Source organism: Bacteroides sp. AF34-31BH (assembly GCF_003602795.1).
Lineage (GTDB): Bacteria > Bacteroidota > Bacteroidia > Bacteroidales > Bacteroidaceae > Bacteroides > Bacteroides uniformis.
Window position 1 is genome coordinate 1 of record NZ_QTLV01000014.1, and the last position, 57671, is coordinate 57671.

Consider the following 57671-nt stretch of genomic DNA (forward strand, 5'->3'; position numbering starts at 1 on the left):
CAAAGGTAAGAACTTTAAAGCATATCTTCCAAATATTTTCGGAAGTTTTTTTTTCATTTTTCTCTTTCCTGTATTTTCAAATCCTTTAAACAAGGATAAGAAAAGCAAAACAAGAAAAGTTCTTTTTCTTTGCGAGTCGGACTGCAAAGATAAGGAGAATTATTAATAAGTTCCAAATGTTTTTCGAAAAATATTTTTATCTCTTTTTATTTCTCTGTGTCACCTTCCACACTTCTGTTTCAGTATTTCAATCTTACCACTTTCCTTCTCTTGGAAAGCGGGTGCAAAGGTATAGGATTTAACAATACAAGCCAAACATATCTATCATTTTTTTTAATAAAAATGAAACTTTTTTGTAACTTACTGATTCATAAATGCATTTCGCATGAACAATTTTGAAGAAAGGAAAAAGAGAGAAAATAACTATACATTATATATATACGTGCGCGCGAAGAGCACGAAGAAAGAGAATAAAAACATTTTATAAGCATGCCGGATTGGGTGGTGGCGGTTCTGTCAGTATAGTCGCCGCATCAAAGCAGGGACATTGTTTCACCCACTCTTCCGGCTCTATCTCCCCGTTATGGTTCAGGTCGGGGCTCAGGTCGCGGTGACCGCACAGCCGGGAACCGGGATAATCCTTCAGCAACAGCAACACAAGCACACGCAGGGAGTGCCTTTGGAAAGGGGTGCGTGTATCGGCAGGGCGACCACACTCGTCAAGACCGCCTTCGTAACAGACCCCGATGCTCTTGTCGTTCCAACCGCGGGCATGGGCACCGGGCAGGGCCAAGGGACGGAGGGACTTGATGTCACCGTTCTTGCGGATATAAAAATGATAGCCTGCGCCGGAGAAGCCCCGGCGCAGGTGGTCTGTCGTCAAGTCGTGCTCCGTATAGCAGCGGTCGCAGCGGGTGGCGGAACAATGGACGACGATAAGATTGATGAATCTCATGAGAATTAAAAATTAGAAATTAAAAATTAAAAGTGAAGGAAACCCGCTACACTGTCATGGCATGGGCGCTCAGGGCACCAATAAGCGCGGAGGCTACAGCGATTATCACTTTCAGAATCTTATCCCAAACAGATGATTTTGTACTCATAAAATTAAGGATTAATAGTTAAGAATTAATGGTTAAGGATTAGTGATTAAGGATTAAGGGCTAATGATTAATGGTTAATCATTAGGGATTGATTAGCGATAAGCGATTTGCTTGTGTTCATTAACCATTAATCACTAACCCTTAATCATTCCTTCTTTATCCCAGCGGATTTTCGCCCTGGTCGCCGTCGTCGCCGGAGCCGCCTCCGGAACCACCGCCTTGATTGCCGCCGCCGGAGCCGCCCTCCTCGGGCTTGTCGAGCACAAAGCCCACATTCGCCGGGCTGCGGGTCACGGCGGTACTGCCGTTCACCAGCTTCAGCTCCTTGTCGGGGATAAAGCGGATATTCACCTTCGAGATATTGCGCACCGTACATTTGTCCGAGGCCTCCATGCCGGGACAGCGGAACGTCATGTGGAAAGTGCCCAGCTGGTTCAGCTTCACCTTGTCGCCATTGGCAAGGTTGCCTTGAATCTCCTCCACCAGGGCTTCGATGACGTGCTTCACGTCGCCCTTCGTCATGGCACAGTTTTTCTGAATGGAGGCGGCAAGGACATCGATGTCCACGGTGCCGCAGGTCTTGGGTTTCTGACGGAGATAGTACAACATGGGCGAAGCCGGGTTGCTCACGATTTTACGGCGCTGGAAGCGCTCTACAATTACATCCATAAATTTAAAAAGTTAAGGTTTAAGTTAAGAAAAATGAGTTATAAGAGAGAAGTGGGTAAGGGAAGGGATAGGGCGCCCGAATCAATGATTATTCCTTTTCTTAAGCACATTACAAAGATACAACATTAAGAAGCGGAAGTCAAGTGTTTTGCCATTTTTTTTACTACAAAAAACACGGAGACACAGAGTTTTTCAAGCAATAAGAAAAATCTCCGTGTCTTTGTGTCTCTGTATTCTATAAATTTCCATCCATCACTTTGCATTCCTCGTCAGCCACTCCAATGGTGGTATGTAGTCCACCAGTTTTGTCATGCTTTGGTTATGATGGAAATAGACTTCACCGGTTTTGCCATTACGGTGCTTGGCTATGATGACGATACCCAGGCCATCGGTGGGATAAGTACTCTTCTTATCGACGGTCTTGCCGTAGAGGGCAGGGCGGCAAAGCAGCATTACCATATCCGCATCCTGCTCTATGGCGCCGCTCTCGCGCAGGTTGCTCAGGGTGGGGCGATGGTCTATGCTACCGTCGCTCGCCCGGTTCAGCTGACTCAGCAGCAGTACGGGGATATCCAGCTCCTTGGCCAGCAGCTTTGCCTTGCGGCTTGCCTGCGCCACTTCCTGCTCGCGGTTGCGGTTTTTCTGGTCACTCCTCATGTCACATAGTTGCAGATAGTCCACAATCACCATGTCACAGCGATTCTTGCTCTTCAGCAGGCGGGCGGAAGAACGCACGCGGTCCATGCTCGTCATCGGATGGTCGTCTATCAGTATGGGCAACCGCGACAACTCGGCAGACGCCTCATGCACCTGCCTCACCTCGCCGGGTGTGAGCTGACCGCTACGCAGGTGTTGCGGGTCTACCCCCTCCGTAGCTGCAAGCAGCCAGCGGTCTCCCAGGCGCTCGCCTTGCATTTCGAGGCTGAAGACCACCACATGACGCCCCGCCATGGCAGCGGCACGGGCTAGGTGGAGGGCAAAGGCCGTCTTCCCCACCGACGGACGGGCAGCAAGGATGTTCAAGTCGCCGCGCTGCCAGCCCGCCGTAACGTGGTCCAGAGCGTCAAAACCCGTAGGGATACCCGTAATGCCGTTGCATCCGTGCTCCATACGCTGCTCCACCTCGGCCAGCGTGTCGTCCATCAGCCGGTCTATGGAGCGAAGGTGGTCGGCTACGCCGCTCTCGTCCTCCAGCCCCTCCAGCAGTCGATGGGCTTCCACCAGGATGTCGTCAATATCCATCGACTCGTCGGCACTGAACGCCAGCAGTTGCTGGAATCCCGTACGCATGATACGCCGCGTGTGCAATTGCCTAAGGATGAGCGCATGATACTCCAGATGAGCACTGGAGCTGACCTTCGAGCTGATGCGTAACAGTTCGTAAGGCCCGCCCACGGCATCGAGTTTGCCACGGGCTGCCAGTTCGTTCTTCAGCGTGATGGTATCTATGGACTTCACGCTGCGATACATCGATTGCAGGGCGGCAAAAATTTCCAGATTCTTCTCCTCGTAGAACATCTCGGGACGAAGTTTGTCCGCCACCAGAGGCATGGCAGCGCGCTCTATCATGCAGGCACCGATGACAGCTTCTTCGAGGTCACTGTCGTGGGAAAAAGTAGTTTCAGTCATCATATTCATTTTCAAAAGATTTGTCCGCCAGATAGGTGGCGGCTTGTTTACAATATTTTTGGTTGTTCAGATGGTCGTAATATTCGTCGATGTTGTCCAGTGCCCGCTGTTTCTCGCCTGCCGTCAATTTTTTCCATTCGCGACGGGCCCGGCCGATGTTTACCTTGGGATGCTCGGTGATGTCATGAAACTTTTCCCAGAAGATGCAGAAGTCCTCTCCCACCCCAGCCACCGGCGCTGCCTTCTTCTTCCGCGGGGCTGCTTTAGGACGGGCATTGCCAGTAAGGAAATCATAATCGGGGATACGGATGTGCATCACGTAGGGGTTGGCCACCCGCTCCACGATGCCGGCGTCGAACATCTTGTTGAAGAAGTAGCGCGTACGGTTGCGGGGCCACCCCAATATCTCCATCCAGCGGGCCAGGGAAAGTACGGACTCGCCACGTACACAGTCGAAAAGGTGTCCCCTGACGTTGCAGGTCACCGTGCTGTAGTTGACGTGTGTCAGCACAAAGACAAAGGCTTCGAAGGCATCGGCGGCTTTCTCTCCGGTTTTCATATTCATTTGTTCCTCAAACAAGGCTTTGGGGAAGAGGAGATAGCCTTTCTTCAGCATCTCCGTTGTCATGGGTCTCATTTCTTTTTCCATTTTTGTCTATTCTTAATTCGATAATGCGACAAAGGTAAGGGACCAGCCAGGGGGATACAAATAAGCAGTTAGAATCGGCTAAAAATTAATGAAATACATAAGGTGGCGAGAGAGGGGTTCACCTCATCCTCCACCACCCTATATAATAATATACTAAAATAATCAGAATGTATTAGAAATACATTCTCTATTTCGCATATTTTTTAGAGACCAGAAGATACGGATTTTTCACGGTCATATCCTTCACGTGGTCGGGCATCCCCCAGTAGCTCAGGAGGATGCCTATCTGTACGGGGGTGAGGTGGGCAGTCCTGGCGGTATAGCCCTGGTCCGTCAGATCCTTCAGCAGGCAAGCGTGTTCCGCAATGGAACGGCGCAGGGCCTTTACGGCCGAGCAGGCATACGCGTAGTTTGGGTAATAGGCCACTGCCACATCTGCAATGCGATGGCATCCCTCGAGCAGCCATTCAAAACTTTGTTCTTTTATCATTTTGCATATATTTATTAATAAAACATGTTGCAAAGTTAGAATGGGAGGGAAAACTGGGAAAGTTCGAGTGGCAATAAGAAAACTTGCTCAAGAAAAATGAATGTGTCAAAACGGTTGATGACACACCCTCACTGTCTTATTGATAAAAGCAACACTTTCATACTATAATAGTAAAGCACACATTTTGTGTATTTCATGCAACTTATCGGTCAGCGATTTTTTTTAAGAGAGACAGCCATATTATATCTCGCCTGCCTATTAACGAGGAGTTCCGCACTAATCCCTAAGGCTGCTTCTACCATAAGAGCGAAGTCACTGGTTACATCTCCCTCTCCCTCTTGAAGTACCCCAGCACCGTGGCCGGTGTAAGACAGCAGCGTTCCACGCTTTTCAGGCGGCTCTGAAAAGTATATCGGGAGCATAGCACAAGGCAGAACCAAGTATAGTTCAAGCTACGGTGCAAGCGGTGCTGAAGGTGGTCGAAAAAACGGGAAACACGGGCAAAGAAGCTAGCGATACGCTCGCGGGGGACAAAACGGGAAGGCTGTACGGCAGCATTGCGGGAGCGCTTGGCGGCACGTTCCATCTGTGCAAGGGTATACTCCAGTTGCTCGATGTCATTGCGAGTGTTCTCCATGGTTTGTTCCAATTTCTCGCGTCGTGCCTGCTGCTTGGTATATCGTTCTTTTCTGTCAGCGATTCGGTTTTTGAGGTCTTCTGCGGTGAGGTTTATTCCTTTGTTCTGGATTGATTTCATTATAAACGTCTGTTTTATAGTTGTTTGTCTGTATATAAGTTCACGAAAACACATCATCCGTCTGCACCGAATGCATAATGCATAAAGGGCAAACGGATGATATATCAGGAGCAAATGTACGATGAATATTGCAGATAAAGTTCTTAATGACCATTAAGTCTTGTTATAAAACATGATATTATCTACTGCAAATTTGGAGATTATCAGAAAACACGTACCTTTGCAATGTGTTTTTCATAGTATTAGATTTAAGGTTAACAAAAGATTGGCTGTCTGGGATAGATAGCCTTTTTTTATGCCCGCACCATTCGATTCATCCAATTAGTATCAATTCACTTTATACAACTTTTTAACCCACCAAAAGTGTTTTTAAACCCCAAAAGTTGTAGATTATAAATACTATGTTTATATTTGCAACATGAAAAAAGCGCTCGAGAAAATGTAGTATCTACAACTCGTCTGTGAAGTAGGTGGCGGTTGTGATATAGACAGCGTTCATAAGACAAACAAGCAAGCAATCTACAACAATAAAAATATGAAAGTTAGACTTATGACGAAAGTTAGTGCTGCAACCCTCATTTCAGCAATTGCCTGCAGCATATTCACGGGATGTACCGAAAAAGACCTATACAATCCCGAACGTGGAAAAACAGAACTAAAGCCGGAGAGCGAATACTTTGACTTTGCAACAACAGCCCAGGTAGCTTTTGACGTGAATTATGGAAAAATCGCAGGAGGCGCATTAATAGAGGTGTTTACAGAAGACCCCATCACCTATCAGACAAACAACCTCTACTCCATCAACGGCGAAGCGGTTTTTAAAATCTTTGCAGATGCAGACGGACGCTTCACCGGCAACGTAGAACTGCCCAAAGCGACAGAAAAGGTATATATCATCTCACAAAGTTGGGGAGCCCCCATGTATGTGGAAGCAGATGTGGAAAATGGCAAAGTGGTGGTAGATATGACCGAAAATAATGCCAACACCCGCTCAACTGCCATGACACGTGCAAAATCCAACCTGACTATCGACCTAAAGGATAGGAAGGAACGGGTATACTCCATCGTTGGATGGGGACAATCTCACGGTGAGATTATTGATAATAATGACATTGTAACTACGGGAAATTTCAATGACGGAACTTTAAAGCAGTTACAACACACACTGTGGAAAGGTTATGACAGCAAACCCAGCAATCTGGACAACAGAGCTTTGGTGAGCGATACAAAGCATGTGAACACCACCATTGCCCAAGCATATATCAACAACCAGGGACAACACGTAACGATTACCGATGCAGAACTGTATCTGACCTTCCTGACCGAACGTGCCGGTTACCTGACTTCCATCGGCTATTATTACTACAAGACCAATGAAATTCCCAACAGCCCTGACAAGGTAGACAAATTCATTATCATTCCCAATGCATCCATTGCAGGAGACGACCCGTATACCGGATGGTCTGGAAGTGGTAACAAATATTCCCGATATGACGCTCCCATACAGAAGAATACAAAAATACAACTTCTGTATCAGGACGAAAACGGTAATGTCTCCACCAAATTCCCGGCAGGATATACCATAGGATATTTCATCATCCCCAATGGATATACCCCCAATAAAGGTATCGACTACTCTATAAATTATATATATTCCAATAAAGAATGGAACAAGATATATGCAGGCCAACAAGCTCGCTTTATCTCCCTCTCCACCAGCAACGGCACGGTAGTCTACGGAGTAGAAGATGGCGATGATACCAGCTACGAAGACATACTGTTCTGTATCGATGCCAACCCCAATGAAGCCATTCAAGACCCGGACCGCCCGGTCATAGACCCGGAAGAGCCTACGGTGACGAGCTCTGAAACAACCTACCGCACGTATGCCTACGAAGACATCTGGCCCAATGGCGGTGACTATGACTTGAACGACGTGATTATCGAACACAAACGGGCCATTTCATTCAACAGCAACAATTATGTGCTGAAGGTGGAAGACACCTTTGTACCCGTACAGAAAAGTGGTGCCGCCACATACTCCAACGCATTTGCCGTGCAATATGTGGCCAGCCAGCGAGGCAGCATAGAACTGCCTGCCGGAGCAGTCGATGAAACAGAGACCTCTTCTGTCATCCTATTCCCCGATGCAAAGTCTGTGCAGGGCAACGAATTTACCGTAACCCGTACATTTGCAGACAACACATTGCCTAAGAAGAATCTGGAAACCGACTTGAACCCGTTCATCATTGCCCAGTATACAGCCGAAGCCGACAACCGGACAGAAGTGCATCTGCCCAAGAAGAAAGCGACCGGTAAAGCCAACTCAGAGCAAATCGGAGCCGAAGACGATGCCTACTACATCAACAAGGACGGCAAATATCCATTCGCCATCATGCTGCCGGCCACAACCGGCACGGAAGGCCCCATCCGGTTCACTCCGGCAAAGGAAACCGTACGCATCGACCTGGAGTATCCCGATTTCGCCAAATGGGTAGAGTCCAATGGTGCCACCAATAATGATTGGTATCTCTACTACCAGTCGTCCAAAGAGTGAAATCCTACGACATTCTTTAAAGAAGAGCCGCGCAATAGTTGCATTTGCACGGCTTTTTTCATGCATGAGCATTACCGTTATGAAATTATTTTTTCTACATTTGCATCCGTTAAAAGGAAACAAAACCGTATCAGGCTGAAAAACATGAGGAATACATCACCCGCCGCACCTACCATCCGCTTCCGCCGCTGGAGCAGAAAAGCCTACGCTGCATTTGCCAGCATAGGGCGGTGTGTCACCATCGGTTGCCTGCGCAAAAGCGTGGCAGACAGCTCTCTGTCCAAACAGAAGACTGCGGGAACCGCCGGACATGCCGGATGCGGGGAAGAGAGTACCTGGAAAGGAGAAACGGAAGGAAGGGAAACCGACACCGGCATTCCGCTGGGTAGCAGCAGCGCCCTGACAAGTATCCTCACGGAGCCGGGAACGAACCGGCACATTCTTTTTGAAACACAATTCATCCGCCCCTGCGGGAATACGGGCAGACAAGACACATATAGCCTGAAACAAAAGAGAACAAGAGGTACGGATTACCGGAAGCCATGCAGCAGAATGACGAGCTGCACCGCCCCGGCAATCCGTACCTCTGTCTTTATCCATGAACATAACCCAAGAAAGATATGACCCTACAGAAATTAAAGGAACAAGTGCTGCGCGGCAGCCACATCAGTAAGGAAGAAGCCGAATGGCTGGCTGTGCAACCCGACAAGGAAGCGCTATACGAAGCTGCCCACGAGATAACCCGGGGCCTGGCCTCGGAGGAGTTTGACATGTGCTCCATCATTAATGCCAAGTCCGGACGATGCCCGGAAAACTGCAAGTGGTGTGCACAGTCGTCGCACTACAAAACCCAGGCAGACGTGTACGACCTGGTGGACAAAGAAGAATGCCTGCGGCATGCCCGGCATAATGAAGCCCAGGGCGTGGCACGTTTCTCGCTGGTGACCAGTGGACGGAAGCCCTCCTCCAGAAACATGGAGAAACTGTGCGAAGCCGCCCGGCACATGCGCCGGCACTCGTCCATCCAGTTGTGCGCATCACTGGGACTGCTCAACGAAGACGAAATGCGGGCACTGCACGACGCAGGCATCACCCGCTATCACTGCAACCTGGAGACAGCCCCCTCCTACTTTCCCCAACTGTGCAGCACGCACACGCAGGAAGAGAAGCTGCGCACCCTGCAAGCCGCCCGCAACGTAGGCATGGACATCTGCAGCGGCGGCATCATCGGTATGGGCGAGAGCATGGAGCAACGTATCGAATTCGCCTTCACACTGCGCGAGCTGGAAGTACAGTCCATCCCCATCAACCTCCTGAGCCCCATCCCCGGCACACCGCTGGAACGGCAGGCACCACTCAGCGAGGAGGAAATACTGACCACCATCGCCCTCTTCCGCTTCATCAACCCGACAGCTTTCCTCCGCTTTGCCGGAGGACGCTCGCAACTGAGCAAGGAGGCCGTGAAGCAAGCGCTGCACATCGGCATCAACTCTGCCATCGTGGGCGACCTGCTGACAACGCTCGGCTCGAAAGTGTCGGAAGACAAGGTACTGATAGAAGATGCCGGATACCGGTTCTGCGGCTCGCAGTTCGACAGAGAGCACCTATGGCACCCCTATACCTCCACAACCAACCCGCTACCGGTGTACAAGGTGAAGCATGCCGAAGGCGCCACCATCACCCTGGAAAGCGGAGAAACACTCGTAGAGGGAATGTCGTCGTGGTGGTGCGCCGTCCACGGGTACAACCACCCTACGCTGAACCGGGCGGCAGAGAAACAGCTGGGCAAGATGTCGCATGTGATGTTCGGAGGGCTGACACACGACCCTGCCATTGAACTGGGCCAGTTGCTGCTACCGCTTGTCCCGCCGTCCATGCAGAAGATATTCTATGCCGACTCGGGCTCGGTGGCAGTAGAGGTAGCCTTGAAAATGGCCGTGCAGTACTGGTATGGCAAGGGAAAGGCGAAGAAGAACAATTTTGTGACTATCCGTTCGGGCTATCACGGGGATACATGGAATGCCATGTCTGTCTGCGACCCGGTGACGGGCATGCATTCGCTGTTCGGGGCATCATTGCCGGTGCGCTATTTCGTGCCGCAGCCGCGCTCGCGCTTCCATGGCGAATGGGATGAACGGGATACGGTGGAACTGCGGAAACTGGTAGAGGAGCATCACGAGGAACTGGCAGCGCTTATCCTCGAACCTGTGGTGCAGGGCGCTGGCGGCATGTGGTTCTACCACCCCCAGTACCTGCGCGAAGCGGCACAGATATGCAAGGAACATGGCCTGCTGCTGATATTCGATGAGATAGCCACGGGCTTCGGACGGACGGGAAAACTCTTTGCCTGGGAGCACGCGGGTGTAGAACCGGACATCATGTGCATAGGAAAGGCCATAACGGGCGGATACATGACGCTGTCTGCCGTACTGACGACGAATGAAGTGGCGGATACCATCTCCAACCATACACCGGAGGTGTTTATGCACGGACCCACCTTTATGGGGAATCCACTGGCATGCGCCGTAGCGTGTGCTTCGGTGAAGCTGCTGACCTCGCCCGAATACGACTGGCAAGGCAAGGTGACTCGCATCAGCCGGCAACTGCAAGAAGAGCTTGAACCGGCACGCCGATTACCGCAAGTGACGGATGTACGTGTGCTGGGAGCCATCGGGGTGATTGAGACAAAAAAGCCCGTAGACATGGCGTGGATGCAAAAACGCTTCGTTGAGGAGGGAATCTGGGTACGCCCGTTCGGAAGATTGGTATACCTGATGCCTCCGTTCATTATAGAGCCGGAACAGTTGAGGAAGCTGACGGGAGGGTTGATGAAAATTATACAGGAAATGAATTGAGAGGATAAAGGGAAAATTATTATATCAAGAATTTATGAACGTAACTAACTATATGCAGCAAGAGCTGCAAACATTGAAAGAACACAGCAACCTGCGCCGCCTGCCGCAACTGACACACGAGGGACGCACGGTTGTAGCCGATGGCCGGCATATGCTGAACCTTTCGTCCAACGATTACCTGGGCCTGGCTGCCGACCGCCAGCTGAAGGAAGAATTCCTGCAGGCACTGACACCGGACACCTTCCTGCCGACTTCCTCCTCCTCCCGCCTGCTGACGGGGAACTTCGGAATTTACGAAGAGCTGGAGACGGAACTCGCCACACTTTTCGGCACAGAGACAGCACTGGTGCTCAATAGCGGCTATCATGCCAATATGGGGATTCTACCCGCCGTGAGCGATGCACAAACCCTGATACTGGCAGACAAGCTGGTGCATGCCAGCATTATCGACGGCATCCGCCTATCCACCGCACGCTGCATCCGCTTCCGCCACAACGACCTGGTACAACTGGAACGCCTGCTGGAACAACACCATGCAACATTCCGGCAATTGATTATCGTCACAGAAAGCATCTTCAGCATGGACGGTGACCAAGCCGACCTCACGGCATTGGTGCGTTTGAAAAAAAGATACTCCAACGTACTGCTCTATGTGGACGAAGCCCATGCATTCGGCGTAAGGGGACTGCGCGGCCTGGGCTGCGCCGAAGAAACCGGATGTATCCGGGATATAGATTTCCTCGTGGGCACCTTCGGCAAGGCGGCTGCGTCTGCCGGTGCATACATCGCCTGCTGCCGGACGATACGCGAGTATCTCGTCAACCGGATGCGAACCCTCATCTTCACCACGGCATTGCCTCCGACAAGTATTGCCTGGACACTGTTTATCGTACGGAAACTTGCCAGAATGCAGGACCACCGCGAGCATCTGGCAAGAATCAGCCGGACACTGCGCGAAGCATTACAAGCCAAGGGGTACGGATGCCCCAGCGCAAGCCATATCGTCCCACTGATTATCGGCCCCAGTGCCGACACCGTGCTGTGCGCAGAGTTGCTGCAGAGGCATGGCTTTTATGCACTGCCGGTACGCCCGCCCACGGTGCCCGAAGGGACATCACGTATCCGCTTCTCGCTGACAGCGGACATTACAGAACAAGAGATAGAAGAAATAATTAAATATATATAGTATAAGAAAATTCATCACATATATTATTATGAAACAAGTTTACATCATCAAAAAAAATAATCCCAAGCTGCTACTGTTCTTCGCAGGATGGGCAGCCGACGAAACACCCTTTAAACAATATTGCCCCCAAGGCATGGACTACATGATTTGCTATGACTACCGCACGCTCGATTTCGATACCTCCATCCTGGAGCAATACCGGCAAGTGAACGTAGTGGCATGGTCCATGGGCGTATGGGCAGCTCCCATCGCACTGGCTTCCGTGCCCAAGGAGAAACTGCTGCTTATAGCTTTCAATGGTACCATTACCCCTATCGGTGACACAGATGGAATTCCCGAAAAGACCTTCCGAGACACCTTGAGCGGACTGACTCCCGCCTCGCTCCAGAAGTTCATGCGCCGCATGTGCAAAGACAGCAATGCCTACAAAGCCTTCCTTGCCATCACTCCCCGCCGGGACTTCAACGAAATTAAGGAAGAGCTGGAACTCATTGAGAAAAAATACACCCAAATGAGAGGGATAACCATCGATGAAAACGGCAATTATATCTACTCCAATGATGACGAGATGGATGCCTATGTAAACGATAAATACCAATACATCGATTATGACTACGCTTTCATAGGCGTCAACGACCGCATCTTCCCTTTAGAAAATATGAAACTAAATTTCGATTACATGTTCGATGACGACAAACTGATTGTTGCAGACTGCGCCCACTATGACGAACCAATGTTCCGCTTCTTGCTGCAAGACATGTGGTCGATGCCCATTGACGATTTTCTAAGCCATCTGAGAGAACTGGATACATAACAAAAGGATTGAAAAAAATGACAGATACCCCTACACACCCCATAGACAAAGAACTTGTAGCAAAACGCTTCTCCTACTCGCGAAGCACCTACGACCGCGAAGCCAGCGTGCAACGGCAAGTAGCCGAAAAAATGATGCGCCTACTGACCGATGCCCTGCTTTCCGCAGGCATACCCCGTCCGCAACTTCCTACACACTTCCGCCACATCGTAGAGCTTGGTTGCGGAACGGGCAGCTACTCGCGCATGTTGCTGAACACCTTGCAACCGGAAACGCTGTTGCTGAACGACCTCTGCCGGGATATGGAGGAATGCGTCAGGGAGCTATGCACTACGCGCACTCCCCGCGTCAGCTTCTTGCCGGGTGATGCCGAAGCTCTCGACTTCCCCAGAGAAACCGACCTGATAACCTCGTGCTCCACCCTGCAATGGTTCAACGACCCAGGTGCTTTCCTCACCCGCTGCCACCAAGCACTGGTGGCAGACGGCCTGCTTGCCTTCAGCACCTTCGGCACCACAAACATGCACGAAATACGCCAACTGACGGGGCATGGGCTGGACTATCTCTCCGTTGAGGAGCTGCAAGCCCTGCTGTCTCCCCACTTCGATATTCTCCATGCCGAGGAAGAGGTAGTAACCCTGCCCTTCCCCACCCCTCAGGCAGTGCTGAAGCATCTGAAGCAAACCGGAGTGACGGGAACGGAAAAAAGGATGTGGACGCGTAGCCGCCTGCAATCCTTTTGTGAAGAATACACAATCCGGTTCAGTGATGCCGCAGGCAACGTAAGCCTGACCTATCACCCTATTTATATCATCGCACGAAAAAAGACAAAATAATGGAAACAAAAAACATCTACTTCATCAGCGGCATTGATACAGATGCCGGAAAAAGCTATTGCACCGCCTGGTATGCCCGTGAGCTTATACAACGCGGCCTGCGCGTCATCACCCAAAAGTTCATCCAGACCGGCAACACCGGCCATTCCGAGGACATCGACCTGCACCGCCGCCTCACCGGAACTGGCTACCTGCCGGAAGACAAAGAGGGGCTGACCATGCCCGAGATATTCTCCTACCCCTGCTCCCCCCACCTCGCCGCCCGCATAGACAAGCGCCCGATAGACTTCGAAAAAATAGAGCATGCCACCAGGGAACTTTCCCATCGCTATGATACCGTGCTCGTAGAAGGCGCCGGCGGTCTGATGGTTCCCCTTACCGAAGATTTCCTGACGATAGACTACATTGCGGAGAAGCAGTACCCGCTTATCTTTGTCACCTCCGGAAAGCTGGGCAGCATCAACCACACCCTGCTGAGCTTCGAAGCCATCAAGAACCGGGACATCGCGCTCGATACGGTACTCTACAACCTCTATCCCACGGTAGAGGACAAGACTATCCAGGAAGACACGATGAAATACATCAAGCAGTATTTGTCCAAGCACTTTCCCGGAACAAAGTTTGAGGTAGTGCCGGAAATTGTGTAAATTTGCAGCACATAAACGTCCTACTGCACATGGAAGCATTTACATTAGATTCAACTGAAATTATCGTACTCGCTACGGCGGGTGGTCTGTTCCTTATTCAAATTATCTACTACCTCTGTCTCTACAACCGTATTCATGCGCGCAGCCGTGCCGTGAAGCAGGGAGACACGCACTTCACCCAGGAACTGCCCCCCATATCCGTCATCATCTGCGCCCGCGAGGAATCCGAGAATCTGCGCCGCAACCTGGGCGCCGTGCTGGAGCAGGACTATCCCCAATTTGAAGTCATCGTCATTAACGACGGCAACACCGATGAGAGCGAGGATTACCTGACCATCCTCGAGGAGAAATATCCCCATCTCTACCACAGCTTCGTACCCGATTCCTCCCGTTACATCAGCCGCAAGAAGCTGGCCGTAACGCTTGGAATCAAGGCCAGCAAATATGACTGGCTGGTGTTCACCAATGCCAACTGCATGCCCCAAAGCAACCAATGGCTGCGACTGATGGCACGCAACTTCACATCACGTACCCAAGTGGTGCTGGGATACAGCGGCTACGAACGCGGCAAAGGCTGGCTGCACAAACGGGCGGCATTCGACAATCTGTTCACTTCCATGCGCTATCTGGGATTTGCCCTGGCAGGCAGCCCCTACATGGGCATCGGGCGTAACCTGGCCTACCGGAAGGAACTCTTCTACCAACAGAAAGGATTCTCCGCACACCTCAACCTGCAACGGGGAGACGACGATTTGTTCATCAACCACGTGGCTACCCCGGAGAACACGCGGGTGGAAACGGATGCCAATGCCATTGTGCGCATGCAGCCGCTTCTGCGTGCCAAGGACTGGAAAGAAGAGAAAATAGGCTACGCCTCCACAGCACGGCTGTATCATGGAATGCAACGCTGGCTGGCCGGTTTTGAGACCTTGACCCGCCTGGCATTCCACGCATCCTGGATAGCCGCGATGGTCATCGGCATTCTGCACTTCCACTGGCTGGCAGCAGGCGTCGCTTTCCTTTTGTTCCTGCTCCGTTTCACCATGCAGGCCGTCATCGTGAACAAGACCGCCCGCGACCTGGAAGAACAGCGCAGATATTACTTCACACTACCGGCTTTCGACCTATTGCAGCCGATACAGTCTTTGCGTTGGAAATGGTACTGTCTGTTCCGCAAGAAAAGCGGTTTTCTGAGAAAGTGATTCTCTTATTCGTAACGGATGGAAGTTGCCGGATGGATGCGTGTAATCAAGAATGAAGGGGCCAGCAACATCAGGACCGAAGCCAGCAATGTGCCGGCATTCAGCAGCAGGAACAGCCAGATATTGAAAGATACCGGAACAGTAGCCATGTAATAGGTTTCAGGGTCGAGCTTGAACAAGCCGGACCAGCGCTGCACGAAATAGAACGCAAGGCCGATTATGTTCCCCCAAAGCATGCCTTTCCCAATGAGGAAGACCGAAAACCAAAGGAAGACTTTACGGATGGTAAAGTTATTGGCTCCCAAAGACTTCAGCACGCCTATCATGGAGGTACGCTCTATGATGATAATCAGCAGGCCGGATACCATGGTGAACCCCGCCACTCCAATCATCAGAATGAGAATGACCCAGATGTTGACATCCAAGATGCCCAGCCAGGCAAAGATTTGGGGATTGAGCTGCTCTACATTGCGGACGCAATACTCGGCACCATAGCGGTCGGGATTCTCGTCCGTATCGACAGCTATCTCATAGGTGGTTTCTTCCAGCTTGTCATAATCGCGTATTTCCAGCTCCACACCGCTCACCTGGTCCGGCTCCCAGTTGTTCAGGCGATTCACCAAATAGAGGTCGGTAAGCAGGAATAGGTTGTCGTATTCGGAGAAGTTGGTTTGGTAGATACCTACAATCTTCAGGCGGCGAGCACGCACATCGTCCTGGATGAAGTAGGTGTCTATCTTGTCACCAAGTTTCAATTGCAGCTTGTTGGCAAGAGACTTTGAGATGACTACGCGGTTGGACGAAGCGGAATCGCTGAATTGCGGAAACTCCCCCTCCAGCAGATGGCGGTGGAAAAAGGTGCTGTCATACTCCTGCCCCACACCTTTCAGCACCATTCCCTGAAAGGCATCGGCGGTCTTTATCATCCCCGGCTTGGTGGAGTAGCGTTGTACATGCTTCACTTCGGGATAATCGGAAAGCGCAGCCATCATGCTGTCGCCCACCACCACCGGGCGCGTCTCATAAGAGCGTGCAGCATCCAGGTTGCCTATCTGGATATGGGCACCGAAACCCACGATTTTATCCCTTACCTCGCTCTTGAAGCCAACAATGACGGACACGGCAATAATCATCACCGCCAGTCCGAGAGCAATACCCACCATGGCAATAAGGACAGCCGGACGGGAAACTTGCTTGCCCGGCTCCGAGTTGCGATAAATGCGCAACGCTATAAAGCGAGATAAGTTCATAAATTAATCCCTAATCCTTCATTTCTCTTCCCGGATAGGCTTCCAATGCTTTTTGCAATACAAACAAGGCGCGGTTCAAGTCGTCTTTCTTCAGTACGTATGCGATACGCACTTCGTTGCGACCGGAACCCGGCGTAGTATAGAATCCGGACGCAGGCGCCATGAATACCGTCTGTCCCTCGTATTCGAACTCCGACAGACACCAGGCACAGAACTTGTCCGAATCATCTACTGGAAGCTTTGCCACCGTATAGAATGCTCCCATCGGGATGGGCGAATATACGCCCGGTATACGGTTCAATCCGTCAATCAGGCATTTACGGCGTTCTACATATTCATCGTATGTGTCGCGCAGATAATCCTCACCGGCATCCAGCGATGCTTCTGCGGCAATCTGGCCTATCAACGGAGGACTGAGACGCGCCTGGCAGAACTTCATGACAGCATCCCGGATTTCCTTGTTCTTCGTTATCAGGGCACCGATGCGGATGCCGCACTCCGAATAGCGCTTGGACACGGAATCAATCAGCACCACATTGTTCTCAATGCCCTCCAGATGGCAGGCAGAGATATAGGGAGAACCCGTATAAATAAATTCACGGTACACCTCGTCCGAGAAGAGGAACAAATCGTACTTCTTCACAAGGTCGCGAATCTGGTTCATTTCACGGCGTGTATAGAGGTAACCCGTAGGATTGTTGGGATTGCAAATCAAAATAGCACGCGTGCGCTCGTTAATCAACTCCTCGAACTTCTCTACCTTGGGCAACGAGAAACCCTCTTCGATGGTCGTGGCAATGGTGCGTATCTTGGCTCCGGCAGAGATGGCAAACGCCATATAATTGGCATAGGCCGGCTCGGGAACAATGATTTCATCCCCCGGATTGAGGCAAGCCAGGAAAGAGAACAACACCGCCTCCGAGCCGCCGGAAGTGATGATGATGTCGTCTGCAGTCAGATTGATATTGTACTTTGCATAGTAACCCACCAACTTCTCTCGGTAACTGCGATATCCCGCACTGGGACTGTATTCCAGAACTTTCCGGTCGATGTTCCGTATCGCTTCAATCGCGACTTCCGGAGTAGGCAGGTCGGGTTGACCGATGTTCAGGTGAAATACATGTATACCCCTCTGCTTGGCAGCATCTGCCAGAGGAGCCAGTTTTCTGATAGGAGATGCGGGCATCTCCATTCCGCGAATAGATATTGTTGGCATGAGGTTTATTTACTATTTGACGATTTATGATTTACTATTTAATAGAGTATTTATAGGTGATATTGCTATCACTTTATCATTAAAGTTGCAAATGTAGCGAATTATTTGAAACCAAAAGGAAGGCAAGACCATAAAAACTTTAAAAAACTTATCTATCGTAAAAACTCTATGATATGTAAACAGAAACTTGTATCTTTGAAAAAGCAAACGAGCCAAGTAGAATCAATTGTAAATAGTAAATAGTCAAATAGTAAATAACACCATGGTCATCAACCTTATAACTTTTGCTTCCATACTGCATAAACAAGCATCAGTCCGTAGCTCCCACGAAGTGATATTGACTGAATTGGAAAAATACTTTACCGTCAACTTCATTGATTACAAAGACATAGACAAGTTATCACCCGATGACTTCAGTATTATATTCATTGCCACCGGAGGTGTGGAACGGCTGGTAATCCAGCATTTCGAATCCCTTCCCCGCCCCGCCATCCTCTTGGCAGACGGCATGCAGAACTCACTGGCCGCCGCTCTCGAAATATCTTCCTGGCTGCGCGGCCGGGGAATGAAAAGCGAGATTCTTCACGGAGAGCTCCCCGAGACCATCAAGCGTATTTTTGTCCTGCACAGCAATTTCGTGGCACAACGCAGCCTTTTCGGCATGCGCATCGGCGTAATGGGCACTCCGTCCAGCTGGCTCGTTGCCAGCAATGTGGATTATCTGCTTGCCAAACGCCGCTGGGGTATCGAGTACACAGACGTCTCATTGGACCGCATTTATGAATACTACGGACAGATAACGGACGACGAGGTGGGCGAAGCATGCGCCGGACTGGCAGGAAAAGCGCTTGCCTGCCGAGAGGCAAGCCCCGAAGACATGATAAAAGCCATGCGGCTGTATCGAGCCATCAAGAGGATTGTAGAGGAAGAGCGACTGAGCGCCATTACCCTCAGCTGCTTCCGCCTGATAGACCAAACGGGAACCACCGGCTGCCTTGCCCTTGCCTTGCTGAACGACGAAGGAATCATTGCCGGATGTGAAGGCGATTTGCAATCCGTCTTCACCATGCTGGCCGTAAAAGTGCTGACGGGGAAAAACTCCTTCATGGCCAATCCTTCCATGATAAATGCCCGTACCAATGAAATCATATTGGCACACTGCACCATCGGCATCGCACAAACGGAGCAGTTCATCATACGCAACCATTTTGAGACGGAAAGCGGCATCGGTATTCAGGGAATCCTGCCGACGGGAGATGTAACCATCGTAAAATGCGGAAGCGAAAGCCTGGACGAATATTACTTGAGCACCGGCACGCTTGTTGAGAATACAAACTACATCAATATGTGCCGCACCCAAGTGCGGATAAAAATGAACTCCCCTGCCGACTATTTCCTCAAGACACCGCTGGGCAACCACCACATCATGCTGTATGGCAATTACGAGGATATATTGGAAGAGTTCCTGCAAGCCAATGCCTGCAAACGGATTGAATGATTACTCGTTCGCATCCGGTATCACCACCTCGAAACGCGTTCCTTTTCCCAACTCTGAGGAGACCGAGATAGAACCATGCAGGCGGTCTACGATGGTCTGGCAAATGCTCAGCCCCAAACCGGCGCCCTGCGTAAAGCTGTCTTCTTTGTAAAAGCGTTCGAAGATATGTTTCTGGGCGTCTTCAGAGATACCGCTTCCCGTGTCTTCGACAAAGATGGTGGTATATCCTTCCCGGTTCGTGACATAGCCGAAGGTGATGCTGCCCGTTACCGTGAATTTCTTGGCATTGTTTATCAAGTTGTTCACGACCTGCTTCAAGCGGACGGAATCGGTGATGACCAATTTGTCTTCCCCTTCCGGAATCTCTATACGCAGCTCTACATCCCGAGGCATACTCAGACGCTGGGATTCATGGACCTCCTGCATGATAAACGCCAGGTTGAATGCTCCGAACTTAAAGTCCATCGTGCCCGATTCTATGCGCGAGAGGTCCAGAATATCGTTTATCAACGCCAGCAGCAATGTACAGTTGATGTTGATTGTTTCGACGAACTGCTTTACCTCTTCCGGAGAAAAAGCGTCCAAATCCTTCAACAAATCCGAGAAGCCGACAATGGCATTCAAAGGGGTGCGTATCTCATGGCTCATATTGGCAAGAAACGCAGATTTGAGCTTGTCGGCCTGCAAGGCACGGTCACGTGCGGCAATCAAGGCCTCTTCCGTATCCTTGTAACGCTGGATGCTCTGGCATACTCCCAATACCATGTATGGGGTATCAACCGTCAGTCCGTCATAAGCGGTACTGCGGAACTCCCACCATTCATAGCTCCCATCCGCACTCTTCAACCGGAAACTCATCCGTGAATTGATTTCATTGCCCAACAGAATGGCATCAAAATTCCTGCGCGTATGCAGCAAGTCTTCCGGATGTATAAGGGTGTCCATCTCATCACGTGCCAGCAAGTCCGTATCATCGGTATACCCGAAACGGCGCAGCAATCCACCCGGGAAATGGAAACGGTTCATATGCATGTTGTACTGCCACGGATAAATGGAGCTTTCCTCCACCGCCATATTGAAGAAGCGTCTCTGCATCTCTTCTTCGGAGATATTGCGGCATACAATCGCCATTCCCGTCATCTTTTCATTGGCAAAGATAGGTACTACCTCGCCGGAAACGGGGAAATACGTTCCCTGATGGTTTTCCTGCATGAAGGCTTTCTCCGGAATAGAAATAGGTCTCTTTCCGGTACGTACTTTCTTCAACAAGTCCTGCAGGATGTTTTCTCCATTCATGTAAATCCTGAAAATGGAGCCGGCCATCTGCCCTTCATAGAAACGGGACGTATAGGTTTCGGAAGAAAGTCCCAACATCTGTAACAACGGACGGTTGACAAAATGGATGCGCAGGTCGGTATCATACGTAATCAAGCCGTCGCGAATGGAACAGAAGATATTGTCGAACTCGTCGCGCTGCTCCACCAGGCGGTGCTGTATCAACAAGCGGGTCTGGGCATGTATGCGCTTACGCGACTCCCTGCGGTTGGCACGGAAAAGCCAGGCAACCAGCAGCACCAATGCCCCGACAATCAGCGAATAGAACAGAATGAACCAGACACGGTAACGCTCCATCAACGGTATATTCAAAATGATGCCCTTGCTCTCCGCACGGTTCGTGTCCACACGGAAAAACTGCAACTGTTTGTAATCGAACAGCAACTTGCCCCCAAAGTCCTTTACTTCCAATGAGGCGGGTGACTTGCCCTTCAAAATACTTGCAGCCTGCCGGCCGGCAGCAAAAGCATCCTCTCCGGGAACGGCATCATACACACACAGAACACCGTTCGTCATAGCCAGGTTCTGGCTGGTAAACACGGGGGCCTTCAACTTCAAGGAAAGAAAGGGAATCCATTTGGGAGCAATGACAATATGCTTGTAGGCATTGTAGTCATAGCAAATGGAAGTGATGATAGAGTTCAAGGACTTGGCCTGCACATTCAGCACTTTCAACTCATGCTCCGGATAGTTGCTCTTTATGCGTTCCCAGGATTCCTCCACAGCCTTAACCCCTTTAAGGCTCAGGAAACTGCTGTCGGACAGACAGACCAACTCCCTGCGGGAAGGAAACATGCGGACAGCCGCATCCAGCAAGACATCGAAATCCGTTTTCGAAACATAGCCGGAGACGTTGGGCATTCTTTCAAAGACTCTCTCATCCGGGTATTTGATACCCGAAACCACTACCGGTATCTGATAAGGCAGGGAATCACCGCAATGGGTCAATGTGAAGAAAGCCTCATCGCTGGAGGTCACAATCAAGTCCGTTTTCCGTTGCCTGGCACGCTCGCAGATGCGGCGCATGATGAAGCACTCGGAAGCGAAAGACCAGTAATCGGCATTCAGATATTCAGTAGTGATATTGGCTTTAACTCCTCCCTTGTCCAGTCCGTTCTCCAAATTTTCTGTCAGAAGGCTGTGCCAAGGAGTATTTTTTGTATAGGACTGTATGAAAAGTACATTGTACGTACGTTCCGTAGCCGAAAGTGTTCCCGACATCAACCACAACAAGCCTGCAAGCAATGGAAAGAAAAGGCGTTTCATCATAATATAGATTTTGTATACTCAACGCAAAACTCTTATTCGTCACGCAAATATACAAGTTATATTGAGAATGAGCACAGATTACTCAAAAAAAACTCACTCATCGTGCAATGCTTCGGCAGGCTGCACCTTCATGGCCCGTGAAGCCGGATACCAGATTCCTGCAATCACCATCAATGCCATCAATATCCAGACAATAAAAACACATATGACAAATCTCCCCCAAGTGGCATCCGTGGCTTCCGTAAAAGTGACATCCGCCATAACCATATTGCTACATATCATCAAAGCGGGGATGGAAGCAAGTGCCAACAGCAGCAACCCTTCACCCAGCAATTGCCAGCGTATTCTTCCGCGGCTGCTGCCCATGGCCATGCGCAAAGCAATCTCGCTGCGACGGTGGCGGGTACGGAACCAGAAAGTTCCCATCAGCCCGATGAATACATTGAAAACGAAGAATACTACAATGAGCCTTGCACTGCGAATGTATGGAGTTATTCCTTCAGCAGCATCCCGTTCTATTTTCTGTTCTTTGTAGCTCTGTATATCGAAAAGATAGAATGGAGTGACCTGCAACTGCGATGTCATATCCTGATAAAAACAGGCTGCAAAATTATCCGTATCCGCCTCCGGGCGTATCCGTAGGGAAATGAACGGAAGGTACTGGTCCTTATAAAACCAACCGGGGAAAGGAGTCAGTACAAAAGGCCCGTAACGGGCATAATCATCCGTCTTCTGCAAAGCACAGACTGCGGAAACACGGTAACGAAGACCTCCATTGTAATAATCCAGGAACTCGCGACCCACCGCCTCGGCACTTGTCAGGAAAAGGCTGTCTGCCAAATCACGGGTCACCACGGCAGGCAGAGGGCTGGCAGTGGGGTTCCAATCCATGATATTCCCCTGCAACAGTGGAATGCGCATGACATCGAAATATTCGGGAGACACATAGCGTACAGTAGTCTCGACAACATGCACACTGTCCGTTGTATAACCCTGATAAACACGCCCTCGGGTATAAGTATCGGTACCCAACCACATGGCAGCACTTTCCACAGCAGGATATTGCCTGATACGCCGGAGCACCTCTTCCATTGGTTTGAACCAGAAGGTCTGCAGGCTGTCTTCCGACGTGCACGGCACTATCTGTGTGGGATTACAGGAAATCCTTATCTTATAGACATGCTCCAAATCATACCCCTTAGGTTGCCGTTCTGCATGGGCAAAGCCATAGAGTACATCCACACAATACCACATCAATGTAAATACAATCAACAGCTCGGCAAACAGCCAGCCATTACTGCGGCGCTGGTTCCATATCTGGTGTAAAATAGAATGTATCATACTCGTTACTGTTTTTTAATTAGGATTCGTTTATCCGCTCATTCTCCGCCAAGAACCTCGGCTATGGGGCGGCGGGTGGCATGCCAGGCAGGAATAAACACAGAAAGCAGGTTGAACAACAGACACACCACCAATACAGCCACGAAAACCGCGGGACGGAGGAAGAGCCAGACGCTTACATCAAAATTCGTTCCGGGAGCACCATCGCCAAGCATCCAGTCCTTGCCCAGCCATAGGAATATGCACGAAAAGAGAAAACCGAGCAATGCGCCGGCAAATGCCAAGGCCAGGTTCTCGCGGAGCAACTGCACCATCAAGGTAGAACGGCTGGCACCGTATGCTTTCCTTACCGCAAGCTCAGCCATGCGACGGGACATTTGCGAAGATATAAGTCCACTGACATTGATGGCGGGTACAATCAGCAATATCAGACCCAGGATTATGCAAGTTACGGCAGGACTCATCGTGTCATTACGGAAGAACTGCCGTTCCGTATAAGTGCTGAAATCGGGAAGTTCCAGTTTATATTCGGTCAGTGTCTCGTTGAAGCGGGCAAGCGACTGCTCTATCTGCCGCTTGAGTTCCTCTCTGCCGACACCGGGCTTGACAAGGGCCACAGCCTCGAAATCTCCCCGTAGCCCTTCACTGCCCAGACCGGAATCCCGGGTGGAATAAGGCATCCACAACTCTCCATAGGCAAATGTGAACAGAGAGCTCACGTCCTTAGTGACCCCGACAATGCGCTTAGGGCGAAAGTTGACAAAATAATTTTTGCCAATGGCTGCTTCGGCAGACCCGAAAGCTTCGCGGGCAAGCTGTTCGCCTATAACCACGACATCCCGGCAAGCATCGAACTCTTCGGTACTGAAAAGACGGCCCGCCACAAGAGGGATATCGTAGACACGCCAATAGTTCAAATCCACCTGACGAACCGTACGGCGCATTCCCCGCACGGGCGAATCCCCACAGTATCTAAGATAGGTAGGTCCCAGATAGGTGACAAGTTCCGCACCCGGAAGTTCTGCAAAAATAGCGTTGACAGCCCGATAAGACATGCCCGTATTGGAATTGCTGTGGTCGGACTTGCGGTAAGAGTATCCATAAGAAGAATATACCATGCTACTGCGGTGCGACTCGGGAGCCAAGTCAGCCGTCTGGATGTCATACACCATGTAAATGACCATGACAAAGGTTATACTCACTGCCGTACCGATGACGGAAACAGCACTGAAAAAGGGATTCTGGCGGATAAGAGCTAAAATTTGTTCCATAGCTTTCTATTCATCGTGCAATGCTTCGGCAGGCTGCACCTTCATCGCCTTGCGGGCGGGAATACCTATACCGATGACAATCATTAGGGTAATCAGCACAAAGCTGATGGCAGCACAGAGCAGCAGGCGGTCCCACTCCAACGTCGTACCGTTCCTCCAGGAATTCAACTCCAGGTGTGCAAGATTATAATCGATGAGCAATGCAACGGGGGTGACAATTGCCAACAACAATATCCCTTCACTAAGCAGCCGGCTGAAGATGGCACGGTCTGTCGCTCCATGCGCTTTGTGCAGTGCTATCTCCGAACGGCGTTGCTGCGTACGGAACCAGAATGTTCCGAGCAAGCCGAGGAAAATGTTCAGCAGTAGGAATCCCATACCCATCACATAGTTACGGATGTCATTGGTCCATGCCTGCTGGTAGTTGCGACGAATATCCTTGAAAGAACGTATCTCCGAAATGAAGATATTGCCTATGCGGAACTGGCTCTCACTGTCTGCCTTCAGCCTCTCAATGAAGTCATTGTCCTGCCCTTCACGGACGCGGACACAAAGTTCGAGACCGATATAGTAGAAACTCTGCTTCACCATCATGGAATATGAGCTTCGCGCCTGGTCATAATCGTGATAGCGTACATTTTGCAGTGCAGCACCCAGCCGGTAGGTCTTCGTAGTATCACCAAAAAGATAGAACCGCTGGCCTACGAGATCTGTCATCCGGCGGTCGTATTTCCGGTAGAGGTTATCCGAAGCCATAAACTCCCCGCGCTCCAACATTTCAGCCAATTGTTCGGGTGTCTCGCCACGCGTGCCCCGATAGCGGAATACACGGGGAAAGTCCGGTGTCACTAACCTGCGGATGGTCCAACCGGGAGAACGCAAAGTGTCATAGCTTACTTCAGCGCCTGAATTGCTTCCGTTGTAAGGATATGAATTCTGCGAAAGGCTGACCGCTTCTATCTCCGGCCGACGACGCAGACGCTCCAACAACTCGGCTATGTCATCGTGGGTCTGCTGAGAGGTATGCCCGGCTATGTAGTCGGGACTTTTGGGTGTCAGTTCCCCCAACTCTATAAGGTAGCAGTGCTCTATATTAAAGCCTCTCGGCTCCAGATAGGTGGCGGCGCGCGTGTAGAGATAGTCTACCACGTACCACATCACTACACTCACTACCAATAACTCCAACACCAACCATAGGTTTGAGAGCCATTCATTCTTTATCTGTGTAAGAAGTTTCTTAGTCATTTTCTTCAATGATTAATGTTTTGTGATGGAGTTATTTATGCAAACGTCCGCCCAATGCATTTACAATCCCTATTCTTGATGCACGCCATGCGGGAATACCGGAACTTAGTAAGTTTAGCACAAAGCAGAACAACAACGCCCAGCCAAAGGTGGAGCCATGCAGCAATATGCTCGCATCCACTGCCGGAGGACTCAGCGTCTGGCTGAATTCCTGCGCAAACAGCAGTGTATTTCCCAAATAAGCGAATGCTACACTCAGCAACAATCCCATCACCCCTGCCAGCAATGTCACCACCAGATTTTCTGCAATGATTTGCCCCATCAGTTCCAGTCTCGTTGAACCGAATGCCCGGCGCACACCAATCTCTGCCACACGCTGGCGCAGACGGCTCTGCGTCATCGAGCTGAGGTTGATGGCAGGAACAATCAGTAGAATGATGAAGATAATGAGACGCTGCCTGCGTGCCTGGTCCACGTCCGGTTCGATGTTGGCAGCCATTCCTGCGGCATTTTTCTCCTGGTCATAAGGACGGTTACGGTAAATCAACGAATAACCATTCTCGCCAATTACAGTGTCGTACTCCTGACGGCGGCGTTCCGTCTCCTCACGAATAGCGGGAAAATCATCACGGCTTTTCGCCAGAATGGTAACGCTCATCATCCCCATATGCTCATCACTCCATGTGCTTTTCGTTATCTCAGTAGAAGTATAGGGCACCCATACCTGCGCATAGGCAGTGTTGGCCAAAGTAGAAACATCCTTCACTACACCGGACACTGTATAAGGAGCATGGTTCAAAAGGAATTCGCGACCAACAGCCTCCGTTGTCTGGAATAACCTGCGCGCTACACTTTCCGTAATTACCGCTACAGGTAGTCCGGCATCGAATGTAGCCTGGTCATAAGGTTTCCCGGCAACAAAAGAGAAATCAAACACACGCCAGAAAGTATCATCTGTCTGCAACAGGTCGATACCCGTTGCAGGTTGTCCCGGCAGATTCACGGGGGTAGAAATGACCATACAGGTATAAATCGTTACTGCTTCGGGGGTCTTCAGCGATTTGAAGCACTCAAGCGCAGTCTTTATCCCCATCGGTCCGTTGGAACTGTTTCCCTCTCCCCAGCTTTTGTTGGTGATGCTCATATAATGCACATGTAGAAAGCGGTCGCGGTTGCTCTCCGGAGCAAACGGAGCTACCTTCACCTGCTGCATCATCACCACCAGCATGATGAGGAAGATGGCAAGTGCCGTACCGGCTATGCTGACGGCACTAATCATCGGTTGCTGCCGCAACTGTGCCCAAGCTTGTGTGAAGTATTGTTTTATCATCTTAACGGCCTATTTTCAAATTACCAGTATTTACTCCGCCTATGCCTCCTTTAGAAATGTCAGCATGCCCGGCAGTTCCGCTCAGAGTAATTTCGCCGACTCCCCCCACCTTGGCAGAGAGATAATCGCAAACTACATGGATGTCGGCACTACCCACACCCCGCAAAGCCACCCGCAGGTCGCGGCAAGTCAAATCCTTCACATGCACATCACCCACACCTTTCACTTCAAACTCCAGCTTATCCAGCTTCAAGGGTTCCTCACAGTTGAATTCACCCACACCGATAAATTCCACCATCTCTAAGTCCGGAGCCGAGAGACGGATGGTGACACCGTCATTTTGGTTGCGCATCTTCTTATTCTTGAAGCCGATGGTGAGATGGCCGTCCTTCACTGTGCTCTCCGTATTCTTCACGTACTTCTCCCGTCCTTCAATCTGTAGGGAGTAGCTGTCGCTCTGTGTGAAGTAAACCGTACCCACAGAAGTTATCCTAATGGATGAGAAAGCCTCCACCTTACGCACTTCACTCACTTTGTTATCTTGTCCCCATGCACAAATTACGCCTGCAAATGCCAATGCCAATGCGATGATAACACCTATAATATTTGTCTTCATATTCTTACTTATTTATTACGATGATTACTTACTCAAAAAAAACAGATAATGTGTTTAGTACGAACGGATGATGTATTTGCCCCAAACAAGTGATGTGTTTGATACAAACAGACGATACGTTCTTTTTTTATCGTTGATATTATTTTCTTATTCTTCATGCAGCGCCTCTGCCGGCTCTATCTTCATGGCTTGCCGTGCCGGATACCAAATGCCCATCATCACCATCAGCGCTATCAACAGCCAAGCTGCCAGCGAGCCTATCAGGAAGCGTATCATGCTCCACTCCACCGGCCAGGTGGCAATCAATGCGGTACGTCCAATGGTGAACTCGCCAATGCCTACGTTGTAACATATCAGCATGGCAGGCAGAGTAACCAACGCCAACAGCAGTAACCCCTCACCCATAAGAAGGGAAAAGACCTGCTGCTTGGTACTGCCCATCGCCAACCGCAAGGCTATTTCCGAGCGACGACGGCGCGTACGAACCCAGAAAGTTCCTATCAGTCCCAAGAAGACATTTCCCAAGAGGAACAGTACCACTATTGTCTGACTGTTCACCTTGTCCGTATCTCCATACAGCACTTCGAACTGTGCCTGCATTTGCGTGTAAGGTTCCGCGTCGGCAACAAATATATTGTCCGTGTCTAGCCTCGGCGCTATCTCGCGGAGAAATTGTTCCCGGTAGTCCGGCCCGTCGGCAGCAGGCTTTACACGGAAAACAATCTGCGCCTGCTGATCACCGAATTCCTCACGCATAAGCTGCTCGCCTAGGCGCATAAAAATCCAATGAGCGTCATCGCCATAGCGATAATCGCGGAAGCTGCCGACAATGCCACCTTGAGTAACCGTATTCACCGTATCTCCACGCCATGTCAACGGTGTGTTGAGCGAAAATTCCGGCAGCCGCTTCTTGAAAGCATCGGCAATAGCCTGGCTCAACATCACATTATTGATACCGATAGGCAAAGCGGCAAAAGTCCGCCCTTGTTCCTCCTGCATATGGAAAACCCGGGTATATCCACCGGTAGCATAAATCATACGCCCGCCCACCCCGATGGTATCTTGTACAGCCAGCGAGTTATAACTATTCGCGCCACTCATAGGCAAGCTCCAATAACTCAACGAGGCAGCCTCTACGGTAGGTTCTTGTTCCAACCTTTTCAGGATATTCAGGTATTTGTCGGCATCGAGCAATGTCGTATCACGACTCTCGCCTCCCCGGACCGTAGTAAGACGATAAACATGGTCGATATCATATCCCAACGGACGATAGAAAGTATATTTCATACATCCCAGAGAATCGCAAAGAAACCACATCACGATGAATACCAAAAAGAGTTCGGCCAAAACCCACCCACTATTGCTCAGGCGTGCCCATATCATGCGTAAGTTGTGTACAATGAATTTCATAATACTTCTTGTTTTATTTATCGTTCAGTGAATCTACAATTGTCCGTCTTGCCGCCATCCATGCAGGCAGTCCGGCACTAAGCGTATTGATGACCACGCAGAAAGTAAAAGCCAGCAGGAATACCCAAGGACTGAACAATGCCTCCATACTCAAGCTAAAGTCACCGGCCGTACCGATATTCTGGCTATTGGTAAAGAGCCAGGTACGCATTCCCCATACAGCTATGTAGCTGAACAACAGCCCTACCACACCTCCAAGCAGTGTCAGCACCAGATTCTCATTCAGAATTTGGCGTATCAGTACACCGCACGTTCCTCCGAAGGCCTTACGTACTCCAAGCTCCGAAGTGCGCTGCTGCATCCGGCTGTTACTCAGTCCGCACAAATTGAGCGACGGCACCAACAGAATGATGAACAATGCAATGGCATATTGCAGGTATAGCATCGTCACATCCGGCCCTACATTGGACCATACATGGTTCACATGCGCCACAATGTCGTCCGGTTGCTCCATGATGTCTATCTGCATGTCTCCCAATCCTGCATTGACAGCCTCTACCCGTTTGGCAATACCTTGACGAATGGTCGGGAAATCGTCGGATGTACGTGCCAGCACAGCAATATGAACACCACCGCCGTAGCTCCATACCGAAGTCACTTCCAACTTATCTGCCGGATACATGCTCCATACCTGTGCGTAAGCATCCTTTGCGGTGACAGAAACATCCTTTACCACTCCTATCACACGCGCCGGTTCGCGGTTCAACAACAATTGCTGCCCCACCGCATCCGTCGTACCAAACAATTTCCGTGCTACAGAAGCACAAACTACAACAGCCTTTGTACCTCCCGCACGATCCTCTTCGCCAAAACCATGTCCTGCCATGAACTGCAGGCTGAATACCTTCCAAAAACCCTGGTCGGTCTGCATGGCGTCCACTTTCACCCGGTTGCTGCCGTCTGTAAGAGACACCAAAGCGGCACTGGCCGGAGCAAAAGCAGTACAAGCTTCCACTTCGGACAGCGACTGTATGCATTCCTTCATAAATGCCGGTGAAGGAGAATTATAGTTCTGTACCCCTTCCTCTGTCTTGCTGCTTATATGCATGGCAGAAAAGTAAAGGCACCGGCTACGGTTCACTTCCGGTTCCAAATCGGCATACTTCGTTTGCCAGATAATCACAATAGCCATAATCATGGTAATGGCAAATGCCGTACCCAGTATGGAAATTGTACTCAGCAGCGGATTCTGCTTCAATATAGTAAAAGCTTGTCTTACGGTTTGCATTTCATTAATTGATAGTTGATAATTAATAGTTGACAGTTGACTAAGCAGTAATTATTCCACCTGACGTCCGTCGAAGAAGCGGATGGTGCGTGAGGTCTGTTTGGCCTGCTCTTCATTGTGGGTCACCATCACGATGGTACGTCCGTCTTCCTTGTTCAGTTGATGCAACAGTTCCATGACTTCGGCACCCATCTTGGAGTCCAGGTTGCCGGTGGGCTCATCGGCGAGGATTATCTCCGGGTTGCCGATAATGGCACGGGCAATGGCTACACGCTGGCACTGACCGCCGGAAAGCTGTGTAGGCATGTGGCGCATGCGGTGGCTCAAACCGACCTTCTTCAATACCTCTTCCGCCAGATGACGACGTTCCTTGGCAGACACCTTTCTATAGAGCAAAGGCAACTCCACATTATCCAGCACATTCAGCGAATTAATCAGATGGAAAGACTGGAACACAAAACCCAACTTCCGGTTACGGAAAGCAGCCAGCTCCTTGTCCTTCATGCCGTCTACTTTCGTACCGGCTATTTCGATAGTGCCGCTGGTGGGTGCATCCAGTAAGCCCATAATGTTCAGCAACGTAGATTTTCCGCAACCGGAAGGTCCCATGATACTGAGAAATTCTCCCTTGTTCACTTCGAGGTTTACATTTTCCAATGCCACGGTTTCAATCTCGTTTGTACGATAAATCTTGTTGATGCCAGTTAACTTAATCATAATGGTAAGTATTTAATTGTTATTATTCTGTTTCTATTCTGCACAATTTCTGTTTCAAGAGGTCAAAAGTTGTGCCAAAACCGTTTATTATTGATTATCTGTCGTTTACATATACTGTAAGGTGTCCGATAATGGACACTCTGTCCGTTTCCGGCTATCGGAGCATGTTGTGTCCTACTCTTCCCGTAGCGCTTCGGTCGGCGGTATGCGGCTGATGCTGCGGGCAGGAATATAAATGCCGACAAGCACTACCGCCAACAATATCAACAGAATGACGAGCGACACGATGAAGAAATGCTGGGTAAAATCACTTACCCAATACGTTTCAAGCGGTTCCACTGCGGCTGTCCCGAAATTTGATGACCAAGCCGTTACCGACGAGTTATGCCAATCGAGCCCGTTGTCCAGTCCCTCTTTCATCGCATATTGCAGATAGGCCAGAAAGCCGGTCAATGAAGCAATCACCGTCAGAACCGTCCCCTCACCCAGCAACTGGCAGACAATGCGCCGCGGCGTGGCACCGAAGGAAAGCATCACCCCTACTTCCTCGCGACGGGCACGTGTCTGCAACCAGAAAGTGCCGATAACACCCAAACAAAGGTTGAGGAGAAAGAACACCGCCATCGCCAGGTTGCGGCGATAAATGGGGGCGGAACTGTCTGCCTCTAAATCTGCAATAAGGTCACTATAAGGACTGATACAGCGGGCAAAAAGATTTCCGCGTCGCATCTCCTTCAGCATCCATGGGCGGAAGTCGTGAATGAAGCGTTTCATGCTGACATTTTCTTTTACCCGTATCAGGATTTGTGCATAATCCGGTATGTCACCCGCATCAATGGACAAGGTAGGAATAAACGCTACGGACGTAGGCCGCCAGTCGCTATACGCCTTGATGGTACCCAAAGTACCGATAACCTGCTTATAGAGCGTGTCGCCACGGCTATAGCTTACGGTACGCTTTCCCTGTGCATCCTTGGTGCCAAAAATCTCGTATGCCGCATTTTCGGTCAAGACGATGTCCTGCTGCGTATAGTCATAATCGGACAGTTGTCGGGGTGTACGCCCCGTGCCCGGACGGAATCCGTAAGTCTCGAAGAACTGCGTATGCGGCAGGAACTGCATCCACATGACTTGATGGGGTACGGTATCACCTTCGGCTGTATATGAGGTATTTCCATTTCCCTGCGAATTGGGATAGCAAAAGCCCAGAAGCGGGGTGGCAAGCTCCACACCCTCAAAGCTTCCGGCATGGCGAACCAGGCTCAGATAGCCGTCCACCAGAGAAACGGAATCCTGTGCCTCGGCATTATACCCCGGTGCATTGGGCTGCAAAGCAGCCAGTGACACCAAGCAAAGGCGGTCGGCATCATATCCCAAGGGGATGTTGCGGTCGTGTGTCACCACAATCACCGGATCCAGTATCACCCAGCTGATGATGCTCACCAATATAAGCTCTGCCAAGAGCCATCCGTTGCGGCGACGGCGTGCCCAAAGATTTTTCAATATCAATTTCCACATAGTATTCTTGTATTTCAGTCCTCTTACATTCTTTCTTATCGTTTTTCATTCAGAGAGTTCACAATGGGATGGCGCAAGGAGTGCCAAGCCGGGACAAGTGCCGACAGCATGTTGAGCACCACGCACAACAACAAGGCGGCAGCAAATACCAGCGGAGCAAACAACATCTCGCCCGACACCTTGACATCGACTCCATCGGGAATCACACTGCTCCATCTGTCGAACACGGTAAATACCCATTCGCGCGCCGCATAGAGCGACAGCCATGCCAGCATCAGTCCTAATGCACCGCCAAGCAACGTCAGCAGCAGATTCTCCCACATCACTTGCCTAAGCAGTGCTCCGCGCCCAGCACCGAAGGACTTGCGCACACCCATCTCTGCCAGACGACTTTCCATGCGGCTCCCTATCATGCCGCTCAAGTTGAGCGCAGGTACCAGCAGCAAGACAAGCAACACCAACAGGAAGTAGCGCACCGTGGCCCATACATCGAACTCCTCGCTGGCAAAGGTCTGGAACACGCGGAGCAGATGGGAAGCGGGCTGCTCCCAAAACTCCACTTTCCATTCATCGGGATGCATCAGGTTCTCTTTACGGGCTATTTCTTTCAGTTCCGCCCGCAAGGCATCGCCCTGCTCGCCGTCCTTCACCTGAAAAGTAACGCTGAAAGCTCCCAGATAGTCCATGTCGTATTTGGGCTCCCGATAGCCGGAAACAACACTATAAGGCAAATAGACTTGCGAATAGGAATTCCGCATCAGATAACTTCCGGAACGAATCACGCCGCACACGCGGTAGTCGGTATAGTCCAACCGGAACGAACGTCCCACCACCCCTTCGGTGGTGCCGAACAAGCGACGCGAAAGTTCATCGGTAATGACAGCCGTGCAGAGGCCGCTTGCCAGGTCGGAGGCAGTGAAAGGACTCCCCTCCAAAAAGTGAAATCTGTAAATACGGAAGAAGTCTGGGTCGGTAAGCTTGACTTTCACCGGAAAATCCCCGCTAAGGTCGGCAGACTGTATATAGCTGTTCTGGAATGCCCTATCATCCAGCTGCGCCGAAACACAAAGTGCATTCTTGGTAGGATAGAACCACTCTTGCAAAGCCTTGTAGGATACCGCCCACTGATATTGAGACTTGTTTCCTTCCGTTCCGCTCTCCATCTTGCAACTTGTCAGATAGAGCGTATTCAAGCGGTTCACCTCCGGATAGACGGGAGCAATCTTGACGTAATAGACCATGGCCATCACCATCGTCATGGCAATGGCCAGCCCCGTACCCACAATGTAGAGCATGCTGAACAGTTTATTCTGCTTCAACAGCTCCCAGGCTTGTTTCAAGTAAACCTTTATCATTTTAGCTTCAACTTATTCTTGTTCTTATAGTTACTCATATCGCTCACCACCACTTCATCACCCGGTTGCAAGCCACTGACCACTTCTACAAACTCAAAGTTGGAATCGCCCAGCTGCACCTTGCGCTTTACAATTTCCTTGTCGGAATTGCGTACAAAAAGTTCATACTCCCCACGTCCCACATAATAGCTGGCATTGGCTATGCGCATCACGTCTTCTTTCACCGCATTCATCACATAGACGTCGGTTTTCAGACCGGAACGCAGTCGGCGGTTGTTGTCCTCATTCAACTGCACGGTAAAGGAGATGACGCCATTCTTTGAAAGCGGAGTAACACTGCTTACGGAACCTTCCAGCTTTTCGCTGCCAATCTTCACAATGGCCTTGCCGCCGGCAGCCACACGGTCACCGTAAGTATCGGCAATCTCGCCTTCCACCTTGAAGTGGCTCAAGTCGGAGATGACGGCAATCTGTGAGCCTTCGGGAACCTGGGCACCAATCTGATTGTTGATATAAGTAAGGATGGCCTTCCGGGGCGAACGCACCTGCGCATCGTCGAGCGTACGTTTGGTTTCGGCCAGTGTCTTTTGGAACATGCTGAAATCCAGTTCCTGTACTTGGTATTCCGCAGCCAGCACTTCCTTCTCGTTGGCATACTGCTGCTGCAATTGCTCGTATTCCAGTTGTGCCACGTTGTAGCTCAGTTCGGCTTGGCGCACCTTATCGGTAGTACCCGAACCGAGACTGTCGAGGTACTGCTCGTTGCGCAGCTCCACCTTCATGCGGTCCAGCTTCATGGCGGAGACTTTGATTTTCATCTGCAGGTCGGTCAGCTTGGTCTGGTTGTCAAGTTTCAGTTGTTTCAGCTTGTAGCTGCGCATCTGCTCTTCGTCCAGCATCTTTTTGTAGTCGGTTTCGGCGCTCTGCAAGTCCAGTTTCAGGATGGGGGTACCTACATCCACGCTGTCGCCACCTTTTCTGTACACTTCCAAAATGCGGGTATTGATGGGCGAGTTGATGATTTCCTCGAATGCCGGGACCACCTTGCCGGAGGCGCTGACGCTGACTTCAATCGTACCTTTGCCCACTTGGGAGAAAACAAGGTCTTTCTCCTTCACTCCCGTACGCATCAATGAAATGAGTACACTGACCACTACGATACCTGCCACGCCGATAGCACCGTAGCGGATGATTTTCTTATTGCGTTCTTTATTACGCACTTCTTTCGGAATTTCTCTATCCATATCTTTAAATTTTATTGTTTGCGAACATAACGCTTAATATATACTAAATCCATGCCAAAATCATAAACCCCTGAAAGTAAGCGAAAAGAGAAAAAAGAAGGGTGTCCGTTTTCGGACACCCTGTACATTTTCGGATAGCTTCTTTATCTTAATCTCAATCTGTCGCCAATCTCCGGCACGTATTCCGCATCCTTGCGATTCATCTTATAAAGGTTCTTCAGACGAATGCCGTACTTTTGGGAAATGGAGTGCATGGAATCGCCATCCTTCACTATGTAAACGGTATGGGGTTTGGCGGCCTTCTTGCGCTTTTCTTTCAAGTAAATAATGTCTCCCGCCTCCAGTGTATATTCTTTATGGAGGTCATTGTATTTCACCAGCTTCTTCCAGCTGATGTCAAACTCCTTGCCCAACACCTGGAAGGTGTCTCCGTCGCGTGCCACTACATAAGCTATATCGTTGGCAATGTACACCTGATGCGGATTGGCCAGCCAAGGCTTCTTTTTCAGTTCCTTCTCCCAGCTGCGGGCATCGCGCTTGCTCATGCCACGGCTGTCGTACTTATACAGTTCATAATCCTCGATAATGGTTATCAGTCGGTTGGCATACGACGGGTCGGTAGCATAGCCAGCCTTCTTCAAGCCGCGCGCCCAACCCTTATAGTCCGTAATCTTCAGTTTGAAAAGAAAAGCATAACGTGCTCCCCTTTTCAAGAAATCGGAATGGTCTTCATAAGAGTCTTTCGGATTGCGATAAGCGCGGAAACATTCATTGCGGGCATCGTCATCATGCCTCACCGTCCGTCCGCGCCAGTTGCCTCCGCACTTGATGCCGAAGTGGTTGTTGCTCTTGCGCGCCAGCGCGCTGTATCCGGCACCGCTCTCCAACAGCCCTTGGGCCAGCGTGATGCTGGCAGGTATCTTATGACGCTGCATCTGCTCCACGGCAAGGGGGGCATACTGTTTGATATACTCATTGTAGCGGGCATTCCGGCGTTGTGCCTGCACTGTTGTAATGGAAATAAAAAGAAATGCTATGATAGCAGTCAGTCTGAAAATCCGTTTCATGCTTAAAATGTTGAGTTCTGCACAAAAGTCCGTAAAAGAATTGAAATAACCAATCTCTTTTCTATCTTTGTAACATTAATTACAATATAACCCTTTGCCTTATGAAAGAATTAAATATCGAAATCGCCGTCAAGATATACGACTATGAAGAACTGGATGCCGCCGACCGCGAACTGATGGATGCCGCCCGCGAGGCTACCAACCGCAGCTATGCCCCTTACTCCCACTTCTCGGTAGGAGCTGCGGCCAGACTGGCAAACGGTATTGTAGTGACCGGCACCAACCAGGAAAACGCCGCCTATCCTTCCGGGCTGTGTGCAGAACGTACCACCCTATTCTATGCCAACTCCCAACATCCCGACCAGGCGGTAACCACCCTCGCCATTGCCGCACGCAACGAGCACAACGAATTCCTGGAGTCTCCCATCCCTCCCTGCGGCGCCTGCCGGCAAGTGATGCTCGAAACGGAGAAGCGCTTCAAGCATCCCATGAGGGTGTTGCTATATGGCAAAAAGGGAATCTACGAGCTGAAGAATGTGGGAGAATTACTGCCACTCTCGTTCGATGCTTCGGCCATGAAGTAACAGTACCAATAAAGTATTAACATCGTGTCTGCAGGAAGTTAATTTCTTGCAAACACGATATTAACTTCTTGACGACACGATATTAATATCGCAAAAAACCTTTGTTATTCAGTGGAAATCATTACCTTTGCACCCACTAACCAATTAATTCCACCGATGAGAATATCCGACTAAAGACAACACGTTTCGGTAAACATCACTATCAACATGCTTTTTCAGACTGAACGCTGAGCATCACCTATATAGATGTTTAGCCAATACTGTGTTTGTCTGTACCTCTCCCCTTCGAGAATTTCAATTTCGGGGAATGCTTGCATCTCCCCTATCATTCTTACTTCTAAAAACACAGTAGAAACTTATGAGCTTTATCATTAAAGACCTTAGCTATATCCATACGGATAAAGAAATCTTGTTTTCACACATCCACTTGAGTATCAACTCCGGAGATAAAATAGCCCTGACCGGAAATAACGGTTGCGGCAAGTCTACCCTCATGCGTATTTTGGCAGGAGACTTGTCACCAAGTTCGGGAACGGTGCTACGCCCCGAACATCTGTACTACGTGCCCCAGCACTTCGGACAATACGACCGGCAAACGATAGCACAAGCTTTGGGAATCAGCCACAAGCTATCTGCCCTGCATGCCATCCTGAGCGGTGACGCTGCCGAAGCACATTTCAATACGCTCAACGATGACTGGACCGTGGAAGAGCGCGCCCAAGCCGCCCTCGACAGTTGGGGACTGGGCGGCATCCCGCTTTCCCGCCCGATGGAAGGACTAAGCGGCGGCGAAAAGACCCGCATCTTCCTGGCAGGCATGGAGCTGCACAACCCGACAGCCATCCTGCTGGACGAACCGACCAACCATCTGGACGCGGACGGACGGGAACGTCTGTATAACCTGCTACGACGAACATCGGCCACCGTACTCGTCATCAGCCACGACCGTACGCTGTTGAATCTGCTGCCTGCCATCTGCGAACTCTCCTCCCAGGGTTTGACGTATTACAGCGGAAACTACGACTTCTACAAAGAACAAAAGACCCTGCAACAGAACGCCCTTACCCAACAACTGGAAGAGAAACAGAAAGCCCTGCGCCTTGCCCGCAAAGTGGCACGCGAAGTAGAAGAGCGCAAAGCCAAACAGAATGTGCGGGGAGAAAAAAACTCCATTAAAAAGGGGATTCCCCGCATCATGATGGGAGCACTGAAAAACAATGCGGAAAACAGCAGCAGCAGACTCAGCAGCATTCATACGGAGAAAACGGAAAAGCTGCAGACGGAAATGGCAGGCATCAAAAGTTTACTGTCGCAGACGGACAAGCTGAAAACAGACTTCAACACCTCCCATCTGCATACGGGCAAGATTCTGATTACGGCAAGGAACGTCAACTTCCATTATCCCGACCATACAGCCTCCCCCGCAGAAACACCCCACACGGAGACGGCTGCAAAGAGTCTCTGGGCTTCTCCCCTCACCTTCCAGCTAAGAAGCGGCGACCGCCTCAGCCTGAAAGGAAAAAACGGCAGTGGAAAAACAACCCTGCTGAAACTCATCATGGGCGAATTGCACCCCACCGACGGAGTGATGGAGCGTGCCGGCTTCACCTCCGTCTATCTGGACCAAGAATACTCCCTCGTCCGTAATGAGCGCAGCGTACTCCAACAAGCAGAAGCTTTCAACCACCGCCACCTGCCGGAACATGAAGTGAAAACCATCCTCAACCGTTACCTCTTTCCCCGCGACGTGTGGAACAAGCCGTGCAGCAAACTGAGTGGCGGCGAAAAGATGCGCCTCTCCTTCTGCTGCCTGATGATTGCCGACAATACCCCGGATATGTTCATTCTGGACGAACCCACCAACAATCTGGACATCGAGAGTATAGAAATAATAACGGCAACGATACGCGACTACGCCGGCACCGTAATTGCCATCAGCCACGACCGGGAGTTTCTGAAAGACACCGGCATCGAACGGGAGATACTTTTGGAATGAATCAGTAATTTAGGTAACAACAACCGTAATTTGTATACTGCCATTCTCATAAAACCTGCCTATTTTTGCAGCACGTAATCATTTACTAACTAACGAACAACGAATATGAGCAAAAAAGTATTAATCCTCTCCTCCAGTCCCCGCAGGAATGGAAACTCCGACCTCTTGTGCAACGAATTCATGCGCGGTGCCGCAGAAGCCGGACATCAAGTAGAAAAGATTTTCCTGAAAGACAAGCACATCAACTACTGCACGGGATGTAGCGTATGCAGCATGTACGGCAAACCCTGCCCACAAAAGGACGATGCCGCCGAAGTGGTGGAAAAGATGATTGCCGCCGACGTCATCGTCATGGCAACCCCCGTCTACTTCTACACCATGAGCGCGCAGATGAAGACACTGATTGACCGTTGTTGTGCACGCTACCTTGAAATAAAGAACAAGGAGTTCTACTTCATCATCGCCGCCGCCGAAGAAAGTGTCCCCATGATGGAACGTACCATCGATGGTTTCCGTGGCTTCCTCGACTGCCTGGAAGAGCCCAAAGAATGCGGCACCATTTATGGCGTGGGTGCCTGGAAGGTGGGCGAGATAAACGACAAGCCTTCCATGCACGAAGCCTACGAGATGGGAAAAAAGGTATAAAGAACGAATACTAATCGCTATACAATACATTTATGCTACGTACCATCAGACTGACCCTTGCCGTCATCTTCTTCGCACTCATCACGCTGTTGTTCCTCGACTTCACGGGAACACTGCATGCCTGGTTCGGATGGATGGCGAAAATACAATTCCTGCCGGCCGTGCTGGCACTGAACATCGGTGTAGTGCTGTTTCTTGCAGTGCTGACCTTGGTATTCGGACGCATCTACTGCTCCGTCATCTGCCCGTTGGGAGTATTCCAGGACATTGTTTCCTGGCTCTCCGCCAAACGGAAGAAGAACCGTTTCCGCTACTCGCCTGCACTGAAATGGCTACGCTATGGTGTGCTGGGAGTATTCGTACTTGCCATTATCGGCGGACTGAACTCTTTTGTCGTGCTGCTGGCCCCTTACAGCTCATACGGGCGCATCGTTTCCAGCCTTTTCTCCCCACTCTACCAGTGGGCAAACAACGGACTGGCCTACCTGGCCGAACGTGCTGACAGCTATGCCTTCTATGAAACGGATGTATGGATGAAGAGTCTCCCTACCCTGCTGATTGCCACGGTCACTCTGGTGGTCCTCATCGTGCTGGCATGGCGGGGCGGACGTACCTATTGCAACACCATCTGTCCGGTAGGTACAGTGCTTGGTTTCCTCTCGAAGTATTCCTTGCTGAAACCGGTGATTGACACAAAGAAGTGCAACAGTTGCGGACTTTGTGCCCGCAACTGCAAGGCATCGTGCATCAACATCAAGGCACACGAAATAGATTACAGCCGTTGCGTGGCATGTATGGACTGCATCAACAAGTGCAGGAAAGGTGCCATCACTTACACACGCCGCAAGCCGGCCTCCGCTGCAGTCTCCCAGGACTCCCCCGTGGCACCGGAGCAGGTAAACGACGCCCGCCGCGCATTTCTCTCTACAACTGCCGTGTTTGCTGCTACGGCAGCCCTCAAGGCGCAGGAGAAGAAAGTGGACGGTGGACTGGCTGTCATCGAGGACAAAAAAATCCCCGAGCGCGCCACTCCCATCACTCCTCCGGGCTCACTGAGCGCCCGCCACTTTGCACAACACTGCACAGCCTGCCAGCTCTGCATATCGGTATGTCCCAACCAAGTGCTCCGTCCTTCTTCGGACTTGACAAAACTGATGCAGCCGGAAATGTCCTACGAACGCGGTTACTGCCGCCCCGAATGCGCCAAGTGTGCGGAGGTGTGTCCTACCGATGCCATCCATCTGACGAGCCTCGCCGAGAAATCGGCCGTCCAAATCGGTCATGCCGTATGGATTAAGGAGAATTGCATCTGCATCACAGACAAGATGGAATGCGGGAACTGTGCCCGCCATTGTCCGGCCGGTGCCATACAGATGGTTCCTTCAGACCCGGAAGACGAAGCCTCCATCAAGATACCGGTAGTCAACGCCGAACGCTGTATCGGATGCGGAGCATGCGAGAACCTTTGTCCGTCGCGTCCGTTCAGTGCCATTTATGTGGAAGGCCATGTGATGCACAGAACTATCTGAAGCAGCTTTATCATCCAAATATCCATTTATAATTTCAGTCCTATCACAATGAAAGAAGACAATAAGAACAAGATAAACCGCCGCGATTTCTTCAAACTCGCCGGTGCAGGAACGCTTGCCTCGGCAGCAGCCCTGTACGGCTGTTCGGGCAACAAGAACAACGGGGAGAGCAAATCGGCCGCGCTGGGCGAGATACCAACCGACAAGATGACCTACCGTACCAATCCCAACACGGGCGACCGGGTTTCTCTGCTGGGATACGGATGCATGCGATGGCCCACCCGGAAACGTGCCGATGGGAATGGAGACGAAATAGACCAGGAAGCCGTGAACGACCTGATAGACTATGCCATTGCTCACGGAGTGAACTATTTCGACACCTCTCCCGCCTATGTGCAAGGTCTGTCGGAGCGCGCCACAGGCATTGCCTTAAAACGCCATCCACGGGAGAAATTCTTCCTTGCCACAAAGCTGTCCAACTTCAGTCCCAGCACGCACAGCCACGAAGAGTCCCTTGCCATGTATCACCGCTCCTTCCGCGACCTGCAAGTGGACTACATCGACTACCTCCTGCTGCACGGCATCGGCATGGGCGGCATGGAAGCCCTCCGTTCCCGCTATCTGGACAACGGCATGCTGGACTTCCTGCTGAAAGAGCGCGAAGCCGGACGCATCCGCAACCTCGGATTCTCCTATCATGGAGACATCGAAGTCTTTGACTACCTGCTCTCCCGCCACGACGAACTGAAATGGGACTTCGTACAAATCCAACTGAACTACGTGGACTGGCGACATGCCAAAGAAGTGAATACCCGCAACACGGATGCCGAATACCTATATGCCGAGCTGGTGAAGCGCAACATTCCCGCCGTTATCATGGAGCCGCTGCTGGGCGGACGCCTATCCCGCCTGAACGACCACTTGATGGCACGTCTGAAACAACGCCGTCCGCAGGAGAGCGTGGCTTCCTGGGCCTTCCGATTCGCAGGTACTTTCCCCGATGTGCTGACCGTACTAAGCGGAATGACGTACATGGAGCATCTGCAAGACAACCTGCGTACCTTCTCCCCGCTTGTTCCATGTACGGAAGAGGAGTTTACCCTACTGGAAGATACCGCCCAGCGAATGCTGCAATACCCCACCGTGCCGTGCAACGACTGCAAATACTGTATGCCGTGCCCCTATGGACTGGATATTCCAGCCATCCTGCTGCACTACAACCGCTGCATCAACGAGGGCAACGTGCCGCAGAACAGCCAGGACGAGAATTACCGCGAGGCACGCCGCGCCTTCCTGATAGGCTATGACCGCAGTGTTCCCCGTCTCCGCCAAGCCAACCGCTGCACCGGTTGTGGCCAATGCAACCCACACTGTCCGCAAGGCATCGACATCCCGGCGAAACTGCAGGAGATAGACCGGTTTGTGGAAGCGCTGAAGCAGGAAACCCTTTAACGGAGTTATCTTCCACATCCGTTTTCATTTCGAGGATTACCAATCATATACAGATTCATCTTTTTGTATAACTTTGCAGAAAGAACCATAGATAAACGATGAATAAAAAGATTTTAACGGCTATTTTAATAAGTATTGCCCTGCCAGGGAGCATGCTGTCCGCACCTGCCGACAGCCTCCGGCTGAAAAGCTACAAGCTTGATGAAGTCGTAGTGACCGGGACGAGAAATGAAACAGACATCCGCCACCTGCCAATGACCATCTCCGTAGTGGGCCGCCAGCAACTGGAACAGACCTACCAGCCCTCCATCCTGCCTACACTGACCGAGCAGGTGCCCGGACTTTTCACCACAAGCCGCGGCATCATGGGCTACGGCGTATCCACGGGAGCCGCAGGAGGCATGAGCCTGCGCGGCATAGGCGCCGGGGTGAATGCCGCCGGAGGACCTACGACCAGCCTGCTGGTGCTGATAGACGGACACCCGCAATACATGGGCTTGATGGGGCATCCCATCGCCGACGCCTACCAGAGCATGATGGCCGAACGGGTGGAAGTGCTGCGCGGTCCCGCCTCCGTCCTCTACGGGTCCAATGCAATGGGCGGGGTTATCAATATCGTCACCCGCAAGATGCAGGAGGACGGGGTGAAAACCAATGCGCAGATAGGATACGGTTCCTACAATACCCTGCAGACGGAAATCTCCAACCGCGTGAGGAAAGGGCGTTTCAGCAGCGTGGTGACCGGCTCGTACAACCGTACCGACGGACACCGTGACGACATGGAGTTTGAGCAGTATGGCGGATATGCCAAACTGGGATACGACTTCAGCGACACCTGGAAGCTGTGGGGCGACGTGAACATCACCCGCTTCAACGCCTCCAATCCCGGCGAAGCCGACAATCCGTATATAGACAACGACTCGCGCATCACACGCGGCATGACCTCCTTCGCACTGGAAAATCGTTACGACCGCACTTCCGGCGCCGTGAGCTTCTTCTACAACTGGGGCCGGCACAAGATTAATGACGGCTACCACCCCGGAGAAGAGCCCCAGAAGTCGCACTTCAACTCCAAGGACCGGATGCTGGGCATATCGTGGTATCAAAGCGCCACGCTCTTCACTGGTAACCGCCTGACCGTAGGTTTCGATTACCAGCACTTCGGCGGAGAGTCCTGGAACAAGGTTGTCGCCATCGACGAGGCAAAACCCGGACAGCAGATTGGCGACCATATCCCCGGTGTGGACAAGCAGATGGATGAATTTGCAGGCTATGTGGATTTCAGGCAGGACATCAACAGCTGGCTTTCACTGGACGCCGGTGTCCGCATAGACCACCATTCGCACGTAGGCACGGAATGGATTCCCCAAGGGGGACTGGCTTTCCATCTGCCCCGGCAGGCGGAACTGAAAGCAATGGTGAGCAAAGGATTCCGTAACCCCACCATCCGGGAGATGTACATGTTCCCTCCACAGAACCCCGATTTGAAAGCGGAGAGCCTGATGAACTATGAACTCTCCTTTACGGGGCAGCTTTTGGGAGGGGCCATGTCCTATGGGGTGAACCTCTACTACATCAACGGGGACAACATCATCATGACGGACCCTGCCCTGCGCAAGAACGTCAACTCCGGCGAGATAGAGAACTGGGGTGTGGAAACCAACCTCGGATACCGCATCAACCGCCACTGGCAGATAAACGCCAACTACAGCTGGCTGCACATGGAGAATCCGGTACTGGCTGCTCCCGAGCACAAACTTTATGCCGGTGCGGACTTTACGCAAGGACGCTGGAGTCTGTCTACCGGTATACAATACGTGAAGGGGCTTCATACCTCAGTCACCCCGGGCAAGGAGAAGCAGGAAAGCTTCGTACTCTGGAACCTGCGTGCCAACTACCGTCTGTGCAGTTTTGCCGACGTCTTTGTCAAGGGCGAAAACCTGCTGGCGCAACGCTATGAAATCAATGCAGGCTTCCCCATGCCGAAAGCCACGGTGATGGGAGGCGTAAATATCAACTTTTAATACTGTTGCGAAGGAGTATATTCTACTCGATAGATATGGTCGAAGAATGGTGCCCACTCATTGTCCGTGATGCCAATCTGCAGACCGTAGAAGTGTGTACCGGCTTCCCGACAACGGCGAATCTCCTCCATAAAGACAGGTGAAGAATGAGGAATCTTGAAGTCGCTGACCCAAAGCACATCGGCATTCATATACTCCTTGCCTTCTTTGAGCAGACGGAACGTGGCTTCCAGCATGCGGGTGGCATCTGTATCCCCGCAAGTTGTCTTTGAGAAAAATTCGAGCAGCCTTGCCCGCTCTTTCCTTACATCAATCGGATGAATGGAGACGGAAAAGGCTATCAGAAAGCAGTTCCGCCGTTGACGGTCGGCTATCTCCAGGAGCTTTATCAGCAGGGAGTGGGCAATCTTCTCCGGCTTGCCAGCCATGCTTCCCGAGGTGTCTAGACAGACAATCATCGGACCTTTGGGACGGGCAGGCTTGGTTTCGATGCGCCGGGCAGGCTGCATGATTTCCGATTTATAACGGAAGGTCTGGAGCTTGCGAGTAAGGTATTTGTAGACGAACAAATCTTCCAGTTCACTGTCAGCGGAATGGGCAAGCTCAATGGGAAGCAGGGTATTGAGGTCGTTGCCGGTACTGATGCCCAGGATGTCACATTTGGAGGAGTGCTCCATTTTGTAGACGTTTCCCTCGGCAACGCGGATTTGCTCACGTCCTTCGTCGTCTGCCATACGCCCCATCTTGCGGGCCACTTTCACTATCTCGGGGCAAGAGCGCTGGATGCGCACGATTTTCCGTATACGCTCAAAGTCGACAGTATTCCACAAGCCGCTCATCATGCCCCAGGTCTGGAAGAATTCGTCCTTATCCACCCGGTTCTGGCGGATGTACTCGGGGATGTCTTTCAGATTGGAACGGAGCCTGCGCTCGAGGGCATCTTTGCGGAAAGCAATCTCTTTCTCCTTTTCTTCGTGCATCTTCAGTTGGAAGGCGTCTTCCCAGTCGTCCACCATTTTCTCCCAGACTTCATCGTCCGCATATCCTCCTTCTGTACCGAAGTGGCTGCGGTAGAAACGGGAGTCGAAGCCGTACTCCCGGTATTTGTCGGAAATCTGCTGGAGCAAGGCTTGCCAGCCGTCTTTCCGCTTTGCCATGGACCATTCCAGCACGAGTTTCATCCCGGTCCGTTCCGACTGGCTTTTCCGGAGGTTGTACCTCTCCTTCTCCAAGTTCAATTGGATGAACTGAATCATGGTGTCGTAAAAGATACGTGCACAGACCTCATCGCCCAGCACCTGCACCTTGACCATGGAGTCGTTCATCACGGAGAGCAGATAGGCATACAAGGGCTCGGTATCCGTCTCTGCGCACTCTCCGGTGGCAACGAAACGGTCCAGTGCCTGCACATAGAAGGCGGTGTCATATCGGGTGACGGTGGTGTTCATCTTCTTCTTGGTTACTGGAGGATTATTCGTCTCCATATCTCAGTTTGCGCATGTCCACACGCGCCCAGGCTATTTCCTTGCGGACGATGGAGACGTATTGAGCTACGCTCTTTTTGTCTTCTTCGGAGACGAAAAGGTTGTCGGACAAATCTCTTACCAGGCGGTCTATGCTGGTGGCGGCGGCGTCCAGTTCCGTCTCGTAGTCACGGTCGGTGACGGAGAGGTTTCCCAGCCAGAGTTGTTGCTCCTCACCTCGTTGCAGACGCCGCATGGGGAAGCGCACACCGTTGATATAGAGATGCTTGTCGTCGCGGTAGAGGGTGACGCGTTCGGTGCCTTCCTCTTTCACGGCGCCGGTGTCGGCAAAGGCGCGGATGATGGTACGCTTGGGATTGATGGGGTCGGCATACATTACGCCCAAGGTGGGGGCATCTTTGGCGCTGTACTCCTTCAGATTTCTGTAGTCCACGATAAAGATGTAGGTGTTGCCCGTACCATGTTTCTCCACCTGGTAGTAGAAGTGTTCCGCTATCAGCAGGTCATCGTCCCTACGGTCGCCGGCAAGGCGGGCTTTGTCGAGGGCTTCGCGCACACGGCTGACTTTCAAATCGGATTTCAGCGAGGAGGCGATACCGGCAATCTGTTTTGTGTGGGACACGAATAAGGCACGGATAACGATGCCACGGATGGCAACGCTCTCATCAGGCTCACTCCATAGGCAGTGGTAGACGGGAAGCAGGTCGGTCATGGAGACTTCCGTGCGGCCGTGGACGAAGGCGGAGGTCTTGAGCAGCTTCACGATGTTCTTCCAGCGGCGGTCGCTGACGTAGACATTGCGGCGCAGGTCGGAGTCTTGCATCTCTACGCTTGTCAGTCCGTGGCGAATGGCTGTGATGCAGGAAAGAACATCGAGAGGCAAGGTTACGCGGCGTATCTCAGCTTGCCATTCGGCATACTCGCGGTCGGAGATTTGCCATTCGCAGGCAGTCGTTTCCGGATGGTCGGCAGAATCGTCCAGCAGCATTTTGTAGAAAGACTCTTCCTGCTTGACGCAGGTGCAGAGAATGCGGATAAGGAAGCGGTCCCATAGGGCTTCCAGTCCCTCGCCTTGAGCGGGCAGTTCGTTACTGGCAGCTACGAGCAGTTTGAGGGGGAGATGCAGTTCCTTGTCGCCATTGCGGAAAAGTTTCTCGTTGATGACGGTCAGCAGAGTGTTCTGTATGGCAGGGCCTGCTTTCCATATTTCGTCCAGAAACACGACATCGGCTGTGGGCAGATAGCCGTCGATGGCACGTTCGTACTTATCGGATTCTTTCAGCCGGCTGATGCTGACGGGACCGAATATCTCGTCGGGTGTAGAGAATCGGGACATCAGGTATTCGAAGGCACGGGCATCTGTAAAAGCAGACTTTAGCCGCCTGGCTACCATTGACTTGGCTACTCCCGGAGGTCCCAGGAGCAGAATGCTCTCGCCTGCCAGAGCTGCCAGCAGGGAGAGGTTTATTTCAGTTTCTTTTTCGTATACTCCCCGGTTCATTTCGGAAAGGAGGAGACGAATGCGTTGGGTTATTTCCACAATATGATTTATTTATAGTCAGTACTCATGTATAAAGAAAAGTGTGTAAAGATACAAAATAGTAGGGAAATCAGAGAGAGTCTTATTAAGATTCACTATCTTTGGAAAACAAATACACACAGACACGCACACACGTTGTGATTTGCTTTCATTTCCTATATCTATTACCATTTCTACCTGGAGACAAATTGTCCCCAGGTAAGTGACCAGTCCTTCATCGGGTCAGTCCCTATTATTGGGGATTTAACAATCCCCCCTCTTTTGCCGAAAACTAAAACTTTCCTCCCCAAACACTACCCTTCGTATCACAATATTTTATACCTTTGTTCACTAAGAAATAATCGTCCCATACCCATTTCTGTTTCGTCCGACAGCTGTCGGACGATAATTAAACAACTGTTGGACGATAATGCAACAGTTGTCGGACGATTAGTTTTTAGGAAGAAGAAAATTAATCCGCTTAGCGACAAAAATAATTCCCCGAAGCGACGAGAACTGTTTATCGCTATAAACAAAAATAAATATCTTATGAGCGCGTATTACGACCTTTACGAAACGCCTTCGCCCGACGGGAAAGAAGACAAGAAATCACTCCATGCACGTATCTGCCCGAAAAGGACTTATACCCAAAAGGAGTTTGTGGAACATATCGCAACTTTCCAACATCTGCCCAAGAATGTGATAGGGGCAGCATTGGATGCCTGCATTGACGAGTTGTGCGACCTCCTTGCCAACGGAAACATCGTGGAGCTGGGAGAACTCGGATTCTTCAGCACTTCACTGAAATGTTTGCGCGAGACCGACGACGAGAAAAAGAAAATCCGCTCCGAATCCGTCCAATTCCAAAACGTACACCTGCGCATCAGCAGCACGTTCCGCAACAACATCAAGAAGAAAATGACGTTGGAACGTGTACACTCCACTACCAAGAAATCGAAAAAAGTAGTAGAGACCACCGAAGAAACAAGAAAAGCCGAACTGGAACTGTTCCTCAAGCAGAATGTATGTATCAACAAGAACGAATACATCCAGCTAAGCGGACTAACCAGACATGCCGCCATAGACGAACTGAACAACTTCATCCGGCAAGGGTTCCTGCGCCGCCGCGGAATGGGAAGGTCAACGGTCTATGTGCGACAAGAAAAAGACACAGCAAACGAAATTTAGGGGGGGCAAGCACAGAGACACAGAGACATAGAAATTAATTTGAAAAGAATCTCTGTGCCTTTGTATTTTCGTGTTCATCCCCCCAAAATAATAAAACAACAAACAATGGAAAAATCAACAGAACCCCAACCCTGCACGCAGTGGTTCGTCTTCTTCAAAGACCAACTGCTGCTGAAAAAAGGATATACAGACAAAGGAGAAATAAAATACAGCGTACCCGTCAGTATAGAGCCTCCTCTGACACCGGAAGCCGGAAGTAATATACACGAAGTGTTCCCACCCAACGGCAAGCAAGTACGCGCATTTGCCTTGAAACAGCCCGTGGCCGAAACCGACGAATGGGTCATGATAGGCCTGCGCGCATCGTACGACTACATCTCGTCGGACGAGTACCGTTCTGCAGGAAAGGCCTTCCAGATACTCTATTGGGACGAGCACAGCCACTTCTGCCCCGTGTGTGGCACCGCCATGGAGCACCAGACTCCCATCATGAAGAAATGTCCCAACTGCGGCAATGAGATGTACCCTCCCGTTTCCACCGCCATCATCGTACTGATACGCAAAGGAGACGAAATCCTGCTGGTGCATGCACGCAATTTCCGCGGAACCTTCTACGGACTGGTGGCAGGCTTCCTCGAAGCCGGCGAGACACTGGAAGAATGTGTGGAACGGGAAGTTTTTGAGGAAACGGGGCTGAAGGTAAAGAACATCACCTACTTCAGCAACCAGCCCTGGCCCTACCCCAGCGGATTGATGGTGGGCTTCATTGCCGACTACGAAAGCGGAGAGATAAAACTGCAGGAAGATGAGCTGACCGCTGCCGCCTTCTATTCCAAAGACAACTTGCCCGAAATTCCACGAAAACTGAGTATCGCAAGAAGGCTGATAGACTGGTGGATGGAGAACAATTAAAAATTAAAGAATTAAAAATTAAAAAGAGGGGGGAAGAAATTTAAAAAAGCAGATTGCGGAAAACACACACTCACAAACGAACAACTACGAATGAAACGACTCTCATTCACATCAACCAATCGGTGTGTAACCGCAATCTGCATATACTTAACTTCCCTGCAAACGTTTTGTTCATCAACCATCGGGTTTAAGTCTTTATTTAAGTTTTCTTTCAACACAGAAGCAAAAGGAAGAGGCGCAGCCCTCACGGGTTACGCCTCTCCGAACACTATATACACATTTTTTCCTCTTTCCTATCAAATGCCGAGTGACTTGCGCACTGCCTCCACTTTCTTCTCAGCTTCGGCATCGGCGCTGGTATAGCATTTCGGACAACCCATCTCGCCCTTCACCTCGATATAGAACTTAATCTTCGGTTCCGTACCGGAAGGACGGACAGAAATCTTCGTGCCGTCTACAGTGAAATATTGAAGTACATTGGAAGTCTCGGGCATATCCAGCTTGCTTACGTTGCCCTGGGCATCAGTCAGTTCCAGCGTCTTGTAATCCTTAATCAGGCTGACAGCCGAACCACCGATTTCCTTCGGAGGATTGGCACGGAAGTTATCCATCATCGCCTTGATTTCCTCGGCACCACTCTTACCGGGTTTCACCACGTTCACGGTGGTTTCCTTAGAGAATCCATATTCTACATAGATTTCCATCAATACGTCATAGAGCGTCTTACCCTGGTCTTTGGCCCAAGCACAGATTTCGGCCAGCAAGGAGCAGGCAGAAACCGCATCTTTATCACGGACAAAGTCTTCGGCCAGGAAGCCATAGCTTTCTTCACCACCACCGATATACTGCTGCTTACCTTCACTCAGACGGATTTCGCGAGCAATCCACTTGAAGCCGGTGTAGCAGTCGCGCATTTCAATCTTGTTCTTGTCTGCCACAGCCTTGATGAGTTCAGTGGTCACGATGGTCTTCACGATGAAGTCGTTCGGCTGCATCTTGCCCATTGCAATACGGTTCTTGATGATGTAGTACAAGAAAATGAGACAAGTCTGGTTACCATTAATAAGCACCCACTCGCCCTTATCGTCCTTGCAGGCCATACCGACACGGTCGGCATCCGGGTCACTTGCCATCACGATGTCAGCGTCAATCTTCTTAGCCAGCGCAATGGCCATGGAAAGGGCTTCGGCATTTTCGGGATTCGGAGAAACCACCGTCGGGAAATTGCCGTCCTTCACCATCTGTTCGGGCACGCAGTTGATATTCTCAAATCCCCACTCTTTCAATGAGTCCGGAATGAGCACGCGGCCTGCGCCATGAAGCGGAGTATACACAATGCTGAGGTCTTTCTGGCGACGGATGACTTCGGGGTCGATGGAGATGGAGTGAACCATGTCCAGATAAACCTTATCCACTTCCTTGCCGATAATCTGAATCAAGTCCTTGTTGCCGTTGAACTTGATGTCGTCCACAGTCACCTTATTTACCTCGTCTATGATGGCTGTATCGTGCGGAGCGAGCACCTGCGCACCGTCATCCCAATAAGCCTTGTAGCCGTTGTATTCTCTGGGGTTGTGGCTGGCTGTAATGTTGATACCGCTCTGGCAGCCGAAGTGGCGAATGGCAAATGAAACTTCGGGCGTAGGACGAAGGTCGTCAAAAAGATATACCTTGATGCCGTTTGCAGAGAAGATGTCGGCAGAAATCTTTGCGAACTTGTCGCTATTGTTGCGGCAGTCGTGCCCCACAACAACGGAAATATCCTTCTTTCCGGCAAAACATTTGTTCAGATAGTTGGACAAGCCCTGTGTGGCGGCACCTACGGTGTAGATGTTCATGCGGTTTGTGCCGGCACCCATGATGCCGCGCAGACCGCCCGTTCCAAATTCCAGGTCTTTGTAAAAACTGTCTATCAATTCGGTTTTATCTGGATTTTCCAACATGCGTTTCACTTCTGCCTGAGTTTCGGCATCATATGCCGGGGTAAGCCATTTTTCGGCTTTCTCAGTCACCTGCTTAATCAGTTCCTGATTTTCCATAAGACTGTTATTATTTTAAGGGTTAATATAAACTTTTTTGTAAGACACAAATGTAGAAGAATAAGTTCAAATATCCTAATTTTATTCAGGCATTTTATATCTGTCTCCCGTCTGCTTAACATACTCTTCAAGGAACTCCTTCGGGTATCCCGGGCGGATTACGCCTGCCGGCTGGCCAATGGAATTACGTTCGAACTGACCGTTTTTCATACGCTTGACAACGCCGTCATTGTACTTTACGACAAGAAACTCGCCAAGACGTTTCCAGGTATCGAAAGTGCTTTGGGCGGTCATGTTCGTATAGTTGGTTAGGAATGCCTTCGCTTTGGCAGGGTCTTTTTCCAAAAGTTTGGCAGCAGCAGCCTCAACGCCCTCCTGCGCTTCATTGAAAGTTGTCTCCAACTCTGTCTGAGTGGCACGCACGTCGTCTATCATCAAGTCATAGCGGGGATATACCATATTGGCCACCCAGTTGAAAATCCAGAAAGCGGAGTTCCAGGAGAAAGTGATGTAATCGGCGCCGTCCACACGGGTATAGCATACGGGAACCTTGTCCGTACAGCAATATACGGGCGTAAATACCGTCATGTTGGCATCATCCGTGCCAAACCACAGTACTCCACCGATAGGGTCGGGCAACTCGGAACGCATCTGTGCCACGAATACGAAACCACTCTGCTGGGTGGAGATGGGACGCTCATTGAAATATTCCCGGTCGCCCACTTTGAAAGAGAGTGGAGAAAGGCGGTACGGGGTATGATACGGGCCTGCGCCGAAATCTTTGCTGATGTCGAGAGGAGTACCTTCATAATGGTCGCGCATGGCATTTTTCACATCCTGCACGGAAACCTTGCGGTTGGGTTTCACAAACAGAGGCATCGGAGTGTTCGTCTCACCTAATATATAAGGTAAGAACTCGTTACCACGGTCGGTAAACATATTGAAATAGCTCCATACACGGGCCTCGCAATAGCGACGGGCACCAAAATCGAGCGGAGCATAGGCATCGGCAAAACTGAAATCCTTGTTCACACCATCAAAGTAACCCTTCTCACGTGCAAAGGAGATGACGTCGGCAGAGTACATGCAGTTTTCCTTGTCATTCATATTGAACTGATGAATGCGGCTCTGGTTGGCATGTGCGGAGATACAATCATCGGGCACGCGGACAGCTACCCATACGGCACCGCGCACACCGGGTCCCTTGCCAATCATCTCCATAATCCATATCTCGTTGGGGTCGGCAATGGTGAAGGATTCTCCACTACTGTAATAGCCATATTCCTGCACCAATTCCGTCATCACCTTGATAGCCTCGCGAGCAGTGCGTGAACGTTGCAGTCCGAGATAAATCAAGCTACCGTAGTCGATAATACCGGTAGTGTCTACCAGTTCGGGGCGTCCGCCGAATGTCGTTTCACCGATAGTGAGCTGGAATTCGTTCATATTGCCGATGACATTGTACGTCTGACGGGCCTGCGCTATCTGCCCGAGGTATTTGCCGGTATCCCACTCGTGTATGTCAATCAGCGTGCCTTTCTTATGCATGCCGGCAGGATAATGATATAGCTCGCCGAACAAGCCATAGGAATCGGCAGAATAAGAAACGATGGTAGAACCGTCCGCGGAGGCGTTCTTGCCCACGATAAGATTGGTGCAGGCCAGTGCATTCGCCACGGCTGCCACAACAAACAAGACGGAAAGAGTCAGTCTTTTACTTTTCATACTTCTAATAAATTAAGGCCTCACCCCCGTCCCCTCTCCGAAAGAGAGGGGAGAAGAAAATGATAGCTTGTTACACATATTTTTATTACACTTATTTATTACACTATATATAGCAAAAGTAACTTCCGACCTCCCCTCCCTACGGGGGAGGGGTCGGGGGAGAGGCTTTACCATACAAATTCAAACTGTTCGGTGGTACAGTTGCCACAGCCATCCGTCACCGTCATCTCCACCACATGCTTGCCGCCTTTCTCCACATGTTTCGGGTCGAGCTCGCACACCAGGTTACCACTGATGGAGTTGGGCTTTCCAAACAAGGCATATTTTCCGTCAATCGTACCCCGATAGGTGTTGATGCCGGTTTCCTTGTCCTTGGCCTTGAAGATGATTTTTCCCGTACGTCCCCACTGAGCTTGGTTCACGGGAGTTATCACCGGCGGAACCGTATCCACTGCCACGGTATAAGTCCCCAAATCCCGTATACGCACTTTCATGACACCATCCTCATACTTACCGCCGATGCGGTATTTTCCACCGCGCGCCGTTACGCCCGCCACATAATATTTGGTCATATCCTCTACCGGACGCCGGCGCAAGCCGATACGCAAATCGCAGGCATCGTGCATCGGAATGCGGGTATCGTTCAACTGATAGGTGAAAGCTATATCACCGCTATCAGCCCGCACGGAATAGTTCAACAGGACGTTATCGTAGAGCATTCCTTTCGGAATGACCAATTCTAACCCCGGTTCCTGCAGATAGTTCACCTTGTCCCACTTGAGGGCGTATTTCTCACGATGTTCCACCGGAGCAATTGTCGTCTTCTGCCCCTGCACCGTGAAGCAGACCTTGGAGGTATTTCCCAGCGCATCGCTCAGCGTATAGACAAACCGGTAAGGGCGTTCTTCGTTGATGTCCACCAGTCCACGGTTACCGTTGGATGCATGCAGCATGCGTAAGTGGTTTCCCGGCTCGATGAAAGACTTCATATACTGGCCGTGTGTCCACGAATTGATATAGCGGTTTTCTTCGTACGCAAAGCGGTCTACCGTACTGCGGAAGACTTCCTCGCCGTCCACTTCGAGAATCACCGTCTTCACGCCATATTTATTCTGCACTCCGTCCATATAATCATAAGCACGGATGCCTGCACCAATCAATCCCCAGGCGGTAATGGGTTTCGTAGGATGTGCCGGAAAAGCCCGTCGCGTCTGCTTACCTTCCACCACTCCTTTGCCCGGCTGAGGAAACAACATGATACCTTCGGCACGCGGGGCAGTCTTGTCCTTCACTTTGTCCATGAAGAAAGGCAGTGGGTCTATATATTCGTCCGTAGCCGTCTCTATCATATCCAGATGCAGGTGCGGACCGAAAGAGTATCCGGTGTTTCCGCTTAAAGCTATTATCTGACCGGCTTTCACGGGATATTCGCCCAAGATATGCACCCCGAGATTATTACTGCCTCTATCTCTATCGTCTCCCTCATCTGACACGGGAGCAGGCTCGGGAATTATCTCTACTTCCCAGCTTTCCTTTTCGTACTGAAGAGCCTTCACTCGCTTTGCCACTTCACCCACAAAGGCGCTAAGATGACGGTAGATGGCGGTATAGCCGTTATCATACACCACATCGAGCACATAGCCCGAGCCGTGGGTGACACGGATACGCGAAATATATCCGTCCGCCAGCGCACGTACCGGTTTGCCTATGGCGCCACCGGTCTTGAAATCCAGTCCGCCATGAAAATGGTTGGCACGTATCTCGCCAAAGTTACCGGAGAAAATGATGGGAAAATCAAAAGGCGGAGTGAAGGAAGCCTCTTGTGCCCGAGCCCCGACAGATATAAAGAAAAAAGACAAAATGACAGATTTTATGTATATATTCATTGCAGTAACTTCTTATGATAAACGCAGGCAAAGATAAAAATAATCCCTATCTTTGCCATACAAAAGAGAAAATAAACAATGGAGAAAATACATTACTTCCGTCCCCTCTATCTTGCTCTGGCACTCACCATAAGCCTATTTTCCACCGCAAGCACCCCTAACCGATACAAAACCTCCGCTTCCCTGCCCGACAGCCTGCTGACCGAACAGCATATCCGCAGCATCTATTACACCCTGCCCGACAGCGCTCTGTCACTGCTGGACGAAGCCGAAGCCCGCCGTCTTCCCCACCTGCCGCAATTCCGCATCGACATGCTGCGCGGCACAGTCTACGAACGTCAAGGTATGTACCACCTCAAGGAGCGGTACATCCGCCGCGCCCTGCAAAGCGACTCCGTGCAGTACACTCCTCTCCGGAAACTGCAAGTCCTCACGCAGCTCGCCACCGCCCTCGACCGCCTGAACAAATACGAAGAAGGCATCCGCATCTGTACCGAAGCCATCGAGCTGGCACAGGAGCAAGGACAGAAGGCCAAAGAAAGCGAACTGCTGTTCACTTTGGGCCGCATGTATCAAGGCATGAAGCTCGACGACAAAGCGTTCCGGTACATGTACCGTTCCATCGAACTGCTGCAAGGCACGGACAATGTGCGCGAACTGGCCCAACTATCCACCTCCTACGGCGACTTGTCCGCCTATCTGGCCGAAAACGAGCGTTTGGACGAAGCCATTGCCCTCTGCGAGAAGCGTCTCGACGTTATCAGCCGCATGAGCCTGCTGCCCGGACCGCCGCCCGGATACATAGACCAGCAATACGGTTACCTCTACTCCAAACTTGCCTGGTACTACCTGCAAAACGGACAAAGCGAAAAAGCCGCCGAAACCGCCCGGAAATACCAAAGCACCGGCTTTGCACAATCGCAGGCAGGACAAACAGAAATCGTCCCCTACCTGCTGGGTACGCGTCAGTACCATAAAGTGCTGCAACTTCTTGACGCCTCTTCCGCCCTGGCCGAACCGGCCGATACCTTCAACTACGGCCACCTGATTCTGCTGGACCGCTATGCCCGCACCTACCGCGGACTGAAACGTCCGGAACTGGCCGACAGCTACCAACAGCGCATCACCATGCTGACCGACAGCATCTATGCCCGCGAAAAGGCCGGCCAGGCACACGAATTCGCCATCATCTACCAAACCCAGGAAAAGGATGCGCAGATACGCGAAGCCCAACACAAGCTGGCACGGCAACGCGTACTGTTCATCACCACCAGCTTCATCGCCATCCTGCTCGCCATCCTGCTATGGGAAAAGCACCTCCACCTGCGCCGCACCCGCGAACGCAACCAGATAGCCGCCCGCCAGATAGAAGAGCTTCTGGCACAGAAAGAAGAACTGCGCAAGGCATACCGCCGGCAGCCGCTTCACCCGGAAGATGCCCCTAACGAAGAGCCGCCTGCCGCTCAAGCCAACACTTCCCCCTCCGCTGCCGACGATGAAGACAACCGCCGCCGGTTCATGCAGATGGAAGATGCCCTGCTCACCGACCTGCCCTTCCTAAACCCCGACTTCAACCGCGAAGACCTGATGAAGATAACGGCCTTGAGCAAGAACCGCCTCAACCCGTTCCTGCGCGAATATGCCGGTGCCGACGGCTTCAGCGACTACATCAACCGCCTGCGCGTGGAGCACTCCATATCGATGCTGAAAGACAACAAAATGTATTCCATAGATGCCATAGCCACCGCTTCGGGCTTCAAGAGCCGCAACACCTACTATGTGGCGTTCAACAAACTGCTTGGCATGACACCCGTGCAGTACCGGGAGACTTTGCCGGACAAGTCCGCAGAACCATGCACAGAGCCTATAGTTTAACAGATTGCAGGCCGTCAGTTACAAGAACTATTCGTATATTTGTGCGTTGCAAGTAATATATAAGAAAGTTACAGGTAATATATAAGAAAAGTGATATATAAGAAAGGAGAATCGGAAATATGGAACCCATACAGAGCAACAAAATCTACCCCATCGGCATACAGAACTTCGAGAAGATGCGCAAAGGCGGCTATTTCTACGTCGACAAGACCGCCCTTGTCTACCGGCTGGTAAAGACGGGCAGCTACTACTTCCTAAGCCGCCCCCGGCGCTTCGGCAAGAGCCTGCTCATCTCCACCCTCGAAGCCTACTTCCAGGGAAAGAAGGAACTCTTTGAAGGGCTGGCGATGGAGAAGCTGGAGAAAGACTGGATAAAACGCCCCGTGCTGCACATCGACCTGAATATAGGGAAGTATGACACCCCGGACAGCTTGGACAAACAGCTGGAA

The 57671-nt window shown here is 50.9% G+C and carries 46 protein-coding genes (1 of these 46 running past the window's edge); 19 read left to right on the forward strand and 27 right to left on the reverse strand.

The window, feature by feature from the left end; genetic code table 11:
* Positions 1-481: 481 nt before the first annotated feature.
* The 7 genes from DWZ67_RS17190 to DWZ67_RS17215 all read right to left on the reverse strand — a co-directional run bounded on the left by DWZ67_RS17190 (position 482) and on the right by DWZ67_RS17215 (position 5297).
* Positions 482-955 carry an N-acetylmuramoyl-L-alanine amidase gene (locus DWZ67_RS17190; protein ID WP_008664709.1) on the reverse strand — a complete coding sequence of 158 codons (474 nt, stop codon included), beginning with the start codon at positions 953-955 and terminating at the stop codon, positions 482-484.
* A 46-nt stretch (positions 956-1001) separates the two neighbouring features.
* Positions 1002-1103: a smalltalk protein gene (locus tag DWZ67_RS20175; protein ID WP_005837396.1), complete on the reverse strand. Its 102-nt coding sequence runs from the start codon at positions 1101-1103 to the stop codon at positions 1002-1004.
* 156 nt (positions 1104-1259) lie between these two features.
* The gene (locus DWZ67_RS17195; protein WP_005837397.1) at positions 1260-1772 is read right to left on the reverse strand and encodes an HU family DNA-binding protein; all 513 of its coding nucleotides are present in this window, start codon (positions 1770-1772) and stop codon (positions 1260-1262) included.
* 252 nt (positions 1773-2024) lie between these two features.
* On the reverse strand, positions 2025-3404 hold the full coding sequence (gene dnaB, locus DWZ67_RS17200; protein ID WP_035449314.1) for a replicative DNA helicase: 1380 nt from the start codon (positions 3402-3404) through the stop codon (positions 2025-2027).
* Complete coding sequence (locus tag DWZ67_RS17205; RefSeq protein ID WP_005831106.1) at positions 3394-4050, reverse strand: hypothetical protein; 657 nt, start codon at positions 4048-4050, stop codon at positions 3394-3396. Before DWZ67_RS17205 ends, dnaB begins: the two co-directional genes overlap by 11 nt.
* Positions 4051-4237: 187 nt before the next feature.
* Entirely contained in the window at positions 4238-4540 is a 303-nt protein-coding gene (locus DWZ67_RS17210; RefSeq protein WP_005831107.1) for a DUF4248 domain-containing protein, read from the reverse strand.
* A gap of 319 nt (positions 4541-4859) precedes the next feature.
* Complete coding sequence (locus DWZ67_RS17215; protein ID WP_005837401.1) at positions 4860-5297, reverse strand: hypothetical protein; 438 nt, start codon at positions 5295-5297, stop codon at positions 4860-4862.
* Between the two features lie 535 nt (positions 5298-5832).
* Between DWZ67_RS17215 and DWZ67_RS17220 the strand changes: the two genes are divergently transcribed.
* The 8 genes from DWZ67_RS17220 to DWZ67_RS17260 all read left to right on the forward strand — a co-directional run bounded on the left by DWZ67_RS17220 (position 5833) and on the right by DWZ67_RS17260 (position 15394).
* A complete protein-coding gene (locus tag DWZ67_RS17220; RefSeq protein WP_120139410.1) occupies positions 5833-7854 on the forward strand; it encodes an LruC domain-containing protein in 2022 nt (673 codons plus the stop codon).
* Positions 7855-7998: 144 nt separating this feature from the next.
* Positions 7999-8478, forward strand: coding sequence for a hypothetical protein (locus DWZ67_RS17230; protein WP_117878533.1), 480 nt, complete (start codon positions 7999-8001; stop codon positions 8476-8478).
* Positions 8475-10709, forward strand: coding sequence for an adenosylmethionine--8-amino-7-oxononanoate transaminase (gene bioA, locus DWZ67_RS17235; RefSeq protein WP_120139411.1), 2235 nt, complete (start codon positions 8475-8477; stop codon positions 10707-10709). The genes DWZ67_RS17230 and bioA overlap by 4 nt, the downstream gene beginning before the upstream one ends.
* 34 nt (positions 10710-10743) lie before the next feature.
* The gene (locus DWZ67_RS17240) at positions 10744-11895 is read left to right on the forward strand and encodes an 8-amino-7-oxononanoate synthase (RefSeq protein WP_035458142.1); all 1152 of its coding nucleotides are present in this window, start codon (positions 10744-10746) and stop codon (positions 11893-11895) included.
* Between the two features lie 28 nt (positions 11896-11923).
* Positions 11924-12709, forward strand: a complete 786-nt coding sequence (locus tag DWZ67_RS17245) for a pimeloyl-ACP methyl esterase BioG family protein (protein ID WP_016274411.1) — start codon at positions 11924-11926, stop codon at positions 12707-12709.
* A gap of 17 nt (positions 12710-12726) precedes the next feature.
* Positions 12727-13545 carry a malonyl-ACP O-methyltransferase BioC gene (bioC, locus tag DWZ67_RS17250; protein WP_117749807.1) on the forward strand — a complete coding sequence of 273 codons (819 nt, stop codon included), beginning with the start codon at positions 12727-12729 and terminating at the stop codon, positions 13543-13545.
* Complete coding sequence (gene bioD, locus DWZ67_RS17255) at positions 13545-14192, forward strand: dethiobiotin synthase (RefSeq protein WP_120139412.1); 648 nt, start codon at positions 13545-13547, stop codon at positions 14190-14192. Before bioC ends, bioD begins: the two co-directional genes overlap by 1 nt.
* A gap of 29 nt (positions 14193-14221) precedes the next feature.
* A complete protein-coding gene (locus DWZ67_RS17260) occupies positions 14222-15394 on the forward strand; it encodes a glycosyltransferase (protein WP_120139413.1) in 1173 nt (390 codons plus the stop codon).
* Between the two features lie 5 nt (positions 15395-15399).
* Here the strand turns inward: DWZ67_RS17260 and DWZ67_RS17265 are convergent, their stop codons facing one another.
* Both DWZ67_RS17265 and DWZ67_RS17270 read right to left on the reverse strand, forming a co-directional pair.
* Positions 15400-16644, reverse strand: a complete 1245-nt coding sequence (locus DWZ67_RS17265) for an ABC transporter permease (RefSeq protein WP_117681023.1) — start codon at positions 16642-16644, stop codon at positions 15400-15402.
* Positions 16645-16654: 10 nt separating this feature from the next.
* Positions 16655-17860, reverse strand: coding sequence for a pyridoxal phosphate-dependent aminotransferase (locus DWZ67_RS17270; protein ID WP_005837410.1), 1206 nt, complete (start codon positions 17858-17860; stop codon positions 16655-16657).
* Between the two features lie 262 nt (positions 17861-18122).
* Between DWZ67_RS17270 and DWZ67_RS17280 the strand changes: the two genes are divergently transcribed.
* Positions 18123-19358, forward strand: coding sequence for a fucose isomerase (locus tag DWZ67_RS17280; RefSeq protein WP_005831144.1), 1236 nt, complete (start codon positions 18123-18125; stop codon positions 19356-19358).
* Here DWZ67_RS17280 and DWZ67_RS17285 read toward each other — a convergent pair whose 3' ends face one another.
* From DWZ67_RS17285 to DWZ67_RS17345, 13 genes are all read right to left on the reverse strand, one after another.
* On the reverse strand, positions 19359-21962 hold the full coding sequence (locus DWZ67_RS17285) for a PAS domain-containing sensor histidine kinase (protein ID WP_117878526.1): 2604 nt from the start codon (positions 21960-21962) through the stop codon (positions 19359-19361).
* 93 nt (positions 21963-22055) lie between these two features.
* Positions 22056-23303, reverse strand: a complete 1248-nt coding sequence (locus tag DWZ67_RS17290; protein ID WP_117878524.1) for an ABC transporter permease — start codon at positions 23301-23303, stop codon at positions 22056-22058.
* A gap of 38 nt (positions 23304-23341) precedes the next feature.
* Positions 23342-24574: an ABC transporter permease gene (locus DWZ67_RS17295; RefSeq protein ID WP_120139414.1), complete on the reverse strand. Its 1233-nt coding sequence runs from the start codon at positions 24572-24574 to the stop codon at positions 23342-23344.
* Between the two features lie 6 nt (positions 24575-24580).
* A complete protein-coding gene (locus DWZ67_RS17300) occupies positions 24581-25819 on the reverse strand; it encodes an ABC transporter permease (protein ID WP_005831152.1) in 1239 nt (412 codons plus the stop codon).
* 31 nt (positions 25820-25850) lie between these two features.
* Entirely contained in the window at positions 25851-27149 is a 1299-nt protein-coding gene (locus DWZ67_RS17305) for an ABC transporter permease (RefSeq protein WP_005831154.1), read from the reverse strand.
* A 1-nt stretch (position 27150) separates the two neighbouring features.
* A complete protein-coding gene (locus DWZ67_RS17310; protein ID WP_016274402.1) occupies positions 27151-27765 on the reverse strand; it encodes a GIN domain-containing protein in 615 nt (204 codons plus the stop codon).
* A 147-nt stretch (positions 27766-27912) separates the two neighbouring features.
* Positions 27913-29175 (reverse strand): ABC transporter permease, encoded by a 1263-nt coding sequence (locus DWZ67_RS17315; protein WP_016274401.1) that lies wholly within the window; start codon positions 29173-29175, stop codon positions 27913-27915.
* 13 nt (positions 29176-29188) lie between these two features.
* Positions 29189-30463, reverse strand: a complete 1275-nt coding sequence (locus DWZ67_RS17320; protein ID WP_016274400.1) for an ABC transporter permease — start codon at positions 30461-30463, stop codon at positions 29189-29191.
* Positions 30464-30514: 51 nt separating this feature from the next.
* On the reverse strand, positions 30515-31180 hold the full coding sequence (locus DWZ67_RS17325; RefSeq protein ID WP_016274399.1) for an ABC transporter ATP-binding protein: 666 nt from the start codon (positions 31178-31180) through the stop codon (positions 30515-30517).
* A gap of 174 nt (positions 31181-31354) precedes the next feature.
* Positions 31355-32698 carry an ABC transporter permease gene (locus tag DWZ67_RS17330; RefSeq protein WP_016274398.1) on the reverse strand — a complete coding sequence of 448 codons (1344 nt, stop codon included), beginning with the start codon at positions 32696-32698 and terminating at the stop codon, positions 31355-31357.
* A 35-nt stretch (positions 32699-32733) separates the two neighbouring features.
* Positions 32734-34053, reverse strand: a complete 1320-nt coding sequence (locus tag DWZ67_RS17335; RefSeq protein ID WP_016274397.1) for an ABC transporter permease — start codon at positions 34051-34053, stop codon at positions 32734-32736.
* Entirely contained in the window at positions 34050-35297 is a 1248-nt protein-coding gene (locus tag DWZ67_RS17340) for an efflux RND transporter periplasmic adaptor subunit (RefSeq protein ID WP_016274396.1), read from the reverse strand. The genes DWZ67_RS17335 and DWZ67_RS17340 overlap by 4 nt, the downstream gene beginning before the upstream one ends.
* A gap of 143 nt (positions 35298-35440) precedes the next feature.
* The gene (locus tag DWZ67_RS17345) at positions 35441-36364 is read right to left on the reverse strand and encodes a glucosaminidase domain-containing protein (RefSeq protein ID WP_016274394.1); all 924 of its coding nucleotides are present in this window, start codon (positions 36362-36364) and stop codon (positions 35441-35443) included.
* 101 nt (positions 36365-36465) lie between these two features.
* On the opposite strand from DWZ67_RS17345, the gene cdd reads away from it, so the two are divergent.
* The 6 genes from cdd to DWZ67_RS17375 all read left to right on the forward strand — a co-directional run bounded on the left by cdd (position 36466) and on the right by DWZ67_RS17375 (position 44594).
* Positions 36466-36948 (forward strand): cytidine deaminase, encoded by a 483-nt coding sequence (gene cdd / locus DWZ67_RS17350; RefSeq protein ID WP_005831168.1) that lies wholly within the window; start codon positions 36466-36468, stop codon positions 36946-36948.
* Positions 36949-37306: 358 nt separating this feature from the next.
* On the forward strand, positions 37307-38944 hold the full coding sequence (locus DWZ67_RS17355) for an ABC-F family ATP-binding cassette domain-containing protein (RefSeq protein ID WP_120139415.1): 1638 nt from the start codon (positions 37307-37309) through the stop codon (positions 38942-38944).
* A gap of 105 nt (positions 38945-39049) precedes the next feature.
* Positions 39050-39589 (forward strand): flavodoxin family protein, encoded by a 540-nt coding sequence (locus DWZ67_RS17360; protein WP_087333058.1) that lies wholly within the window; start codon positions 39050-39052, stop codon positions 39587-39589.
* A 32-nt stretch (positions 39590-39621) separates the two neighbouring features.
* Complete coding sequence (locus DWZ67_RS17365; protein ID WP_120139416.1) at positions 39622-41118, forward strand: 4Fe-4S binding protein; 1497 nt, start codon at positions 39622-39624, stop codon at positions 41116-41118.
* Between the two features lie 48 nt (positions 41119-41166).
* Positions 41167-42570, forward strand: coding sequence for an aldo/keto reductase (locus DWZ67_RS17370; RefSeq protein WP_120139417.1), 1404 nt, complete (start codon positions 41167-41169; stop codon positions 42568-42570).
* A 152-nt stretch (positions 42571-42722) separates the two neighbouring features.
* The gene (locus tag DWZ67_RS17375) at positions 42723-44594 is read left to right on the forward strand and encodes a TonB-dependent receptor (RefSeq protein ID WP_410492083.1); all 1872 of its coding nucleotides are present in this window, start codon (positions 42723-42725) and stop codon (positions 44592-44594) included.
* Here DWZ67_RS17375 and DWZ67_RS17380 read toward each other — a convergent pair.
* Together DWZ67_RS17380 and DWZ67_RS17385 are read right to left on the reverse strand one after the other, a co-directional pair.
* Positions 44591-46042 carry a hypothetical protein gene (locus DWZ67_RS17380; RefSeq protein WP_120139434.1) on the reverse strand — a complete coding sequence of 484 codons (1452 nt, stop codon included), beginning with the start codon at positions 46040-46042 and terminating at the stop codon, positions 44591-44593. The two genes, DWZ67_RS17375 and DWZ67_RS17380, sit on opposite strands and share 4 nt — an antisense overlap.
* A 22-nt stretch (positions 46043-46064) precedes the next feature.
* Positions 46065-47618, reverse strand: a complete 1554-nt coding sequence (locus tag DWZ67_RS17385) for an AAA family ATPase (protein ID WP_120139419.1) — start codon at positions 47616-47618, stop codon at positions 46065-46067.
* 528 nt (positions 47619-48146) lie between these two features.
* On the opposite strand from DWZ67_RS17385, the gene DWZ67_RS17390 reads away from it, so the two are divergent.
* Both DWZ67_RS17390 and nudC read left to right on the forward strand, forming a co-directional pair.
* The gene (locus DWZ67_RS17390) at positions 48147-48785 is read left to right on the forward strand and encodes an HU family DNA-binding protein (protein ID WP_005832241.1); all 639 of its coding nucleotides are present in this window, start codon (positions 48147-48149) and stop codon (positions 48783-48785) included.
* 105 nt (positions 48786-48890) lie between these two features.
* Positions 48891-49697: an NAD(+) diphosphatase gene (gene nudC / locus DWZ67_RS17395; protein ID WP_120139420.1), complete on the forward strand. Its 807-nt coding sequence runs from the start codon at positions 48891-48893 to the stop codon at positions 49695-49697.
* A gap of 296 nt (positions 49698-49993) precedes the next feature.
* On the opposite strand, the gene DWZ67_RS17400 is transcribed toward nudC, so the two are convergent.
* The 3 genes from DWZ67_RS17400 to DWZ67_RS17410 all read right to left on the reverse strand — a co-directional run bounded on the left by DWZ67_RS17400 (position 49994) and on the right by DWZ67_RS17410 (position 55347).
* The gene (locus tag DWZ67_RS17400; RefSeq protein ID WP_120139421.1) at positions 49994-51736 is read right to left on the reverse strand and encodes a phospho-sugar mutase; all 1743 of its coding nucleotides are present in this window, start codon (positions 51734-51736) and stop codon (positions 49994-49996) included.
* A gap of 81 nt (positions 51737-51817) precedes the next feature.
* The gene (locus DWZ67_RS17405; RefSeq protein WP_057089520.1) at positions 51818-53461 is read right to left on the reverse strand and encodes a C69 family dipeptidase; all 1644 of its coding nucleotides are present in this window, start codon (positions 53459-53461) and stop codon (positions 51818-51820) included.
* Positions 53462-53628: 167 nt separating this feature from the next.
* Positions 53629-55347, reverse strand: coding sequence for a M23 family metallopeptidase (locus DWZ67_RS17410; protein ID WP_016274385.1), 1719 nt, complete (start codon positions 55345-55347; stop codon positions 53629-53631).
* 78 nt (positions 55348-55425) lie between these two features.
* Between DWZ67_RS17410 and DWZ67_RS17415 the strand changes: the two genes are divergently transcribed.
* Both DWZ67_RS17415 and DWZ67_RS17420 read left to right on the forward strand, forming a co-directional pair.
* Positions 55426-57222 (forward strand): AraC family transcriptional regulator, encoded by a 1797-nt coding sequence (locus DWZ67_RS17415; RefSeq protein ID WP_120139422.1) that lies wholly within the window; start codon positions 55426-55428, stop codon positions 57220-57222.
* A 119-nt stretch (positions 57223-57341) separates the two neighbouring features.
* Positions 57342-57671 carry the beginning of an ATP-binding protein gene (locus DWZ67_RS17420; protein ID WP_016274383.1) on the forward strand. It continues 1233 nt past the right edge of the window, so only the first 330 of its 1563 coding nucleotides appear in the window; it begins with the start codon at positions 57342-57344; its stop codon lies off the right edge, out of view.

What these genes read in the sequence shown, in the direction of transcription:
- DWZ67_RS17330 (WP_016274398.1), bottom strand. Translation starts at nt 32,698, where the DNA reads ATGTGGAAATTGATATTGAAAAATCTTTGGGCACGCCGTCGCCGCAAC.
- DWZ67_RS17375 (WP_410492083.1), top strand. Translation starts at nt 42,723, where the DNA reads ATGCTGTCCGCACCTGCCGACAGCCTCCGGCTGAAAAGCTACAAGCTT.
- DWZ67_RS17355 (WP_120139415.1), top strand. Translation starts at nt 37,307, where the DNA reads ATGAGCTTTATCATTAAAGACCTTAGCTATATCCATACGGATAAAGAA.
- DWZ67_RS17370 (WP_120139417.1), top strand. Translation starts at nt 41,167, where the DNA reads ATGAAAGAAGACAATAAGAACAAGATAAACCGCCGCGATTTCTTCAAA.
- dnaB (WP_035449314.1), bottom strand. Translation starts at nt 3,404, where the DNA reads ATGATGACTGAAACTACTTTTTCCCACGACAGTGACCTCGAAGAAGCT.
- bioD (WP_120139412.1), top strand. Translation starts at nt 13,545, where the DNA reads ATGGAAACAAAAAACATCTACTTCATCAGCGGCATTGATACAGATGCC.
- DWZ67_RS17345 (WP_016274394.1), bottom strand. Translation starts at nt 36,364, where the DNA reads ATGAAACGGATTTTCAGACTGACTGCTATCATAGCATTTCTTTTTATT.
- DWZ67_RS17195 (WP_005837397.1), bottom strand. Translation starts at nt 1,772, where the DNA reads ATGGATGTAATTGTAGAGCGCTTCCAGCGCCGTAAAATCGTGAGCAAC.
- DWZ67_RS17270 (WP_005837410.1), bottom strand. Translation starts at nt 17,860, where the DNA reads ATGCCAACAATATCTATTCGCGGAATGGAGATGCCCGCATCTCCTATC.
- DWZ67_RS17335 (WP_016274397.1), bottom strand. Translation starts at nt 34,053, where the DNA reads ATGATAAAGGTTTACTTGAAACAAGCCTGGGAGCTGTTGAAGCAGAAT.
- DWZ67_RS17390 (WP_005832241.1), top strand. Translation starts at nt 48,147, where the DNA reads ATGAGCGCGTATTACGACCTTTACGAAACGCCTTCGCCCGACGGGAAA.
- DWZ67_RS17315 (WP_016274401.1), bottom strand. Translation starts at nt 29,175, where the DNA reads ATGAAATTCATTGTACACAACTTACGCATGATATGGGCACGCCTGAGC.
- cdd (WP_005831168.1), top strand. Translation starts at nt 36,466, where the DNA reads ATGAAAGAATTAAATATCGAAATCGCCGTCAAGATATACGACTATGAA.
- DWZ67_RS17260 (WP_120139413.1), top strand. Translation starts at nt 14,222, where the DNA reads ATGGAAGCATTTACATTAGATTCAACTGAAATTATCGTACTCGCTACG.
- DWZ67_RS17245 (WP_016274411.1), top strand. Translation starts at nt 11,924, where the DNA reads ATGAAACAAGTTTACATCATCAAAAAAAATAATCCCAAGCTGCTACTG.
- DWZ67_RS17215 (WP_005837401.1), bottom strand. Translation starts at nt 5,297, where the DNA reads ATGAAATCAATCCAGAACAAAGGAATAAACCTCACCGCAGAAGACCTC.
- DWZ67_RS17405 (WP_057089520.1), bottom strand. Translation starts at nt 53,461, where the DNA reads ATGAAAAGTAAAAGACTGACTCTTTCCGTCTTGTTTGTTGTGGCAGCC.
- DWZ67_RS17290 (WP_117878524.1), bottom strand. Translation starts at nt 23,303, where the DNA reads ATGATACATTCTATTTTACACCAGATATGGAACCAGCGCCGCAGTAAT.
- DWZ67_RS17305 (WP_005831154.1), bottom strand. Translation starts at nt 27,149, where the DNA reads ATGATAAAACAATACTTCACACAAGCTTGGGCACAGTTGCGGCAGCAA.
- DWZ67_RS17340 (WP_016274396.1), bottom strand. Translation starts at nt 35,297, where the DNA reads ATGGATAGAGAAATTCCGAAAGAAGTGCGTAATAAAGAACGCAATAAG.
- DWZ67_RS17310 (WP_016274402.1), bottom strand. Translation starts at nt 27,765, where the DNA reads ATGAAGACAAATATTATAGGTGTTATCATCGCATTGGCATTGGCATTT.
- DWZ67_RS17360 (WP_087333058.1), top strand. Translation starts at nt 39,050, where the DNA reads ATGAGCAAAAAAGTATTAATCCTCTCCTCCAGTCCCCGCAGGAATGGA.
- bioC (WP_117749807.1), top strand. Translation starts at nt 12,727, where the DNA reads ATGACAGATACCCCTACACACCCCATAGACAAAGAACTTGTAGCAAAA.
- DWZ67_RS17240 (WP_035458142.1), top strand. Translation starts at nt 10,744, where the DNA reads ATGAACGTAACTAACTATATGCAGCAAGAGCTGCAAACATTGAAAGAA.
- DWZ67_RS17285 (WP_117878526.1), bottom strand. Translation starts at nt 21,962, where the DNA reads ATGATGAAACGCCTTTTCTTTCCATTGCTTGCAGGCTTGTTGTGGTTG.
- DWZ67_RS17320 (WP_016274400.1), bottom strand. Translation starts at nt 30,463, where the DNA reads ATGCAAACCGTAAGACAAGCTTTTACTATATTGAAGCAGAATCCGCTG.
- DWZ67_RS17190 (WP_008664709.1), bottom strand. Translation starts at nt 955, where the DNA reads ATGAGATTCATCAATCTTATCGTCGTCCATTGTTCCGCCACCCGCTGC.
- DWZ67_RS17295 (WP_120139414.1), bottom strand. Translation starts at nt 24,574, where the DNA reads ATGGAACAAATTTTAGCTCTTATCCGCCAGAATCCCTTTTTCAGTGCT.
- nudC (WP_120139420.1), top strand. Translation starts at nt 48,891, where the DNA reads ATGGAAAAATCAACAGAACCCCAACCCTGCACGCAGTGGTTCGTCTTC.
- DWZ67_RS17380 (WP_120139434.1), bottom strand. Translation starts at nt 46,042, where the DNA reads ATGAACACCACCGTCACCCGATATGACACCGCCTTCTATGTGCAGGCA.
- DWZ67_RS17210 (WP_005831107.1), bottom strand. Translation starts at nt 4,540, where the DNA reads ATGATAAAAGAACAAAGTTTTGAATGGCTGCTCGAGGGATGCCATCGC.
- DWZ67_RS17265 (WP_117681023.1), bottom strand. Translation starts at nt 16,644, where the DNA reads ATGAACTTATCTCGCTTTATAGCGTTGCGCATTTATCGCAACTCGGAG.
- DWZ67_RS17410 (WP_016274385.1), bottom strand. Translation starts at nt 55,347, where the DNA reads ATGAATATATACATAAAATCTGTCATTTTGTCTTTTTTCTTTATATCT.
- DWZ67_RS17400 (WP_120139421.1), bottom strand. Translation starts at nt 51,736, where the DNA reads ATGGAAAATCAGGAACTGATTAAGCAGGTGACTGAGAAAGCCGAAAAA.
- DWZ67_RS17280 (WP_005831144.1), top strand. Translation starts at nt 18,123, where the DNA reads ATGGTCATCAACCTTATAACTTTTGCTTCCATACTGCATAAACAAGCA.
- DWZ67_RS17230 (WP_117878533.1), top strand. Translation starts at nt 7,999, where the DNA reads ATGAGGAATACATCACCCGCCGCACCTACCATCCGCTTCCGCCGCTGG.
- DWZ67_RS17205 (WP_005831106.1), bottom strand. Translation starts at nt 4,050, where the DNA reads ATGGAAAAAGAAATGAGACCCATGACAACGGAGATGCTGAAGAAAGGC.
- DWZ67_RS17220 (WP_120139410.1), top strand. Translation starts at nt 5,833, where the DNA reads ATGAAAGTTAGACTTATGACGAAAGTTAGTGCTGCAACCCTCATTTCA.
- DWZ67_RS17365 (WP_120139416.1), top strand. Translation starts at nt 39,622, where the DNA reads ATGCTACGTACCATCAGACTGACCCTTGCCGTCATCTTCTTCGCACTC.
- DWZ67_RS17300 (WP_005831152.1), bottom strand. Translation starts at nt 25,819, where the DNA reads ATGACTAAGAAACTTCTTACACAGATAAAGAATGAATGGCTCTCAAAC.
- DWZ67_RS17415 (WP_120139422.1), top strand. Translation starts at nt 55,426, where the DNA reads ATGGAGAAAATACATTACTTCCGTCCCCTCTATCTTGCTCTGGCACTC.
- bioA (WP_120139411.1), top strand. Translation starts at nt 8,475, where the DNA reads ATGACCCTACAGAAATTAAAGGAACAAGTGCTGCGCGGCAGCCACATC.
- DWZ67_RS17325 (WP_016274399.1), bottom strand. Translation starts at nt 31,180, where the DNA reads ATGATTAAGTTAACTGGCATCAACAAGATTTATCGTACAAACGAGATT.
- DWZ67_RS20175 (WP_005837396.1), bottom strand. Translation starts at nt 1,103, where the DNA reads ATGAGTACAAAATCATCTGTTTGGGATAAGATTCTGAAAGTGATAATC.